Here is a 49,909-nt window from a genome sequence, read left to right on the forward strand (position 1 = left end):
TGTCGCCACCCCCGCCGGCGCCACCCATGCCGCCGGCACCGAACAGCAACGAGGCCCCACCGGCACCTCCCACGCCGCCGAAGCCGGTAAGGCCGATACCTCCGGCCCCTCCGGTGCCGCCCGCACCCCACAGCAGCCCACCTGCGCCGCCGGCGCCGCCGGCCCCACCGGTACCGGTGGCGGCGTTGCCGCCGGTTCCACCGGCGCCACCGGTGCCGAACAATCCTGCCGCCCCACCCGCGCCGCCGGCCTGACCGGCAGCACCCGATCCGCCGGCGCCGCCGTTGCCGTACAACAGCCCGCCCGCGCCACCGGGCTGGCCAGTGCCCGGCGCGCCATTGGCGCCGTTGCCGATCAAGGGGCGTCCCAACAGCAGTTGCGTGGGCGTGTTGATCAGGTTGATCAGACCTTCCAACGGCGAGGCGCTGGCGGCCTCCGCCGCCACATACGCGTTTGCGCCCACGCTCAGGGTCTGCACGAACTGCTCATGAAACGCCACCGCCTGCGCGCCGAGGGCCTGATAGCCCTGGGCGTGAGAGGAGAACAGGGCGGCGATCGCTACTGAGATGTCGTCGGCCGCGGCGCTCGCTACGAGGGTGGTGGACGACGCCGCCGCGCTGTTCGCGGTTCTGATCGCTGACTCGAGACCGGCCAGATTCGCGGCTACCGTTGACAGCGCCTCAGGCGCTGCGATCAGGTACGACATCCTCACTACCTCCCGACTAGGCAATTGGTCGGCACAGTATGGGTCACCCAAAGCTGCTGCGGATACGTTTCCGCGCACAAGACCTTCGCGAGCGTCAATTTGATGCTCGCGACGGTTAAGAACGGAATCTAGGCGGGTTCCAGCCAGATGGCCGACGACGGCGGCAACACCAACACCGCTGACGCCGGGCGACCGTGCCACGGGTCGTCAGTAGCATCCACACCGCCGAGGTTGCCGATTCCCGAACCGTTGTAGACGGTCGCGTCGGTGTTGAGCACCTCTCGCCAGCGTCCGGCCTGCGGCAGGCCCAGCCGGTAGTTGCTGTGTTCAGCTCCTGCGAAGTTGAACACACAGGCCAGCACCGAGCCGTCGTTGCCGTAGCGCAGAAAGCTCAGCACGTTGTTGGCCGAGTCGTTGGCATCGATCCACGAATAACCCTCGGGTGTGGTGTCCCTGCTCCACAGGGCGGGGTGGCTCGAGTAGATCCCGTTGATGTCGCGCACCAGGCGCAGCACACCGTTGGAGAATCCCTGTTCGTCGAGCTGCCACCAGTCCAGACCGCGTTCCTCCGACCACTCGGCGCGCTGCCCGAACTCCTGGCCCATGAACAGCAACTGCTTGCCGGGGTGGGCCCACTGGTAGGCGAGCAGACTGCGCAGCCCGGCCGCCTTGGCATGGTTGTCACCGGGCATCCGCCCCCACAGCGTGCCCTTGCCGTGCACCACCTCGTCGTGGCTGAGCGGCAGCACGTAGTTCTCGCTGAATGCGTACAGCATCGAGAATGTCATCTCGTGGTGGTGGTAGGTGCGGTAAATCGGGTCACGGCTGAAGTAGTCGAGTGTGTCGTGCATCCAGCCCATGTTCCACTTCATCGAAAAGCCAAGTCCACCAAGGCTTGTCGGGCGGGTGACACCCGGCCACGAGGTCGACTCCTCGGCGATGGTGACGATGCCGGGTGCGGCCTTGTGGGCCGTTGCGTTCATCTCCTGCAGGAACTGCACCGCCTCCAGGTTCTCCCGGCCGCCGTAGATGTTGGGGGTCCAGCCACCCTCGGGGCGCGAGTAGTCCAGGTACAACATCGATGCGACCGCATCGACCCGCAGACCGTCCATGTGGAATTCCTGCAGCCAGTATAAGGCGTTGGCTACCAGAAAGTTTCGCACCTCGGGCCGTCCGAAGTCGAATACGTAGGTGCCCCAGTCCAATTGCTCGCCACGCCGGGGGTCGGAGTGCTCGTAGAGCGGAGTTCCGTCGAAGCGGCCCAGTGCCCAGGAGTCTTTCGGGAAGTGCGCCGGCACCCAGTCGACGATCACGCCGATGCCGGCCTGGTGCAATGCGTCGACCAGCGTCCGGAACTCATCGGGGGTGCCGAAGCGGGACGAGGGCGCGTAGTACGACGTCACCTGGTAACCCCAGGAACCGCCAAAGGGATGCTCGGCGACCGGCAACAGCTCGACGTGTGTAAAGCCCTGTTCAACAACGTATTCCGTGAGCTGCGTGGCAAGCTCCCGGTAGCTGAGTCCGGGGCGCCATGAGCCCAGGTGGACCTCGTAGGTGCTCATCGGTTCGAAGACGGGGTTACGCTGCGCGCGCTGCTCCAGCCACTTTTGGTCGTTCCAGGTGTACTCGCTCACCGTCACCCGCGATGCGGTCTGCGGTGGCACCTCGGTGCCGAATGCGAACGGGTCGGCGCGATCGGTGACGGCACCGTCGGCCCCGTGCACCCGGAATTTATACAGGCCGTCGATCGGGAAATCGGGCCAGAACAATTCCCAGACGCCGGAGGAACCCAGCACCCGCATTGGGGCGTCGGTTCCGGTCCAGCCGTTGAACTCGCCAATCAGGCTGACGCCCTTGGCATTCGGGGCCCATACGGCGAAGGACACCCCAGTGACCACGCCGTCGGGTGTGGTGAACGACCGGGGATGGGCGCCCAGCACCTCCCAGAGGCGCTCATGGCGTCCCTCGGCGAACAGGTGCAGGTCCACCTCGCCGAGGGTGGGCAGGAACCGGTACGCATCCGCGACGGTGTGGGGTTCGGACCCGTCGTACGTCACCTCGAGGCGGTAGTCGACGAGGTCGACGAACGGCAACACGACGCCGAACACGCCGGAGTCGATGTGCTCCAGCGGCAGCCTGTCCTCGCCGACGAGTGCCACGACGCTGGTGGCGTGCGGACGGAAGGCCCGGATGACGGTGTGGTCGGCGTATTCGTGGGCGCCCAGAACGCCGTGCGGGTTGTGATGAGTGCCCGCGATCAGGCTGGCCAGTTCGGCGGGGTCGGGCGCCAGATGTGTTTCGGCGAGTTCATCGGTGTGATTCACTTGCCCTCACCTCCTGCGTAGCAACGTGATTCGGGATTCCTCGGGTATGAGCGGCATGTTGATGACGTGGGCGACAGCGCGGCCCGGGTCGATGCGGATGTAATTGGATTGCCCCCATTGGTATTCCTCGCCGGTGATCTCGTCGCGCACCCAGAAGCGCTCGTAGGGCTCCATGCCCAGTGCCGCCATGTCCAGATGCAAGGTCGCTTCTTCGGGACTGAAAGCGTTCAGCGTCACCACCACCAGGACGCAGTCGCCGGTTTCCGCGTCGAACTTGCTGTAAGCCAGTAGCGCGTCGTTGTCCACGGTGTGGAAGTGGATGGTGCGCAGTTGCTGCAGAGCCGGATGCAGCCGCCGGATCTCGTTGAGCCGGGTGATGAACGGCTCCAGTGACCGGCCTTCGGCCAGCGCGCCCGCGAAGTCGCGGGGACGCAATTCGTATTTCTCCGAGTCCAGGTATTCCTCGCTGCCTTCCCGTACTGCCCGGTGTTCGAACAGCTCGTAACCGGAATAGACCCCCCACGCCGGACTCATCGTCGCCGCCAGCACCGCGCGGATGGCAAACATGCCCGGACCGTGATGCTGCAGCACCTCGTGCAGGATGTCCGGGGTGTTGACGAACAAGTTGGGGGTGCGGAAGTCGGCGAGTTTGGCGATGTCGTTTCCGAATTCCGTGAGCTCCCACTTCGCCGTGCGCCAGGTGAAGTAGCTGTAAGACTGCGTGAAGCCGAGCTTGGCCAGCCCGTACTGGCGCGCCGGCGGGGTGAACGCCTCGGACAGGAACAGCACGTCCGGATCGACGGCTTTCACCTGACCGATCAGCCAGGCCCAGAAGTCCGGCGGCTTGGTGTGCGGGTTGTCGACCCGAAACACCTTGACCCCGTGCTCAATCCAGTGCCGCACTACGCGCAGCACCTCGTTGGAGAGCCCGGTGGGATCGTTGTCGAAGTTCAGTGGGTAGATGTCCTGGTACTTCTTCGGAGGGTTCTCCGCGTAGGCGATGGTGCCGTCGGGCAGTTCGGTGAACCAGTTGCGGTGGTCACGTGCCCACGGATGGTCCGGGGCGCACTGCAGCGCCAGGTCCAGCGCCACCTCCATCCCCAAATCTCTTGTGGTGGCCACGAAATCGTCGAAATCGTCGATCGTGCCCAGCGCCGGGTGGACAGCGTCGTGGCCCCCCTCGTCACTGCCGATCGCCCAGGGCGATCCCACGTCTCCGGGAGCGGCGGTCGGATTGTTGTTGCGGCCCTTGCGATGCACCTTGCCGATCGGGTGAATCGGCGGCAGGTACACCACGTCGAAGCCCATCTCGGCGATCCGGGGAAGCGTCGCCGCGGCAGTGGCAAACGTACCGTGCACCGGGTGACCATCGGCGTCCCAGCCGCCGGTCGAACGCGGGAACATCTCGTACCAGGAACCGAAGCGGGCCAGCGGCCGGTCCACCCAGACGCCGTGCTGCTGGCCGCGGGTGACCAACTCCCGCAACGGGAACTGATCCAACAGGTCCTCGATCTCGGGGGCCAACGCCAACGCTGTGCGGGTCAACGGATCACCGGGCCTACGCAGCGCGGCGGCGGCTTCGAGGAGCGGGTTGCGCTGCTGGCGCGGCACTCCGGTGGCGGCGCGCTCGAACAGCGCGGCACCCACCAGTAGATCGTTGGAGAGTTCCTTTTCGCCCTGGCCCGCATCGAGTTTGGCGACCAGCCCATGACGCCAGGAATGAATCGGGTCACCCCACCCGTCTACCCGGAAAGTCCACAATCCCACCCTGTCTGGGGCGAATTGTCCGTGGAACACGAACGGCTCCAGGCCCATCGTCATCGGGAAATGCCGCGGCTTCACCTTCTCGGCGACCTCGACACCCCCAGCCTCCTGCTCGGCAACCTGCACCGCCTTCATCCCGCGGCCATCGGCCACCTGCGGGTAGCGCGAACCGAGGTACCGCACCACCAGCGTCGCGGCCACGGCCTCGTGACCCTCGCGCCATACCGCGGCGCTGACCGGGATCACCTCACCGACGACCGCCTTGGCGGGGTACGTACCACACGAGACCACGGGTTGGACGTCGTCGATCTCGATACGACCGGGCACCAATCACTCCATTCGATTGCCCGGCTCCGCGCGGCCCGTCGTTGCGCCACATCGTCGCCGGGGCGTTTCGGATTCATCACCCCAGCCGGCCGCACCGGTCGTCGTTGAGGTGTCGTTCGTCAGCTCGATGTCTGTCGCCTCTATTGCGCCCCATACCCACCCTAGTGTCCGGCTACACCGGCGAGTGCCGAAGCGCACTGGATAAGTGGTCGCTCTGTAACGCTGCACGCAGCCGAAACCGCACTAAGGTTGAGATGCGTGAAAGCCCTCCGCCGCTTTACCGTCCGCGCCCACCTTCCGGAACGCCTGGCCGCGCTTGATCCGCTCTCCACGAACCTGCGTTGGTCGTGGGAGAAACCCACGCAAGACCTGTTCGCGACCATCGACCCCGAACTGTGGTCCAAGTGCGGCAAGGACCCTGTCGCAGTCCTTGGCGCGGTGAAACCGGCCCGGCTCGACGAGCTCGCGGCCGACGAAGAGTTCCTGCGTCGGCTCGATGAGCTCGCGGCCGACCTGAACGACTACCTGAGCCGCCCGCTGTGGTACCAGCAGCAGGAAGCCGCCGGCGTCCAGATGCCCACCGGGATCGCGTACTTCTCGATGGAGTTCGGCGTTGCCGAAGTGCTGCCCAACTACTCCGGTGGCCTCGGAATCCTGGCCGGTGACCACCTGAAATCGGCGTCGGACCTGGGATTGCCGTTGATCGCCGTCGGTCTGTACTACCGCTCGGGGTACTTCCGGCAGTCCCTCACCGCCGACGGCTGGCAGCAGGAGACCTATCCGTCGCTGGATCCGCAGGGGTTGCCGTTGCGGCTGCTCACCGACGCCACCGGCGATCCGGTGCTGGTCGAGCTGGCGCTGCCGGACTCCGCGCAGTTGCGGGCGCGGATCTGGGTCGCGCAGGTCGGCCGGGTGCCGCTGTTGCTGCTGGACTCCGACGTTCCGGAGAACGAGCACGAACTGCGCAGCGTCACCGACCGCCTCTATGGCGGCGACCAGGAACACCGCATCAAGCAGGAGATCCTGGCCGGCATCGGCGGAGTCCGGGCAATACGCGCCTTCACCGCCATCGAGGGGCGCCCGGCCCCCGAGGTGTTCCACATGAACGAGGGCCACGCCGGGTTCCTGGGCGCCGAGCGCATCCGGGAGCTGGTCACCGACTCGGGATTGGACTTCGACACCGCGCTGACGGTGGTGCGATCCAGCACTGTCTTCACCACTCACACCCCGGTACCCGCCGGTATCGACCGGTTCCCGGTGGAGATGGTGCAGCGCTACTTCGACGACGAGGGCGAGAGCGTGACCACGCTCCTGCCGGGCGTGCCGACCCAGCGCATCCTCGCCCTGGGCGCCGAGGAGGACCCGACCAAGTTCAACATGGCCCATATGGGCCTGCGGTTGGCGCAGCGCGCCAACGGGGTGTCGCTGCTGCACGGCGAGGTCAGCCGGGCGATGTTCAACGAACTCTGGCCGGGTTTCGACCCCGGTGAGGTGCCGATCGGGTCGATCACCAACGGCGTGCACGCCCGTACCTGGGCCGCGCCGCAGTGGCTGCAGCTGGGGCGCGAGCTGGCCGGCTCGGACTCGTTCAGCGAGCCCGCCGTGTGGTTGCGGCTGCAGCAGGTCGACGCCGGGCATCTGTGGTGGATCCGGTCCCAGCTGCGCGAGTTGCTGGTCGAGGACGTCCGGGCCCGGCTGCGTCAGTCGTGGTTGGAACGGGGCGCATCCGAGGCTGAATTAGGTTGGATCGCAAAGGCTTTCGATCCGAATGTACTCACGGTCGGGTTCGCCCGGCGAGTCCCGACGTATAAGCGGCTGACCCTGATGCTGCGTGATCCGGGCCGGCTGGAACGGCTGCTGCTCAACGAGGAACGGCCGATTCAGCTGATCGTCGCCGGCAAGTCGCACCCTGCCGACGACGGTGGCAAGGCGCTGATCCAGCAGGTGGTGCGGTTCGCCGACCGCCCGGAGGTGCGACATCGCATCGCCTTCCTGCCCAACTACGACATGTCGATGGCGCGGTTGCTGTACTGGGGCTGCGACGTGTGGCTGAACAACCCGTTGCGGCCGCTGGAGGCGTGCGGCACGTCGGGCATGAAGAGCGCACTCAACGGCGGGCTGAACCTGTCCATCCGCGACGGCTGGTGGGATGAATGGTACGACGGTGAAAACGGTTGGGAGATACCGTCCGCGGACGGTGTCGCCGATGAGGACCGGCGCGACGACCTGGAGGCGACGGCTCTCTACAACCTGCTGGAGCAGGCGGTGGCGCCGAAGTTCTACGAGCGCGACGAGCATGGTGTGCCGCCGCGCTGGATCGAGATGGTCCGCCACACCCTGCAGACCCTCGGTCCGAAGGTGCTGGCCTCCCGGATGGTCACGGACTACGTCGAGCGGTACTACACCCCGGCGGCGCAGTCGCGGCGCAACACCATCGCGGGCGGCACGTTCGAGCCGGCTCGCGAACTGACCGCGTACCGGCGCCGGGCCGAGGAGGCATGGCCGCGCATCGTCATCACTGATGTCGACAGCACCGGACTGCCCGATTCTCCGCTGCTCGGATCGAAGCTGACCCTGACCGCGACCGTGCAGTTGGCCGGGTTGGCACCCGACGAGGTGACGGTGGAGGCGGTGCTCGGGCGGGTCGACAGCGGCGACGAGCTGCTGGACCCACTCACCGTCGAGATGACGTACACCGGCAGCGCCGAGGGAGGCAATCAGGTCTTCTCCACGACGACGCCGCTGCCGCTGGCGGGCGCACTGGGTTACACGGTGCGGGTGCTGCCGCGGCATCCGATGCTGGCCGACAGCAACGAACTCGGCCTGGTCACGCTGGCCTAGTACGGGCGCGAGCAGACGCAAACTCGCACGATCTCAAGGAGATCCGTGCGAGTTCGCGTCTGCTCGCGCAGGGGAGTCGCGCAGCCGGCGCAGGGCGGCGCGGACCTGCTCGGTGTTGGTGGTCTGCCAGAACGGCGGCAACGACGCCCGCAGGTACTCGCCGTACCGGGCCGTCACCATCCGCGAGTCCAGCACCGCCACCACGCCGCGGTCGGTGACCCGACGCAGCAGCCGGCCCGAACCCTGGGCGAGCAACAGCGCCGCATGACTGGCCGACACAGCCATGAAGCCGTTGCCGCCGCGGGCGCCCACCGCCCGCTGACGCGCGCTCAGCAGCGGGTCGTCGGGTCGGGGGAACGGGATGCGGTCGATCAATACCAACGACAGCGACGGCCCGGGGACGTCGACGCCCTGCCACAGCGACAGCGTTCCGAACAGCGAGGTCTCGGGGTCGTCGGCGAACTGCTCGACAAGCGCGGAGGTGCTGTCGTCGCCCTGACACAGCACCGGGGTGGACAGCCGCTCGCGCATCGCCTCGGCCGCTGCCCGGGCCGCGCGCATCGACGAGAAGAGACCCAGCGTGCGCCCGCCCGCGGCGGTGATCAACTCCGTGATCTCGGTCAGCTGCTCGGCCGAGCCGGTGCCGTCGCGACCGGGCGGCGGCAGGTGCGCGGCGACGTAGAGGATGCCGGATGTGGCGTGACTGAACGGCGAGCCGACGTCAACACCCCGCCACGCCGTGTCCGCACCCGTCAGACCCCACGCCTGCGCCATCGCGTCGAAGGCCCCGCCGACCGTCAGGGTCGCCGACGTCAGCACCGTCGTGGCACGCGAGAACACCTTGCCGGCGAGTAGTTCGGCCACCGACAGCGGTGCCACGCGGAGCACCGCGCGCGGCGTACCCCGGTTCTCTTCGTGATCCAGCCAGACGATGTCGGTGCGGTCGGGAATGGCCGGTCCGAACGAATCGAGGATCCGCGCCGCGGTATCGGAGATCTCGATCAACGCCGAGGCAGCTTCCGCGCGCGCCGCCGCCGCCCGCGCGTCGCTGGTGCTCTCGATCGCCGAACGGGCCGCATTGGCGGCATCGCGCAACGCGGCCAGGTACGTCGCCAACTCGTCGTCGAGATGGTCGATGCGCCCGGGCTGGGCGTCGTGGATCGCGGAGGAGAAGGTCGCCGACGCCGCTTCCAGGCGATCGACCAGTTCCGGGCTCACCAGCCGGCCCAACCGGCGCGCGGCCACCCCCAGCGTCGCCGACGTCAGCTCGGCGGTGGCAACCGAGGTCACCCGGTCGGTCAGTTCATGGGCTTCATCGACCACCAGCAAGGAGTGCTCCGGCAACACTGCGGAGTCGGACACGGCGTCGATCGCCAGCAGCGCGTGGTTGGTGACGACGACATCAGCGGTTCCGGCCCGCGCCCGGGCTCGCTCGGAGAAACACTCCGCGCCGAACGAGCAGCGCGCGACCCCGATGCATTCGCGCGCCGAGACGCTGACCTGAGACCAGGACCGGTCCTGCACACCGGGCTTCAGGTCGTCACGGTCACCGGTCCCGGTTTCGGCCGACCACTCGGTGAGCCGTTGGACGTCGCGGCCCAGCGCCGTGACCGCCATCGGGTTGAACAATTCCTCCTGCGGCCGGTCATCGGTATCGTCGCCCGCGCTACCGTTGTGGATCTTGTTCAGGCACAGATAGTTTCGGCGTCCCTTCAGCAACGCGAAGGTCGGCCGGCGCGGTAACGCACTTGCCAGCGAATCGGCGAGCCGGGGCAGGTCGCGGTCGACGAGTTGGCGCTGCAAAGCGATCGTTGCGGTGGACACCACGACCGGCTCGTCGTCGCTGACCGCCCGGACGATCGAGGGAACCAGGTACGCCAACGATTTGCCGGTGCCGGTGCCGGCCTGCACGACCAGGTGCTCACCTGTCTCGAAGGCCCGTGCCACCTCGGTGGCCATGTCCACCTGCCCGCGGCGTTCGCTGCCGCCGAGCGCGGCCACCGCGATCGCCAGCAACTCCGGCACCGACTCGGTCACGGCTCAGGCCGGAATGGTCTGTGTCGGGATCGCCGGATCGCCGGGCGACAACGCCAGTCCCTCCCAGGGCAGGCTGCGCAGCCCCGACGCCACCAACTCCCGCGCCGCCGTGAGGTCGTTGTCCACCAGGACCTCGCCGCCGCGGACGAGCTGTGTCGTCAGAACCCGGTGCGGATCCCGCGCCGAGGGCGGGCGCCCAAAGGGATGCACGACCTCTTCGGTGACGATGCCGGTGGGCCGGGACAACCGCAGGGCCGCTTTGCGGCCGCCGTGCGACCCCTTCTGGCTGCTGCGCTTCTGCACCGGGATTCCGTCCACCTCCACCAGCTTGTACACCATGCTTGCCGTCGGGGCACCCGAGCCGGTGACCAAGGAGGTACCCACGCCGTAGCTGTCCACCGGCGCTGCCAGCAACCCCGCGATCGAGAACTCGTCGAGATCGCTGGACAGCACGATCCGTGTGTTGGGGGCACCCAGATCGTCAAGTTGGGCACGCACCTGATGAGCCAGCACCGCGAGGTCGCCGGAGTCGATCCGGACGGCACCCAGGTCCGGACCGGCGGCCGCCACGGCGTTGGCCACTCCCGTGGTCACGTCGTAAGTATCGACCAGCAGCGTGGTATCCGGCCCCAGCGCTTCGACCTGCGCGCGGAACGCCGCCAACTCATCGGGACCCTCAGCGGTGGTGTGCAGCATGGTGAACGCATGCGCGGCGGTGCCCACCGACGGCACACCGTAGCGCCGCTGGGCCTCGAGGTTGGATGTGCCGGCGAATCCGGCGATGTAGGCGGCTCGTGCGGCTGCCACCGCTGCCCGCTCGTGGGTGCGCCGGGAGCCCATCTCGATCACCGGGCGACCGCCGGCCGCGCTCACCATGCGTGCCGCCGCCGACGCGATCGCCGTGTCGTGGTTGAAGATCGACAGGATCAGGGTTTCGAGCAGCACGCACTCGGCGAAGCTGCCGTGTACCGACAGCACCGGCGAGTGTGGAAAGTACAGCTCGCCCTCGGCGTAGCCGTCGATGTCGCCGCGGAAGCGGAATTCCCGCAGGTACTCCACCGTCTCGGAGTCGAGGAATTCGGCCAGCAAGGCACAAGCGGCGTCGTCGAACCTGAACTGCGGCAAGGTTTCCAGCAGCCGGCCGGTACCGGCGACCACGCCGTAGCGCCGGCCCGCCGGAAGCCGCCGGGCGAACACCTCCCAGCTGGTACGCCGGTGCGCGGTGCCGTCGCGCAGGGCCGCGGCCAGCATGGTCAACTCGTATTTGTCGGTCAGCAGCCCAGCAAGTACCGAGTCGTTCACATCGCAAAGGTATCGGCTGGCGGCAAAGTAAGCCTGGCTCGGTATCCTTAGCGCCATGGTTGTAGCGATCGCGCCGGCCAAGCCGGGCAGCACCGGGCAACGGGAATCCGCTCCGGTAGAAGCTACGACGAGTCCGTGGGTGACCATTGTCTGGGACGACCCGGTCAACTTGATGACCTACGTGACCTACGTGTTCCAGAAGTTGTTCGGTTACAGCGAGCCGCATGCCACCAAACTGATGCTGCAGGTGCACAACGAAGGAAAGGCCGTGGTGTCGTCGGGCAGTCGGGAGTCGATGGAGGTCGACGTGTCCAAGCTGCATGCCGCCGGGTTGTGGGCGACCATGCAGCAGGACCGCTGAGTTCTGATAGTGCGCAAATGGAAGCGCGTCGAAACCCGTAACGGACCCCGTTTCCGGTCGTCGCTGGCCCCGCATGAGGCGGCTCTGCTGCAGAACCTGGTGAGCGCGATGGTCGGCCTGCTCGACGAGCGGCAGGCCTCGTCGCCGTCGGACGAACTCGAGGAGATCACCGGGATCAAGACCGGGCACTCCGAGCGCCCGGCCGATGCGACACTCGGACGCCTGTTGCCGGACTTCTACCGCAACGACGAAGGCGATCCGTTGACTCTCGATGCGTCCGAAGCGCTGAACTCGGCGCTGCGCAGCCTGCACGAGCCGGAGATCATCGACGCCAAACGTGTTGCGGCCCAACAGTTGCTGGACACCCTGCCGGCCAATGGGGGCAGGTTCGAGCTGACGGAGGACAGCGCCAACGCCTGGATCTCGGCCGTCAACGATCTTCGGTTGACCCTGGGAGTCATGCTCGAGATCGGCCCGCAGGGCCCGGAGCGGCTGCCCGCCGACCATCCACTGGCCGCGCACTTCGACGTCTATCAGTGGCTGACCGTGCTGCAGGAATACCTCGTGCTGGTGTTGATGGGCAAACCGGCCGGATGAGCTCCATCACCGACGTCGGCGGCATCCGCGTCGGCCACCACCACCTTCTGGACGCCGATGCGTCTCTGGGCTCCGGGTGGGCATCCGGGGTCACCGTGGTGCTGCCGCCGCCCGGCACGGTGGGTGCGGTTGATTGCCGCGGCGGCGCACCGGGCACCCGGGAGACCGATCTGCTCGACCCTGTCAACAGCGTGCGCTACGTGGACGCGGTGTTGCTGGCCGGCGGCAGCGCGTTCGGGCTCGCCGCTGCTGACGGCGTCATGCGCTGGCTGGAGGAACGGCAGCGCGGCGTGGCCATGGGCGACGGCGTGGTGCCGATCGTGCCGGGTGCGGTGATCTTCGATCTGCCGGTTGGGGGCTGGAGTTGCCGGCCCACGGCCGAGTTCGGCTATGCGGCGTGCGCGGCGGCCGACGCGTCCGGCGACGCGGCTGCGGTCGAAACCGGGACGGTCGGCGCCGGCGTCGGCGCACGGGCCGGAGTGCTCAAAGGCGGCGTGGGGACGGCGTCGGTCACTCTGCCGTCCGGAGTGACCGTCGGCGCGCTGGTCGTGGTCAACGCCGCCGGTGACGCCATCGACCCGGCCACCGGGTTGCCCTGGATGGCTGGGTTGGCCGGTGAATTCGGCCTTGCGTCACCACCATTCGAGCAGATTGAGGCGCTGGCGCAGTTGCCGTCCCCGCTGAGCGAGCTGAACACCACCATCGCGGTGGTGGCGACGGATGCGGCCCTCAGCCCGGCGGGGTGCCGTCGGCTCGCGATCGCCGCACACGACGGTCTGGCCCGGACGCTGCGGCCCGCCCACACCCCGCTGGACGGCGACACCGTGTTCGCACTGGCGACCGGCGCCGTCGAGGTGCCGCCCTCGGCCAACACCCCCGCCGCGCTGTCGCCCGAGACCGGTCTGCTCACCGTGGTGGGTGCGGCCGCGGCCGACTGCCTGGCCCGGGCCGTGCTCGACGGAGTGATCGCCGCCGAGTCGGTGGCTGCGATACCGGCATACCGGGATGTGTTGCCCGGCGCGTTCGGGAGCTGAAGGTGTTCCGGTGCTGGTGATCCGTGCCGACCTGGTCGAAGCGATCATCGCCCATGCCCGCCGCGATCACCCCGACGAAGCCTGCGGTCTGCTGGCCGGCCCGGACGGCTCGGATCGACCGGAGCGGCACATCCCCATGGCCAACGCCGAACGCTCGCCGAGCCTCTACCGATTCGACTCCGGCGAGCAACTCAGGGTGTGGCGGGCTCTGGAACGAGCGCACGAGGTGCCCGTCGTCATCTACCACTCCCACCCGGGCACCGAGGCATATCCGAGTCGCACGGATATCGACCTCGCGGCCGAACCGGACGCGCACTATGTGTTGGTGTCCACCCGCGATCCGTACCGGAGCGAGCTGCGCAGCTACCGCATTGTCAACGGTGTCGTAAGCGAGGAACCTGTTGACATCGTCGAGCAGTACTGACCGCGCGCCACAGAAAGGCCAGCATGACCGTCACCGTGTCCATCCCGACCATCCTGCGACCCCACACCGGTGGCGAGAAGCGCGTCTCTGCGAGCGGTGACACGCTGGGTGCGGTCATCAACGATCTGGAAGCCAACTACTCGGGAATCTCCGATCGGCTCATCGACAACGGCCGGTTGCACCGATTCGTGAACATCTACGTCAACGACGAGGATGTCCGTTTCTCCGGCGGCTTGGACACCGCCGTCGCCGACGGTGACTCGGTCACCATCCTGCCGGCGGTCGCGGGCGGGTAGTGGCGTGCGGTACCGGTAACCTGGACGTTTGGGGTAGGCGATGAGGAGGAGCGGATGAACAAGCGCGCCCCGGCAACCCAACCGGACAAGAAGCCGGGCTGGGTGATCGGCGCGACGACGATCATCACCTTCGTCGCGCTGCTGTACGTCGTCGAGCTGATCGATCAGCTCAGCGGAGGCCGGCTGGACCGCAACGGCATCCGGCCACTGACCACCGACGGCCTGTGGGGCATCGTCTTCGCCCCGGTGTTGCACGCCAACTGGCAACATCTGATCGCCAACACCGTCCCGATGCTGGTGCTGGGTTTCCTGATGACGCTGGCCGGACTGTCCCGGTTCGTCTGGGCCACCGCGATCATCTGGATCCTGGGTGGGTTCGGGACCTGGCTGATCGGCAACGTGGGTAGCAGTTGCGGCCCGACCGACCACATCGGCGCCTCCGGACTGATCTTCGGCTGGCTCGCCTTCTTGTTGGTGTTCGGCATATTCGTCCGCCATGTCTGGGACATCATCATCGGGCTGGTGGTGCTGTTCGTGTACGGCGGCGTGCTGCTCGGCGCGCTGCCCGTCCTCGGTGTGTGCGGGGGTGTGTCCTGGCAGGGCCACTTGTGTGGTGCGATCGCCGGTGTGGTGGCCGCGTATATGTTGTCGGCCCCCGAGCGCAAGGCTCGCGAGCGGAAGAGGGCTCTCCGCTCGCCGCACCCGCAGTCATGAGTTCGCCGCTGGCTCCCATCGGAGTCTTCGATTCCGGTGTCGGAGGGCTCACGGTCGCGCGGGCGATCATCGACCAACTGCCCGACGAGGACATCATCTACGTCGGCGACACCGGCAACGGCCCGTACGGGCCGCTGGCCATACCCGAGATTCGCGCACACGCGCTGGCCATCGGCGACGACCTGGTCAGCCGCGGCGTCAAGGCTTTGGTGATCGCGTGCAACTCCGCGTCGGCGGCCTGCCTGCGGGATGCGCGCGAACGGTACGACGTGCCGGTCGTCGAGGTGATCCTGCCGGCGGTCCGACGCGCGGTCGCCGCCACCCGCAACGGCCGCATCGGGGTGATCGGCACACGGGCGACCATCACCTCCCACGCCTACCAGGACGCCTTCGCCGCCGCCCGGGACACCGAGATCACCGCCGTGGCCTGCCCCCGTTTCGTCGACTTCGTCGAGCGAGGCGTAACCAGCGGACGGCAGGTGCTCGGCCTGGCCGAGGGTTATCTGGAGCCGCTGCAGCGCGCCGAGGTCGACACACTGGTGCTGGGTTGCACCCACTACCCGTTGCTGTCCGGACTGATCCAGCTCGTGATGGGGGAGGACGTCACCCTGGTCTCCAGCGCCGAGGAGACCGCCAAGCAGGTGGTCCGCGTCCTCACCGAACTCGACCTGCTGCGCCCTCATGAAGGGCCGCCGGCCACCCGGGTGTTCGAGGCCACCGGCGACCCCGAGGCGTTCACCAAACTCGCCTCCCGATTCCTGGGCCCCGCGGTCGTCGGCGTCGAACCCGCTCGGCAGACTCCCGTCTCGTGAAAAAGCCGATGATTCTGACGGCCCAATGCGGCGATGTTTTCCCCATCGTGGTAACGGGCATGGCACAGTGGTGTCCGTGCGACTAACCGTGCTCGGATGCTCCGGCAGCGTCGTGGGTCCGGATTCGCCCGCGTCGGGTTATCTACTTCGGGCACCGGACACTCCACCGCTTGTTATCGACTTCGGCGGGGGTGTGCTGGGCGCGCTGCAGAGACATGCCGATCCGGGTTCGGTCCATGTGTTGCTGTCGCATCTGCACGCGGACCACTGCCTGGATGTGCCGGGTCTGTTCGTCTGGCGGCGGTACCACCCCACGGCCAAGCCGAACGGCAAGGCGTTGCTATACGGGCCGAGCGACACCTGGTCGCGGCTGGGTGCGGCCTCGTCTCCCTACGGCGGCGAGATCGACGATTGCTCGGACATCTTCGATGTGCGCCACTGGGTCGACGGCGAGGCGGTGAACATCGGCGCACTGAGCGTGCTGCCCCGAGTCGTCGCGCATCCCACGGAGTCGTTCGGACTGCGTTTCACCGATCCGAGCGGAGCCTCCCTGGTCTACAGCGGGGACACCGGTGAGTGCGACCAACTCGTCGAACTGGCCCGAGGCGCGGACGTCTTCCTCTGCGAAGCGTCGTGGACGCACTCGCCGAAGCATCCGCCCGCCCTGCATCTGTCCGGCACCGAAGCCGGGCGCGCCGCGGCGGCGGCGGGCGTGCGGGAGTTGCTGCTGACTCACATTCCGCCCTGGACCTCCCGCGAGGATGTCATCAGCGAGGCCAAGGCCGAGTTCGACGGGCCCGTGCACGCGGTCGTGCCCGGCGAGACCATCGAAGTCCGGCGGGCGGGCTGAGGTTGCTACTCCTTGTGCGGTGACCGTGTGATTTGCGGCGGATCGCCGCGGTGACCGCACGCCGAAAGCAGTGCCCGCACACTCAATGCCGTCCGTGCGCACAAGACGCCCGGCGATAGGGTGGATCTCGTGTCCAAAAGAGAAGACGGCCGCCTCGACGACGAGCTTCGCCCGGTAACCATCACCCGCGGTTTCACCGACCACCCGGCGGGTTCGGTGCTGATCGAGTTCGGCGGCACGAAGGTCATGTGCACTGCCAGCGTCACCGAAGGGGTGCCGCGCTGGCGCAAGGGATCCGGCCTGGGCTGGCTCACCGCGGAGTACGCGATGTTGCCGTCAGCCACTCACACCCGATCGGACCGGGAATCGGTCAAGGGCCGCGTCGGCGGGCGCACCCAGGAGATCAGCCGGTTGGTCGGCCGGTCGCTGCGGGCGTGCATCGACCTGGCCGCCCTCGGCGAGAACACCATCGCCGTCGACTGCGACGTGTTGCAGGCCGACGGCGGTACCCGGACGGCGGCCATCACCGGCGCCTACGTCGCGCTGGCCGACGCCGTCACATACCTGTCGGCGGCCGGCAAGCTCTCTGACCCCCGGCCGCTGTCGTGTGCGATCGCGGCGGTGAGCGTCGGCGTCGTCGACGGGCGGGTCCGCGTCGATCTGCCCTATGAGGAGGACTCCCGCGCCGAGGTCGACATGAACGTTGTTGCCACCGACACCGGCACCCTGGTCGAGGTGCAGGGCACCGGCGAGGGCGCGACCTTCCCGCGCTCGACCTTGGACAAGCTGCTCGACATGGCGTTGGGCGCATGTGACAAGTTGTTCGCCGCCCAGCGTGAGGCATTGGCGCTGCCTTACCCCGGCGTGCTGCCCGAGGGGCCGAAGTCGCCGAAGGCGTTCGGAAGCTGAGCGTGCTCTTGGTGGCCAGCCGCAACCGTAAGAAACTGGCCGAGTTGCAACGGGTGCTCGACGCCGCCGGACTGTCCGGGGTCACTCTGCTGTCGCTGGATGACGTGCCGCCGTTCGACGAGGCGCCCGAGACGGGTGCGACATTTGAGGACAACGCACTCGCAAAAGCGCGTGATGCGTTCTCCGCCAGCGGATTGCCGAGCGTCGCCGACGACTCCGGGCTGGAGGTCGCCGCGTTGAACGGCATGCCCGGCGTGCTGTCCGCGCGCTGGTCGGGTAGCCACGGCGACGACGCCGCCAACACCGCACTGTTGTTGGCGCAGATGCGCGACGTGCCCGACGAGCGGCGCGGCGCGGCGTTCGTCTCGGCCTGCGCGCTGGTCTCCGATGCGCATGAGGTGGTCGTGCGCGGCGAGTGGCCCGGGACGATCGCCCACGAGCCCCGCGGAGACGGCGGATTCGGCTACGACCCGGTGTTTCTGCCCGCCGACGCCGACGGCCGGACGGCCGCGCAACTCAGCCCAGCGGAGAAAGACGCGGTGTCCCACCGCGGCCGCGCGCTGGCCTTGTTGTTGCCGGCGCTGCGGGCGCTGTAAGTCAGACCGGGAAGTTGGCCTTGACCTCTTTGGTCTGCCGGTGTTCCACGATGATGCCGAGCAGCGGGATGGTGCCGGCGAGTAGCACGCCGATGGTCTTGCCGATCGGCCACCGGACCTTGATCGCGAGGTTGAACGCGGCCAGCACGTACACGAAGTACACCCAGCCGTGCACGACTTCGATCCACCGGATCTCGTGGTGGTAGACCAGGTGCGAGACGACCTCGCCGCACAGGACGATCAGCCAGATACCAGTCGTCCACGCCATCACCCGATAAGCCAGCAACGCCGTGCGGATCTTTTCGGCGGGGAACGCCGAAGCGCTGCGCTCGGGCGTCTCGGGGGTGCTCATGCGGTCGTCCTTTTCTGCTGTGCAGCATCGTCTTTGGCGAGTTCGGCCAGGTAGGCGTTGTACTCGCGCAGTGCGGGATCAGCGGGCTGTTGCGGTTCGGGTTTCGGGCGTTCGGGAAGCAGGCCGGGCGGAATCTCGGTGGCGGTGTCCCGCGGAGCGGGCGGGACGTCTTCGTAGCGAACGAACTTACGGTACGCATAGACGCAGAACGCGGCGAACATCGGCCACTGCAGCGCGTAGCCGAGGTTCTGGTAGCCGCCCGACACCGACTGGAACCGAGTCCACTGCCACCAGCCCAGTGCCAGGCAGCCGCATGCCGCAAAGACGACCAGGACAATCAACGCGGGTCGGCGGCGCCTCGTACGGACCGGGGTGGACACCCTACGACGGTACCGCGTGGGGATACGGCGTCGTCCAACGTGAGCTGAGGGCGGCGAATTCGCCGATTCTCCGCCCAGGTTTCACGCTCGGCGTCCGCAACGGCTCGGCTCAAGCCGAGCGGTACGATCGAGCAACGCAGCGGGCGTGGCGAAATGGCAGACGCGATGGCTTTAGGTGCCATTGCTCGAAAGAGCGTGTGGGTTCGAGTCCCTCCGCCCGCACTCAGCCCCTAAGCACTTCGCTCACTTCAGCGAACAAGTGTTTATCGAACGCCCGGATCGGGAAGTTTGATAGTTACCGTGCTTCAACCGTCTCACGGAAGCCTCTGACGCCACCGGGGAGAACTATGGGTTCGACACTTCGCAGTGTCTTGCAGTGGAGTAAAGCGCCGGCCGAAGGTGTTCAAACAGCATCGACGCCCTGGGCGAACGTCGCGCGCGGGCTGGCCGCCCGAGCGACCACGCCGCTGTTGCCCGATGACTACCTGAAGTTTCTCAACCCCCTCTGGTCCGCGCGCGAGCTTCGTGGGCTGATTGTGGGTGTACAACCGGAAACTGAAGACTCGGCCACCGTGACGATCAAACCGGGGTGGGGATTCTCCGGGGACTACAAAGCCGGTCAGTACGTCGGCATCGGTCTGCGGATCGACGGTCGCTGGCACTGGCGTTCGTATTCGTTGACCTCGGTTCCCCGCCGGGACAACAAGCACATCACCATCACCGTCAAGGCCACTCCCGAGGGATTCCTGTCCACCCACCTGGTGGAGGGCGTCAAACCGGGCACCATCGTCCGGCTCGCCGCTCCCAAGGGGGATTTCGCGCTGCCCGAACCGCCACCGGAAAAGATCCTCTTCATCACCGCCGGCAGCGGTATCACACCGGTGATGGCCATGCTGCGGACCTTCCAGTCACGCGGGCAGAAGGCCGATATCGTCCATATCCACTCAGCGCCCAGCGAAGCCGACGTGATCTTCCGCGAAGAGCTGCGCGAACTGGAGAAGTCCCAGCCCGGTTACCGACTTCATCTGCAGCTCACCGGAACTGATGGCCACCTGGAATTCGGGAAGCTGGCCGACATCGCCGCGGACTGGAAAGAGCGACCAGCCTGGGTCTGCGGCCCATCTGCTCTACTGGATGACGCTGAAAAGCTCTGGGAGAAGGCTGATCTCAGCGACCAACTGCACATGGAGCGCTTCACGATCGCCGCCACCGACAAAGGCGGCGAAGGCGGAACGGTCACCTTCTCGGTCTCCGACAAGACGATCGAAATCGATGGTGCCACCTCGCTGCTGGACGCCGGTGAGAAGGTCGGCATCCAGATGCCCTTCGGTTGCCGGATGGGAATCTGCCAAACCTGCGTACTGCCATTGGAAGCGGGGCATGTCCGCGACTTCCGGTCGGGAACCGAACACCGCGAAGGCGACCGCATTCAGACCTGCATTTCCACCGCGTCCGGCGACTGCACGCTCAAAATCTGAAGGAGTAACAGATGGCCATCACCGACATCAAGGAATACGCCCACCTGACCGCCGAGGACGTCGAACAGCTTGCGCAAGAGTTGGACGCGATCCGTGCCGAAGTCGAGGAGTCCCGCGGCGAACGCGACGCCCGCTATATCCGTCGCTCCATTCAGTTGCAGCGTGCGCTCGCCGCCGGTGGCCGAATTGCGTTGTTCGCCAGTAGAAACAGGTTCGCCTGGCTGGCCGGAACCGGCATGCTCGGCATGGCCAAGATCATCGAGAACATGGAACTCGGCCACAACATCACCCACGGGCAGTGGGACTGGATGAACGACCCGGAGATCCATTCCACCGAGTGGGAGTGGGACACCACCTGCCCGAGCGTGCAGTGGAAGCACTCGCACAATTTCGTCCACCACAAGTACACCAACGTCGTCGACCTCGACGCCGACGTCGGCTACGGCATCATGCGGGTGACTCGCGACGAACCCTGGGAGCCCTACTATCTCGGCAACCCGATCTACAACATTCTGCTGGGCACGCTGTTCGAGTGGGGTGTCGCATTGCACCACATCGAGTCGAAGAAGCTCCGGAAGAAGGAGAAGACCTGGGCGGAGGCGCGCAAGGATCTGCGCGTGATCGGCACGAAGGTTGCCAAGCAGGCCGGCAAGGATTACGTGGTGTTCCCGGCGTTGACGGGCCGCAATTGGAAGCAGACCATGAAGGCCAATTTCGTGGCCAACCTGATCCGCAACTACTGGTCCTACATGGTGATCTTCTGCGGTCACTTCCCGGACGGCGCAGAGAAGTTCACGGTCGAGGAGTTCGAGAACGAGACGCCGGGGGAGTGGTATCTGCGCCAGATGCTGGGATCTGCCAACTTCAACGCCGGACCGGTGATGGCGTTCATCAGCGGCAACCTCTGCTACCAGATCGAGCACCACTTGTTCCCGGACCTGCCCAGCAACCGTTATGCCGAGATTTCGGTTCGAGTCCGCGAGCTTTGCGAGAAGTACGACCTGCCCTATACGACAGGATCTCTTGGTCGCCAGTACTTTCAGTCGTTCTGGACGATTCTGAAGCTGGCGCTGCCGGACAGCATGCTCAAGGCGACATCCGACGACGCCCCGGAGACGCGCTCGGAGTTGAAGTTTCGCGTGCGCGCCGGCCTGAAGGAGAGCTTCATCGATCCCGAGACAGGCCGGCGCCGCGGTTTACGCACCGCACTGCGCGAATTGCGTTCGACTGCAGCCTAACCGGTGCCCCGGCCGGTTTTCTGCTGCAGCTCGTCGATCAGCGCGGATGCCTGAGCCTTGGTCAGGTCGTCGGGCACATCGGCGCCGGCCTCCTGGGCCAGAGTCTGCACATAACTGCGTTGGGGTCCGGTCATCGGTTCATCGCCGGTCACCCAGTCCGCGGGGTCCTTCTCGGGATTCTCTTGCGGGGCCTGTAGTGCTTCGTTGTTGGTCATTGCTGTCACCTCCGCACCCCGGATAGCCATCGCACAAACTTTCGAAACCTACGGATCTGTGGTGAATGGATACGATCGGGGTTTGCGCAGTACCGCCTGAAACCGACGGGAGATCACGTGTCGATTGCACAACGCGAACGGGCCGCGCTGGTGGAGACCATCCGTGCCGCGGGGCCGGAGGCGCCGACTCTCTGCGAAGGGTGGAAAACCCTCGACCTGGCAGCTCATCTGGTGGTCAGAGAGTACCGCCCAGACGCAGCCCCGGGCATACTCATTCCCTTCTTCGCCAAACACACCGAGAAGGTCCAGAACGAGGTCGCTGAGCACACCGGGTGGGACGAGCTGGTGGGCAAGGTCGCATCCGGTCCGCCTGCCTACTCGCCGTTCAAAGTGCTCGACCCGCTGATCAACGTGGCGGAGATGTTCATCCACCACGAGGATGTCCGTCGCGCCGCCGCGAGCTGGGAGCCTCGCACCCTCGAGCCTGCTCTGAAAAGCAGGCTGGCCCGGACCGTGCCGCTGATGGGCCGGCTCACCCTGGCGAAAGTGCCTGGACGGGTTGCGCTGCGCACCACCGAGGGTAAGACGCTACTGACTGCGGGTAGCGGACCGGCCGTCACGGTGACTGGTGAGCCCGAAGAACTGCTGCTGTTTGCGGTGGGCCGGGCAGCCCGGGTTGACTTCGAAGGTGACGAGTCGGCGGTGCGGGCCGTCCGGGAAGCGCCCAAAGGCTTCTAGGCCGCGAGGTACGGAAGCCGATGCCGTATGCCTTACAGTCTCTCCTAGGTAGCTCGTAACCTGGCTGGAGGCGTGTGGTGAGTGCCCTGTTGTCGATCCCGCGTTACCCCACCGACGTGACGCCCGAGTGGTTGTCGACGGTGCTCAGTCGCCGCGGCACGTCGGTGGAGGTTGCCGGCGCAGAAGTGGTGGCGATCGGGACCGGGCAAACTGGGGCCACCTACCGGGTGGCGGCCACCTACGGCTCGGACCCCGGCGGTCTTCCCGAGACGTTCGTGATCAAGTTGCCGGCACAGGATGACGCCGTGCGGGATCGGGTGGTCTTCGGTTACCGCAGCGAATGCTCGTTCTACAGCTCCGTCGCCGACCGGGTGCGGGTGCCGGTACCGGAGTGCTATTACTGCGAGATCACCAATGACGCAATGGAATACGCACTGCTGCTGGCTGACCAGGCGCCCGCGGTGCAGGGCGACCAGATCGCGGGTTGCGGTGCGAGGGAGGCGCGGTTGGCGGTGACCGCGTTGGCCGGCCTGCACGGACCGACCTGGTGTGATCCGGAGTGGCTGGACCTGCCCGGCATCGCATTCGGCCGCCCCGATCAGGACTCTGCCAAGGGTCTCGGTGACGTGGCGCAACTGAGTGCGGACATCACACTAGAGAAGCTCGGTGACCGGATGACCGAGCAGGATCGTGAAACCTTCAGCGCCACAATGCGTGTGGTGACACCGTGGTTGCTTTCCGAGCACGACCGGTATGCGTTGCTGCACGGCGATTACCGCCTGGACAACCTGTTGTTCGATCCCGATCGCACCCGGGTGAGCGTCGTCGACTGGCAGACGCTCGGTATCGGGCTCCCGGCCCGGGATCTGGCGTATTTCACGGCCACCAGCCTCGATTCGCCACTTCGCGCGGAAATCGAGCAAGGCCTGGTCGACGACTATCACGAAGGGCTGCTGACCCATGGTGTCACCGGGTATGACCGCGACACCTGCTGGCGTGACTATCGCTTGGGAGTTGTTCAGGCGCCACTGATCTCGGCGCTGGGGTTCGCGTTCGCGTCCTCAACCGACCGCGGCGACGACATGGTGCTGACCATGCTCACACGCGGGTGTCAGGCGATTCGCGACCTGGGGACCCTGGACCTGATCGGTTGATCACCCGCTCGGTAGAAGTGCCACCATCTTCTCCACCTGCTTGCGGGTGACCACCACTGTCGACCCGTCGGGCAGCCCCAGGATCCGGTCCGTCGCAACGCCGTACAGCCTCAGGCGCCTGACCGCGTCATCGATGGCTTTGCGCCGAGCCCGCGTGTCCGGCGCGTTCATGATGCGAACCAGGTGCGTATCCATGCTGGCGGCGAACCCCTGAATCATGTCACCGACCCCCTCCGGGTCGAAGGTGTCGAACACCCCCTCTTGCACGCCCTCGGCGATGAGTTCGGTAAGGACCGGCCGAAAGAGGTCCTCCCAGATGGTGACGATCCGCCGGAAAAGTGGCCGGTTCGGTGGCGTCAGCAGTGACCTCATCGCGGCGATCTGCTCCGGAGCCCCAATGGCCATCTTGACTTGATAGCTCGCCGAAAGTCCGGCGTTGAGCCGCTGCAGCGCATTCTTGCCCGGCTGGGCGAATACCGGCCGCAACGCCTCGAACGCCTCCTCGGCGCTGCGCTGAGCGAGTGCTTCGACCAGTGCCTCCTTGGACGGGAAGTAGTGATAGAAGGCACCTTTGGACGTACCTGCGGTGGCGAGTAGGTCGTTGAGGCTGACGTTTTCGTAACCGCGTTCGAGAAAGAGCGCGAGGGCCTGGTCCAGCACTTCGGCTTGGCGGATGGTTTTCTGCTTGATGACACGTGCCATTACGGTGGCGACTCAGTCGGACTTCTTCACCCACCCCACATAGGTGAGGTAGATGCCACACAGTGCGAGCAGTCCGAAGCCGATCCGCACCAGGCCGATGGTGGAGCCGGAGGGTTGAGTCGCGGACTGTGCCGCGTTGACAATCGCCTGCGGCATGGCGAGCAATACGAAACCCCGCAGCAACAGGAACCATCCGAACAGCGAGATGATCACGGCCGCGATGCCGCGCCAAAACTGGTGGAACGCAATGATGAACGAGCCGCCGAAGAAAAGCAGCGCGCCGGTCATCCATGGCCACATGGGGTCGGTCGAGAAGCTGGACAGCAGGCCGCCGAGGCTCGCGGCCCGGACGGCGACGATCGCGGGAACCACGGCAATGAACGGGCCGAGCACCCGGGCGAACGAGCGGGTGCGCTGTGATCGGTCGATCGTGGTGACAGTAGTGCTCATGCCTCGACTCCGTGTTCTTCGTGTCGGTGGCGGCTCTTCCGTCCCGATTAGACCACTGGTCTAATTATAGACCAGCGGTCTAAAATTCGCGAGTGGGTTAGTCCCGACGAGCACGGTCGGCGTCAGGGAATCCCATCCGCTGGCGGGTCGTTTGCGTTCCCCGCGGCCTCGTTGCGCATAGGCGACCGCCTCGTCGGCCGACACCTTGGCTCGGGAGAAGAACATCGGCGCATGCGCGTAGATCTTCGTGGGAGCGGTCGAGAATTCTGGCGCCGGCCTAGCGCTGTGCCGCCTTGACCAGGTTGGACCCGATGATCAGTTGCTGAATCTCGCTGGTGCCCTCGTAGAGTCGCAGCAGTCGCACATCGCGATAGATGCGTTCGACCGGAACCCCGCGCATGTAGCCACTGCCCCCGTGTACCTGCACCGCGAGATCGGCTACCTTCCCTGCCATCTCGGTGCAGAACAGCTTGGCCGCCGACGGCGCGATGCGCCGGTCGGAATTGTCGACCCACTGTCGTGCCGTGTCGCGGACCAGCGCACGTCCGGCCAACACGCCGGTCTGCTGCTCGGCCAGCATCGCCTGTACCAGCTGGAAGTTGCCGATCGGCGTGCCGCCCTGGGTTGCGGTCGCGGCGTAGGCCACGGATTCGTCAAGCGCGCGTTGTGCCGCACCCACGGCGATCGCGGCGATGTGAACGCGTCCGCGCGCCAGGGAGGTCATGGCCGCGCGGTAGCCGATGTCTTCATTGCCGCCGATGAGCGCGGTGTCGTCGACGCGTACTTCGTTGAAGCTGACGTCGGAGGTCCAGGCGCCTTCCTGGCCCATCTTGGCGTCCTTGACCCCGACTTCCACGCCCGGCGCGTCGGCCGGCACCAGGAACACCGCGATGCCCGGACCCTTGTCGTCGGCGGGCCGGGTGCGGGCGAAGACGACGAACAGGTCGGCGACGGGGGCGTTGGTGATGAACCGCTTCTGCCCGTCGATGACCCAGTCCCGTTGGTCACGAACGGCTTTCGTTTTCAGGCCGGCCGGGTTGGAGCCGGCGCCGGGTTCGGTCAGGGCGAAGGAGGCGACGGTGTCCCCGGACGCGATCGACTCCAACCAACGACCCTTCTGTTCGTCGGTGCCGAACCCGACCAGGACCTGGCCCGCGATGCCGTTGTTGGTGCCGAACATCGACCGCAACGCCAACGAGGTGTACCCCAGTTCCATCGCCATCTCGACGTCCTGCACCAGGTTGAGCCCGAGCCCGCCGAACTCCTGCGGGATCGCGTAGCCGAAGAGGCCCATCTTCTTAGCCTGGTCACGCAGATCGTCGGGCACCCGGTCCTCGTCAAGGATCTCCTGCTCACGCGGGACGACGGCGGTGCGGATGAAGTGGCGGGTCTGCGCCAGGATTTCCTGAAAATCCTCGTCAGAGACTTCGGGGACCGCTGAAGTCATGTGAGGCAGCTCCTTCTGGCAGGATTGGCACTGGCAAGGCAATATCATATATGAAATACGATATTGGCTGATGAGTGCCCGGCTGCGGGCCACGACGAAGGGGTGCACGGGTGTCGTTGTTGGACGGTCAGACCGCGGTGATCACGGGGGCAGCGCAAGGACTCGGACTCGCGATCGCAGAAAGATTCGTCGCAGAGGGCGCCCGGGTGGTGCTCGGCGACGTCAATCTGGAGGCAACCCAGGCGGCGGCCGACAAGCTCGGTGGCGATGATGTGGCCGCTGCAGTGCGGTGCGATGTGACGAAAGCCGATGAGGTGCAATCGCTGCTGGACACCGCCCTCTCGCGATTCGGCGGCCTGGACATCATGGTCAACAACGCCGGGATCACCCGTGACGCGACCATGCGCAAGATGACCGAGGAGCAGTTCGACCAGGTCATCAACGTGCACCTCAAGGGGACGTGGAACGGAACCCGGCTGGCCGCCGCGATCATGCGGGAGAACAAGCGCGGTGCCATCATCAACATGTCTTCGGTGTCGGGCAAGGTCGGAATGGTTGGCCAGACTAATTATTCAGCTGCGAAGGCCGGGATCGTCGGGATGACGAAAGCCGCCGCCAAGGAGCTTGCCTACCTGGGTGTCCGGGTGAACGCGATCGCCCCCGGGTTGATCCGATCGGCGATGACGGAGGCCATGCCGCAGCGCATCTGGGACTCGAAGGTCGCCGAGGTCCCGATGGGCCGCGCGGGTGAGCCCAGCGAAGTGGCAAGTGTCGCTTTGTTTCTGGCCTCGGATCTGTCCTCGTACATGACCGGCACGGTCATGGAGATCACCGGGGGCCGGCACCTGTGACGACTGGCGCTCGTCGGGAAGCGGTGATCTGTGAACCCATCCGGACACCCATCGGCCGTTACGGAGGGATGTTCCAGTCGCTGAGCGCCGTTGACCTCGGTGTCGCAGCGCTGACCGGGCTGCTGCAGCGCACCGGCCTTGCCCCCGACGCCGTCCAGGACGTCATTCTCGGCCACTGCTATCCGAGCAGCGAGGCACCCGCGATCGGACGGGTGGTGGCCCTGGATGCCGGGCTGCCCGTGACCGTTCCGGGAATGCAGGTCGACCGGCGCTGCGGGTCGGGCCTGCAGGCGGTGATCCAAGCCTGCCTGCAGGTCGTTAACGGCGACAACGACCTGGTGATCGCCGGCGGCTGCGAAAGCATGAGCAACGTCGCCTTCTACTCCACCGATATGCGTTGGGGCGGGGCACGTTCCGGCGTCCAGGTGCACGACGGCCTGGCCCGCGGGCGCACCACGGCCGGCGGCCGCCACTACCCGGTTCCGGGCGGCATGCTGGAGACCGCCGAGAATCTGCGGCGGCAGTACGGCATCTCGCGCCGTGAACAAGACGAGCTGGCGGTGCGCTCACACCAGCGCGCCATCGCGGCACAGAAAAACGGCATCCTCGCCGAGGAAATCGTGCCGGTGACGGTGCGCACCCGCCAGGGTGAAGACGTGATCGCCACCGACGAACACCCGCGCGCCGACACCACGGTGGAATCGCTCAGCAGGCTGAAACCGGTTCTCGCCAAGGAAGACCCGGAGTCCACCGTGACCGCGGGCAACGCCAGCGGGCAGAACGACGCCGCGTCCATGTGTGTGGTGACCACCCCCGACAAGGCGGCCGACTTGGACCTGACGCCGCTGGTGCGTCTGGTGTCGTGGGGTCAGGCCGGGGTGGCGCCGAACATCATGGGTATCGGGCCGGTGCCGGCCACCGACGTTGCGCTGGCCAAAGCCGGGCTCCAACTCAGCGACATCGACCTCATCGAACTCAACGAAGCCTTTGCCGCCCAGGCCCTTGCGGTGATGCGTGAGTGGAAGTTCGGTGCCGCCGACCACGACCGCACCAACGTGCACGGCTCGGGAATCTCGCTGGGTCATCCGGTGGGAGCCACCGGCGGACGGATGCTGGCCACCCTGGCACGCGAACTCCACCGCCGCCGGGCGCGCTACGGCCTGGAGACCATGTGTATCGGCGGCGGCCAGGGACTGGCGGCCGTGTTCGAGCGGGTGACATGAGCGGCCCCGCGCTGCCGCTGGACGGCATCACCGTCATCGAGGTATCCAGCTTCGTCGCCGCACCGTTGTGCGGCATGACGCTGAACCAGTTGGGTGCGAACGTGATTCGCATCGATCCGATCGGCGGTGCAGCAGATGTGCAGCGCTGGCCGCTGGCAGACGACGGCACCTCCATCTACTGGACCGGGCTCAACAAGGGAAAGCGTTCGGTCACCGTCGATCTGCGCTCCGATGAAGGACGGGAACTGGTCCAGCGACTGGTCACCGAATCCGATGGGATCATCGTCAGCAACGCCGCCGGTATGACCTGGCTGGGGTACGAGGCCTTGGCGGCGATGCGGCCCGACGTCATCCACGTCCAGCTGCTGGGACGCGGCGACGGGTCCACCGGGGTGGACTACACCGTCAACGCCGCCGTCGGCTTCCCGCTCGTCACCGGTCCGGCCGAGCACGCCGGCCCGATCAACCATGTGTTGCCGGCCTGGGACGTCAGCTGCGGTCTGTATGCCGCGCTGGCCGTCGTGTCGTCGGTGCGCCGCCGGGACCAGTCGGGTCACGGAGCCCGCGTCAGCATCGCGCTCGAAGACGTCGCGCTGGCCACCGCGGGAAATTTGGGCCTGCTGACCGAACCGCAGGTGCTCGGGACCCAGCGGCCGCGAGTGGGTAACTCCATTTTCGGCCAGTACGGTCAGGATTTCGTGAGCCGCGACGGGGTCAGGTTCATGGTCGTGCTGTTGACGCGACGGCATTTTCGCGACCTGGTGGAGGTGACCGGCACCGGTGCGGCCGTCGCGGCGCTGGCCGAGGCGCTGCAGGTGGACTTCGGTTCGGAAGGGGACCGCTACCGGTATCGCGATGTGCTGTCGGGTCTGTTCGCCGTCTGGTTCGCCGACCACGATGCCGAGCAGATCGGCGCGGCGCTGGCCGCTACCACCGTGCTGCACGAGAGGTACCGCACCTTCGCCGAGGTGGCCGGGGACCCGAAAGTGACCGCCAACCCGCTGTTTTCCCGCCTGCACCAGCCGGGAGTAGGCGACTATCTGGCCCCGGCCATGCCGGCCGCCTTCGATGGTGTCCACCTCGCCAGCGCGGCCGCGCCGGCGCTCGGGGCGGACACCGCCGACGTGCTGGCCGAGTACCTGGGTCTGACGGCCGACGACATCACGCGGCTGGCCGGCGCGAAAACCATCGCAGGCTGAGAGGAATCCAGCACATGACCAAACTCGCCCAGACACTCGGCCTCACCGACGTCCAAACCGAGATCGTGTCCACCGTGCGCCAATTCGTCGACAAGGAAGTCATACCCAACGCCCAGGAACTCGAGCACAGCGACTCCTATCCCCAGGCCATCGTCGACGGATTGCGCGACATGGGCCTGTTCGGGCTGATGATCCCGGAGGAGTACGGCGGGCTGGGGGAGTCGCTGCTGACCTACGCGTTGTGTGTCGAAGAGCTTGCCCGCGGCTGGATGAGCGTATCGGGTGTGCTGAACACCCATTTCATCGTCGCGTACATGCTGCGTCAGCACGGCACCGACGAACAGAAGCAACGATTCCTGCCGCGCATGGCCACCGGCGAAACGCGCGGCGCCTTCTCGATGTCAGAACCGGAACTGGGGTCGGATGTGGCCGCCATCCGCACCCGCGCCACCCGCAACTCCGACGGGACCTACACCATCGACGGCCAGAAGATGTGGCTCACCAACGGCGGTAGCTCGACGCTGGTGGCGGTGCTGGTGCGCACCGACGAAGGTGCGGACAAACCGCACCGCAACCTGACGGCCTTTCTCGTCGAGAAGCCAACGGGATTCGGCGAAGTGGTGCCCGGCCTGATCATCCCCGGCAAGATCGACAAGCTGGGATACAAGGGTATCGACACCACCGAACTCATCTTCGACGGCTATGGCGCCAGTGCCGATGACATCCTGGGCGGCCGACCCGGCCAGGGCTTCTTCCAGATGATGGACGGCATCGAAGTCGGCAGGGTCAACGTGTCGGCCCGTGCCTGCGGGATCGCGCTCCGCGCCTTCGAACTGGCGGTGCGCTACGCCCAGCAGCGGCAGACCTTCGGCAAGCCGATCGCCGATCACCAGGCCATCGCATTCCAGTTGGCCGAGATGGCTACCAAAGTCGAAGCCGCCCATCTGATGATGGTCAACGCCGCGCGCTTGAAGGACTCCGGGGAACGCAACGACGTGGCCGCGGGAATGGCGAAATACCTTGCCAGCGAGTTCTGTTCCGAGGTGACCCAGCAGAGTTTCCGGATTCACGGCGGCTACGGCTACTCCAAGGAGTACGAGATCGAGCGGTTGATGCGCGATGCCCCGTTCCTCCTGATCGGCGAGGGCACCAGCGAGATCCAGAAGTCCATCATCAGCAAGCGGCTGCTCGACGAGTACCGGGTGTGAAGCCATGACCGTTCCCGACTTCGGTGCGCGTCCGCAACTTTCCGAGGACGTCGCGGCCTTCGTGCGGAAGCGGATCTTCGAGGGCACCTACGCCGCGGGGCAGTACGTGCGGCTGGACCAGCTGGCCATGGAACTCGGCATCAGCGTGACGCCGGTGCGGGAGGCACTGTTCGCGCTGCGCGCCGAAGGTCTTGTCGCCCAACAACCCCGACGCGGCTTTGTGGTGCTGCCGCTGACGCAACGCGACCTCGCCGATGTCGCCAACGTTCAGGCCCACGTCGGCGGACAACTCGCCGCGCGTGCCGCGCTGAACATCACCGATGACCAGTTGCGCGAACTCCAGCAGATCCAGAATCAGCTCGAGGCCGCGTACGCCGCCGACGACGACGAGCGCACGGTGCGACTGAACCACGAGTTCCACCGGGCCATCAATATCGCCGCGGATTCGGCCAAACTCGCGCAACTGATGTCGCAGATCACCCGCTACGCCCCCGAGTCGGTGTTCCCGATGATCGAGCACTGGCCCGACCAAGCCGTCAAGGACCATCGGAGGGTGCTGGATGCGCTGGCCAGGCATGACGCGGAGCAGGCCCGTGCCGCCATGTCGGAACATCTGGCCGCCAGCGCGATTCCGCTGATCGACCACCTCATCGAGCGTGGGGTGGTGGTTCGAGCCGAGCACTGACGGCCTTGTCGTGGCGCGACCGGAGACATACGCTGCCCGTACGGGTCGCAGGACAGGGGAATCAAATGCGCGTATTGCCTACCACCGCGGTGCTCATGGCCTGCGTGTCAGCGATCACGGCGGCGCCTCCGGCCGGAGCCGAGCCATTGGACCCGATACCAGGCAACGGCGTGTTCGTGGTCGGGCCTGACATAGCGCCCGGTCTCTACCGCACGGCAGGGTCGGCCTCGACGTTCGGGGTGTGGATCAACAATGTGCCGACCCAGGACTCGATGTGCGCGTGGTTCACCTACAGCACGCCCGATGCGAACAAGGAGCATGTGCTGCAGACGAATATCTCGGTCGGCCCGATGTTCGCCAACATCAACACCTCGGTGAAGGCGTTCGAGTCGCAGAACTGTCAGCCCTGGACGCGGGTGCCCTGAGCACTCAGCAGCTCCCGCAGCCGACGGGTGTCGACCTTTCCGGTACCGCCACGGGGCACGTCGTCATCGGAGTTCAGCAAAAGCCACACCGATGGAATCTTGAACGCGCTCAGCACTTCTCGTGCCGCACTGCGCAGCCGGCCGGCGTCCAGTCCGCTACCCAGCACCGCGGCACCAACCTGGCCGTCGACGTCGGTGACGAAGGCGTTGTGGACGCCGACGATGCCGCGGAGTGCCCGTTCGACTTCACCGGGATAGACGGTGGCGCCGCTGACCTTGAACATGTCGTCGGATCGGCCGTGGAAATAGAGAAAGCCGTCTGTGTCGAGGCGGCCCAGGTCGCCGGTGGGGTAGAAGCCGTCGGTGGTGAACACCTCTTCGCGGCTGCGCCGGCAGATGCCGCGCAGCGTGTGGGACCCCCGCAGCTGGATCATGCCGACAGTTCCGGCCGGAACCGGTCGACCCGACTCGAGATCGACGATGCGGACTTCCATGCCGGCGAACGGTTTTCCGCAGCTGCCCCGCGCCGTCACTGGCAGGTCGGTGTCGGCCGGATAGCCGCAGTACGGTCCGAATGCCTCCGTCATGCCGAACAACGTTGCCCGCGAGCCGGGTTGGGCACGCTGCTCCAGGGCCAGCAGCGCCTCCAGGCTGCCGGGACGCAGCGCGGAAAGGTCGACATCAGCCCGATCCGGGTGCCGTGCCAGGGCTTCGGCCTGATCGGGCCAGCCGCGGAACAGCGTGACCCGCTCACGCTCCAACAGCCGCGGGGTGGTGGCGGGTGCGGGCCGTTCCTCGGTCACCAGGGTGGCTCCGGCCAGCAGCGCGGACAGGATGCCGCTGCCGAAGCCGCCCACCCAGAAGAACGGCATGGGCAGATACAGGCGACTGTGTGAGTTGATGCAGCGTGCCGCGAGGCCGGAGCGCACCGCGCTCAAAGCACCGCCGTGCGAATGCATGACGCCCTTGGGTGCGCCGCTGCTTCCCGAGGTGAAGATGATGACGAGCGGATCGGCCGGGGTCACCGTTGCAGCCATGGCGTCGACGATCCGGCGGGCCGGTCCGTCGGCGGTGAGGTGCTGCAGCCCCTCGGCTGTCCAGACGCGTTGTAAAGCAGGAAGTTCGGCACGCGAGACCGAGTGGACGGCGTCGAGGTACCGGTGCCCGCGGAACTCCTCGAGGCCCACCAGTACCTGCACGGCCGCCGTCCGCAGTTGGGCGATGAGTTCGGCGGGCCGCAGCAGTGTGCTCAGCGGTACCAGGACCGCGCCGATGCGGGTCGCCGCGACGGCGATCTGCACCCAGCGGGTGCAGTTGGGCATGATTAACCCCATCCGGGTGCCTTTACGCACCCCCGAGCGGATCAATGCGGCGGCCAGTTCAGCTGTGGTGGAGTCTATTTCGCGGTAGCTGAGACGGCCGGTGGGGTCGATCACCGCGGCCTTGGCGTCATGAGCGGCGGCCTGCTGTCGCACCAGACGATCGATGGTGTCAGTCATCGAACAGCTTCCTGAGTCGCAGCGTGTCGATCTTTCCGCTGGACAGCAGCGGTATCTGGCCGCGCGGCAGGGCAACGAAGCGACGTGGGATCTTGTAGGCGGAGAGTTCCGTCCGAAGGCGCAACCGCAGCGCCGCCTCGTCGAAGCCGTGCGACGCGTCGGGCAGGACTACCACCGCGGCCACCAGCTGCCCGCGCGTCGCGTCGGGTATCCCGACCACGTGCGCGGTGACGCCGATGCCGGCCATCGCCCTCTCCACCTCGGCGGCAGAGACATTGGCGCCGGCGGTCTTGATCATGCTGCCCAGTCGGCCGGCGAAATAAAAGAATCCGTCATCGTCCGCGCTGAGCAGATCGCCGGTGTGGAACCAGCCGTCTGCGTCGAAGCACTCCTCGCGGGTGCGTTTGTAATAGCCCTGCATGACGTACGGTCCCCGGATCCACAGTTCGCCGACCTCCCCGGGTCGCACTTGCCCGCCGGTATCCGGGTCGACGATCAACGTCTGGATCTCTGGCGCCGCTCTGCCGTACGAGCCGCGCCGCTGCTCCGGTTGATCGGATTCGTCCGCGCTGATCAGCAGGACACTTCCAGCTTCGGTCATGCCCAGCATGTTGTGTCGCAGCTCCGGATCGGATGGGCGGACCTCCGGGGCCATGATCGGATACAGATTTCCTCGACGCAGTGACGAAAGATCGCGCTCGGGGTAGCTCGGATGATCGGTCAGGTGGGCCACCCCGGCGACGAAACCGTTGGTCAGGGTCGGCTTCTCGGTTTCGATCAGATCGAGCACGGCACCCGCGTCAGTCGAGTTGGAACACACCAGAGTCGATCCGGCGACCAGCGTCGCCAGGAGTGCGAACGCGAAGCCGCCGATCCAGAAGAACGGCGAATTGCAGAACAGCCTGTCATCCGGGGTCAACCCGCGGATCGCATTGAGGTTGCGCTGATGGCCGATCAGCGCGGCCTGGGTGTGCACCACCCCCTTGGGGGCACTCGTCGAGCCGGACGTGTAGACGATGGTCAACACGTCGCAGCCGTCGACGTCGTCCTCCATCGCGCGCAACAGTTCCGCGGGGATGTTCGAACTGAGCTGTGACACCCGCTCGATGTCGGTGATGTGGCGCAGCAGCGGCGCGTCGGTGAGGAAGAGCTCACCGTCGAGGTTCTCGCCATCGAAAGCCTCGGCGAGGCGCCGCGCGTAGTCGTGGGATCGGAAAGAGCTGGCGCTCAACAGCATCGCCACATCGGCGTGCACCAGCTGTTCGCGCAGTTCGCGCGCCGTGGCGAAGGTGGAGAACGGCACCACGACCGCGCCGACGCGGGCGGCCGCCAGCGTTGCGACCACGAAGTCGGGACCGTTGGGATAGAGCAGACCCACGTGAGTGCCCTTGCCCGCTCCCAGTGCTATCAGCCCTCGGGCCAGGCGCGCCGAGCGTTCTTCGGCCTCGTCATAGCCGATGCGGTCGCCGTCGCTGACCAGCATCGGGTGGCGAGGGCGCGAATCAGCCTGTTGTCGAAGCAGCTTCGCGATCGTGGCCGGTTCAGCGGGCATGGTCACGCCGGAAAAGCTCGCGGATCGCGCCGAGGTCGGGCTTACCGGAGGGCGTGCGGGGAATCGTCTCGACGACGACGATGTCGGTGGGAATCTCATATCTCGCCAGGCGCTTCCACAGGTGGGACACCAGGTCCTCGGTGGTGGCGGGTGTCCGCAGTTCCACCACGGCCACCGGCGTCTCGCCGAGCCGCGCGTCGGCGCGTGCGATGACGGCCGCCCCGGCCACCGCGGGGTGGGTCTCCAGCGCGCTGCGCACGTCGTCGGGCATCACCTTGAACCCGCCGCGGATGATGGCCTGGTCCGCCCGCCCCACGATCCAGACGAAGCCCTCCGCGTCGATGCGGGCCAGGTCCGTAGTCTTCATCCACTGCGCCGAGGTGTGCTGCGCGGGCCTGACCTCGAGCCGGCCGACTTGATCGGGGCCGACCACAGAGCCGGTCTCGTCGACGACGCGTAGCTGCGTGCCGGTATTGGCGCGGCCCACGCTGCCGCGCTTGGCGGCCCAGTACCGCTGGTGGTCGGCCAGCGTCCAGCCGGCGACACCCCCACCGAATTCGGTTGCGGCATAGGAGGTGAGCACGGGAATGCCGTACTTCGCGGTGAAGGCATCGGCGTCGTCGGCCGACAACGGTGCCGTGCCGCAGGTGACGGTGCGGACGCCGGCCAGGTCGTCGCGGGTCAGGCCGGAGTGCAACACGGTCCGCAAGGCTGCCGGAACCAGCGACACCGTGCGTGGCCGGTGCTTGCGTACCGCTGCGGCCCAGCTGTTGAGCTCGAAGCGATCCAGCAGAACGAATGGCCGCGCTTCGACCACGCATTGCAATGCCCGGTAGACCCCACCGATGTGAACCAGCGGCGAGTTGACGACCGCGACACCGCGCCGCACCTCGGCAGGCGGGGGTGCGGTGCGGTAGTCCGGGCCCATCACGCTGTGGGCCAGTGTGTCGTAACTGAGGTCGATGCGTTTGGGTGGGCCGGTGGTGCCGCTGGTCAGCATCCGCACCGCGACCCCCGAACGCGGCCCCACCACCGTCATCGACCGGTCGGGCCCGTCGAAGATGCCAGCAAGCGAAATCGTTGCGTTATCCGGGTTTTCGGTGAGTACTGCGGTCAGGTCGTCCGGTTCGCCCAGCACCACGGACAACCGCAACCCTGCGACGTCGGCCCGGGTGCGTTCGTCCCCGCGAGCCGGGTTGATGGTCACCACGGTCGCGCCGCTCATCAGCACACCGAGCAGCGCGGCCACCTGTGCGGGCCGGTTGCGCAACAAGATTCCGACATCGGATCCCGGCAACGACGAACCGATCCGGTGGGCCGCCGTCCCGATCTGCCCCCAGGAGAACCACCGGCCGTCGAACTCGATGGCCGGTGCGTCCGGTTGCAAGGCCAGCGCATCGGCGATGCGCTGGCTGAGCGGGTGAACGGGCACTACCGGATCTTGGGCTTCCGCTGCTCAGCGTCCCCCGCGGCCAGTTGCGCGGTGCCGATCGGGTTGCCCAGACGGGTATAGATCAGGCCCTGCTCCATCGCCACGCGGTAGGGCTTGTCGAGCGATTCCCAGATCGCTTTCACAGTGCCCTGGGTGGCCGCCGGCGGCTTGGCCGCGATAGCCGCCGCGATTTCGTGTGCCCGCGGCCATAAACATTCGGGCTCAACGACTTCCGACACCAGTCCGATACGCAGGGCAGTGTCGGCGCTGACGCGTTCGTCGTTACCCATCAGCGCCATCCGCAGCGTCTCCCCAAGGCCGATGCGGCGCATCAGCCCGATCGGCTCCAGCGCGCACACCAGTCCGGCGGACACATGCGAGTCGAAAAACGTTGCGTCCGTGGAGCAGATGACCACGTCGGATTCATTGACGAAGTAGAACGCTCCCGCGGTGCACATCCCTTGGACCGCGCACACCACCGGCTTCCACATCTTCTGCCACTTGGGGCTCAGAAATTCGCCGGGGTCCTCGTGGTTCCAGATGTTGTCGGGTTGGCCGTAGGGCTCCGTAACATCCAGTCCGGCGCTGAAAGCCCTTGGGCCTGCCGCGCGCAACACCACCGCATGCACAGAGTCGTCGAGCTTGACCGTCCGCCATGCGTCGGCCATCTCCCGGCACATGGTCCGGTTGAACGCATTGAGCCGCGTGGGCCTGTTCAGCGTGATGGTCGCGACATGGTCGGCAGCGTCGACCTCGAGTTCGATCGTTCGAATGCTCATCAGCGGCACTGCCAATCCGGCTTGCGCTTCTCGACGAACGCCCTGGGGCCCTCTTGCGCGTCGTCGGTGCGCAGGACCCGCTCGCGGAATGTCTCGGCCAGTATCTCGGCCTCGTGCAGTGGGACGTTGAGGCCTTTGAGGATGGCCAGTCTGGTCCCCCGGACCGCCAGCGGAGCGTTCGAGTTGACGATGTCGGCGATCTCACGGGCCCGGTCCAACAGGCGATCGTGCTCGACGACCTCGCTGACCAGCCCGAGCTGGTAGGCCCGTTGCGCATCCATCCGTTCGTGCCTGCCCATCAACGCCATTCGCAGCGCGATCGAGCGCGGCAGCACCCGCGATACGCGAACCATCTCCCGTCCCGCCACCAGTCCGATGCTGACATGCGGATCAAAGAACGTGGCCTGCTCGGAGGCGATGACGATGTCGGACGTGGTCACCCAGTCCATGCCCGCCCCGCAGCACAGGCCGTTGACCGCGGTCACCACCGGTTTGGCGGTGCTTCGAAACGGTGGGGTCCCTTCCTGCGGCGCCTCCCACTGGTCGTAGGTCGACAGGTACGGCCGCTCGTAGATCACCTTGCCGTCTTCGGGGATCGCCTTGACGTCGGCTCCCGTGCAGAACGCGCGGCCGGTGCCCGTGACGATGGTCAGCCAGACCCGGTCGTCATTCTCGGCTTCGTCGTAGGCGGCCCGCAGTTCGGTGATCATGTGCGGGCTCAGGGCGTTCAGCGCCGCCGGGCGATTCAGGGTGATGGTGGCCGTATGCCCGTCGACTTCGTAAAGGATGTTGTCGAACGCAGGCATGGCCGCTTCCCCTCTCAGCTCTCCGGATGCCACTCAACGGCCCCGGAATTCCGGTGCGCGCCGCTGCCGAAAGGCGTCCAGACCTTCTTTGAAATCCTTGGTCCGGCATGACATTTCCAGATTGAAAAGCTCTTGAGTCATCGCTTGACCCAGGGTCGCGTGCGCGGCGTAGTTCATGGCCTGCTTGGCCAGCCCGATGGCAACGGTCGGGCCGCCGGCCAGGCGCGTCAGCAATGCGTCCACGCTGTCGTCGAGTGCAGATGGGGCTACGGCGTGATGAATCAAACCCCAGTCGGCCGCATCCGCCGCGCTGACTTTCTCGCCCAACAACAGCATTCGTCGGGCGCGGGCGAGGCCGATCAAGCGGGGCAGCAGCCAGGTAGCACCGGAATCCGGGCTGAACCCGCGCTCCACAAATGGCTCCCAGAACATGGCATCGACGGCGGCCACGGTGAAGTCGGCGGCCAGCGCGAGATTGCAGCCCATGCCGACGGCCCAGCCACGCACGCTGCAGACCACCGGTAACTGGATCGTGTGGATCAGCTCGATGACGCGGTGCGCGGCGTGCGGCACTCGCCGCACCAGGGCGCCGGCGCGTGGCCGCTCGTCGCTGGAGTCGTTGGTGGCCACCCAGTCCGCGCCCGCGCAGAAGTCATTGCCCGCGCCACCGAGGTGCACCACCCGCAACGAATCATCGGTGGCGGCCTCGGTGAGCAACTCGATCAGGCGCCCGATCATCCACGGCGTCAACGAATTACGCCGAGCCGGACGGTCCAGGACGATTCGCAGCATCCCGCCGCTGCGCGACGCCGTCACCGAACCTTCGGCAGCTGCCGCGCCGGCGTCCTGGCTCACCCTCGAAACCGGCCTTTCCGCCCAGCGCCCGATCGATACGGTTACCCATACAGTAGGCGATACGATTGCTACGGTGTATAAGTTAGCAAGGAAACCCTACCGGCGAAAACAGCACCGTGGGAACGCCCGAAACCGGGCAGCCCGGAACGTTGAGGAAGCATGACCGACGGCACAGGCGAGGCGGCTCCCGGTAGCGCCAGGTTTGGCGAAGCGCCGCTTGCCCAGACCGTCGCTGCGGCCGGCGCCATCCGCCGCCTCATCTCGCTGCTGCTGTCACTGGAACATCCGTACCCCACTGTGAAAACCATGCTGGGACAGTTCGAAGACTGGGAACGCGAACTGGCCGCCGCGGTGCCGGCAGATCTGGCTCCGCGCATCGGTGTCCGGGCCGATGATGATCGCCGGGTCTACCTCGACCACGCGACCGACATCGGCGCCTACAACCCGTGCTTTCCCGAGTATCGCTTTGAACGACTCGACTCCGGGTACGCCACCGGTACCGTTGCCTTCCCCTTGGCCTACGAGGGACCACCGGGTTTGGTGCACGGCGGCTTCATCGGTGTTTTCTTCGATTGCGTGATGCAGCATCACAACTGCGTCACCGGGCTCTCCGGCAAGACGCGGTCGCTGACCGTCACGTTCCGTCGCCCGACACCTGTGCTGACCGAGCTGCGGTTCGAGATCACCCGGTCACGGGTCGACCGGGCGATCACGTCGACGGCCCGGCTACTGCACGACGGCGCGGTGGTTTGCGTCGGTGAGGTGAACACCGTGGCCGCGCGACCCGATCAGCTCTCCACCACCCAATTCGGCAGACGCCGAAAGGAGTCCGACTCATGACCGCCACGGACACCACCGATGACCGGGTCCTCTTCGATGTCGACCGTGAGCAGCGGATCGCCACCATCACCCTGAACAATCCGGAGCGGCGCAACACCTACGACCCGGCCATGCGCGACGCGATGGCACGGTGCCTGGATCAGGTCGCCGAAGACGACGAACTCACCGTGGTGCTGTTGCGTGGCGCCGGTGGCACATTCAGCACCGGGGCGGATATGGACAACGCCTACGGCTGGTACGGCGAAGCCGCCGGTGACGATAGTGCGGCTCGGAAGAAGCCCAGTCAGCGTCGTCGGCTCACCGTGGACCGCAAGTCATTCGGCTTCTATCACTACCTGATGGGCTTCCCGAAGGTCACGGTGGGAGAGATCGCCGGGTACGCCCTGGGCGGTGGATTCGAGATGGCGTTGATGACCGATATCTCGGTGATCGCCGGTGACACCAAGATCGGCATGCCGGCGACACGCTTTCTCGGTCCGGCTCTGGGCAGTCTGCACATGTTCTTCCACCGGTTGGGTCCGGTACTGGCCCGGCGCCTGCTGCTGACCGGCGATGTCATCGAGGCCGGTGATGTCGCGCATCTCGGGATCTTCACCGAGACATGTGATTCCGGGTCAGTGACGGCACGTGCGCGGTACTGGGCGCAGAAGGCGGCCAAGATGCCGGCCGACGGGGTCGTCATCGCCAAGGAGGCTTTCCGATTGGTGGAACAGAGCCAGGCCTATCAGGGTGAGGAAGTCGCCAGTTACCTGTTCCACGCGTTCGGCACCAACCTGCAGTTCGCGCCCGATGAGTTCAATTTCGTCAAGACCCGCGCGCAGTACGGCACCAAGGAGGCGTTCCGGTTGCGCGACCAACACTTCCATGTGCCGGAACCCGAAGGCTAGCAACCAATTCGGGCCTTAACGAGCGGTCTTGCGCCCGGCGGCCTTGCGCGGTGCGGACTTCGCTGCCTTTGATGCGCCCGCCTCGATCAATTGACCCGCGTGGTCGAGGATGCACTCGAGGCCGTATTCGAAGTTCGTCTCATCGGGGGCGGCGATGCGGTGGCCCTTGCCGGTGACCTGAGCGATCAATGGCGTGGTCTGCGGGTCCACGGCTACCGCTTCTTCGATGGAGCGCGTGCCATCCTGCGAGGATTGGTTCTTCTCGTGCAGGCGATGCAGCACCACGGATCCGCGGACGTGCAGCGAGATTGCGGAGTAGGTGTCGAACGCATCCTCGGGCGACAGTCCCGCCTCGACCAGGTTGGCGATCGCCTTCTCCATCTCCTGGGCTCCGACGCGAGCCGCCTTCGGGCTCAGCGCCGCCCGGATCAGGATCAGGTCGCAGAGAATGGGGTTGCCCATGAACGTCTTCCGCATCAGCCGCGCATGGTTGCGCAGTGTGTCGCGCCAGTCTTTGGCCTCGACGTACGGGGTGGCGAACACGTACTTGCTCAGGGCGCGGTCGGTCATCGCGTTGAGCAGGTCGTCCTTCTTGCGGAAGTACCAGTAGATACTGGTGACTCCGACCCCCAGGTGTTTGCCGAGCAGTGGCATGCTCAGGTTGTCAATCGAAACCTGTTCTGCCAGTTCGAAAGCGCCGCTGATGATGTCGTCGGGATTGATGGACCCGCGTTCGCGCCGCTGCCGCTTCTCCGCGGTCGCCTGCTTTGCCACTCCGGGGTACCTCCACTGATATCTGCCCCGCTCACGGGTTTTCCGTCTGCTACTGTAATACCTATCGTAGGCTTTTTGATATAGATCGCCGGGCGGGCGGACTCAGAACGTGCTGCACCCATCGAATGAGCCACAGGCTAGGCCATGGAGCCCGGCCTGGCGAATGCCGTCGCCCGCGGCGGTGACCGGAAAGGCCGCCGATGGCGACCGCAAGTGAGGCGCGGGCCTGGGCGCGCGGTGCCTTGCGGGGCATCGGTGATTCCCTGTACACGCCGTTTTCTGGCACCGACGGAGACGATATCGACTGGGACGCCTACCGGACGCTGGTGCGCTACTGCGTCGGCGACCTCGGCCACCCGATGCTGTGGTGTACCTCCGGGCTCGCGGAGTTCTGGGCGCTGACCCTCGAGGAGCGAAAGCGCTTGCTGGAGGTGGCGATCGAGGAGGGGCGGCGGGCGAACCCCGACGTCGTCGTGCAGGCCTGTACCGCCGCCATGAGCGCCAAGGATTGTCTGGATCTGACGCTGCACGCTCAGCAGGCCGGGGCGGACATCGCCTACATTCAGACGCCGATGATGGAGGCGCACGGCGGCGAAGGCGTGCTGCGTTTCTTCTCCTACATCGCCGCGCGAACGGATATCGCGTTGGGGATGTTCAATTCCCCGTCGTCGGGGTACGTGCTGACTGCGGCCGAAAGTGCGCGGATCTACCACGAAGTGCCGGCGGTGTGCGCGACCAAGGAGGGCGCCTTCCGTCCCGAGAGCAGTCGGCGACTGCATGAACTGGCGCCGGGTCTGGTGCTCTGGGAGTGCGACCGCACGGTGTATCGGGCCGGATGGCTGCGCGCCGGCATCGTCTGTCCGGCGCAGCTGGGTACCGCCGGCTATCTCTTCGAAACGCCGCAGCGCCGGTTGTTCTCTGAGTACTGGGATTTGGTGATGGCCGACAAACTCCTCGAGGCGATGGACTATGGCCGGGAGTCGGGGCTGGACCAGTTCGACTTGGACGTCGGCTCGTGGTGGACCTGTTATCCCGGGCGTCCTGACTACTTCACCCACTGGGCCGGGGCATTCAAATACGCGGCGTCTCTGCTGGGGCTGCCGATCGGGTCGTACCCGCATTCGCGGCCGCCGCAGGCGAAGTTGCCCGCCGAGGCCAAGTCTCAGATCGAGGCCGCATACCGCCGGCTGGGACTGCTCGGCTAGTTCCAAAGGTATTGCGCCACAGGTCTATTGCATGCGGAAGGCCCGGTCGGCTGACCGGGCCTCCGCACACTCGTCGGCTACCTACTGGTGTGCCTCTTGACGTGCTTCCTGCACCTTGGCCTCGCCACGGGCAGCCTCGGCCTGAGCCTCGTACTTGGCGGCGTCGCGCTGGGCCTCGGCCTTGTCCTGCTGGGCCTTGCCCTCGTCGACCAGGTCGTTGCGGCCGGTCACCGTGCCGACGACCTCTTTGGCCTTGCCCTTGACGTCCTCGACGACACCCTTGATGGCCTCGGCCGGACCGCTGTTCTCGTTCGCCATTGCGCTCTCCTTTTCGTTTGTTGTCGCTGCCGGTCTTTTCCCGGTGGGAGGGTCAGCGCAAACGATCTGGCGATGTGTCGCTCGTCACGACGTCGGACGGCGGTGCCGACGGAGTCGTGGACGCGGCCGCGGTCTGCGCACCGGCGGTGAGCCGGCGGCGGGCCCACAGCGCGACCGCGACCACCCCACCGATCAACGACAGCCAGAACAACAGCTGGGTGAGCATCCACGCGAGCTGGGCGCGCACCGCCAGCCCGCGCGCCTGTCCTACGCGATGGGCGACTGCTTTCGTCGTGGTCATGAGTCCTCCTGAGGCGAGTTTCTGCTATCCGGTAACCCCGCCAGCCGTCTGCCAAACCCGGATTACCGCCCTGGATTACCGCCCTGGAAAGGCGGGCATACCCGTCCGGATCAACGCGACGGCAATCGTCGCTATCGAAAGGACTGAAAATGCTCACTCTCGGCGTCATCGGCTGGATCGTCATCGGCGGCCTGGCCGGCTGGATAGGCAGCAAGATCATGAAGACCGACGGGCAGATGGGTCTCTTCCTCAACATCGTGGTCGGCGTCATCGGAGGGTTGTTGGGCGGTTTTCTGCTGCGTGGATTCGGCGTGAACGTGGCGGGCGGTGGACTGCTCTTCTCCTTTCTCACTTGCCTGTTGGGCGCGGTCATCCTGCTGGCGATCGTCAAGCTGGTCTCTGGGCGCCGGGTGTCCCGTTAGTTAGTCGAACGCGCTGCGCGCGACGTCTTCGCACGCCTGCCGCAGCTCGCGGAACCAGATACCGTCAGGTATCGAAAGGTATACGGTATGGGTGAACAATCCGCCGGCATTCCGCGAGGAGTCACCGATGAGCGCAGCAGACGCCGAAGACGCGGTGCTGTATGAGGCCACTCCGACCGGTGTCGCGATCGTCACGCTCAATCGTCCGGATCGGCTCAACGCCTGGGGTCCCGACATGGCGGGACCCTTTTACGCGGCGTTAGATCGCGCCGAGCGCGACCCCTCGATCAAGGTGATCGTGGTGACCGGCCGGGGCCGCGCGTTCTGTGCCGGGGCCCACCTGGGTGCGCCCGGATCGGCGGGCCGCGTAGGCGAGTCGCTGGAAAATGCCGGCGGCAAGAGCGTCGCGGATCTGGTGGGGGAACGGCCGCCGCACTTCGTGACCGAATTGCGCAAGCCGGTCATCGCGGCGATCAACGGGCCGTGCGTCGGAATCGGATTGACTCAGGCACTGATGTGCGACGTCCGATTCGCCGCGGCCGGAGCCAAATTCGGCGCGGTGTTCGCCCGCCGCGGTCTGATCGCCGAGTTCGGCATCTCCTGGATCCTGCCGCGTCTGGTCGGTTGGGGTGTCGCGCTGGACCTGCTGCTGAGCGGCCGCACATTCCTGGCCGACGAGGCGGCCCAACTGGGACTGGTCAAGGAAGTCGTACCGCCCGAGACGCTGATGGCGCGGGTCCTCGAATACGCCGACGACATCGCCGCATTCTGTTCTCCAACGGCGATGGCGGTGATCAAGCGCCAGGCCTACGAAGACACCACCAGAGATGTCGTCACCGCCACCGCGGACGCCGAAGCGCTGATGTGGGAGGCCCTTCCGCGCCCCGATGTCGTGGAAGGCATCGTCAGCTTCCTGCAGAAGCGGCCACCGCACTTCCCGTCGCTCACCGACATCTGACCCGCATCTTCTCGTAGCCGTCCACACGGTCGTCGACCGCGCGGCATCTTTCGTGCTCGTCAATCCCGGCTATCATGTTGTTCTATGCCATACCCGGTAGGGTATAATATCGGTCAGGAGCACGACCGAAGACCGTCGCAATCGAGGTCAAACGACCCTTCCGGCGCTTCGGAACCGGCGCGAGACTCACTGAAGCAATGCCGATAGACGAGGGGAACCGTCATGCTCACCCTTCTCAAGCGAGCCTGGATACCGCTTGTCGTCGTTGTCGCCGTCGCATTGGGCGGCATCGCCGTTCAGCGACTGCGTGGCGTCTTCGGCTCCGACAAGCTGTTCTCGACGACCGGGAGTGCCGCAGAGACGATCGTGCCCTTCAACCCGAAGACCGTGACCTACGAGGTTTTTGGGCCCAGTGACACGAGTGGGAGTCTGAGCTACCTGAACAAGGATGCGGTGCCCGAGGAAGCGAAGTTCAGCAGTCTGCCGTGGACGTACACGATTTCGACGACGAACCCGGCGGTCATCGCCAACGTCGTGGCGCAGGGCGACAGCGACCGTATCGGCTGCCGCATCACCGTCAACGGCGATGTCCGGGACGAACAGTCATCCACCGGGCATCACGCCCAGACCTTCTGTCTGGTGAAAGCCGCATGAACACCAACACCGACAGCCGTCCGCGCTTCATGCGCTTTGTCCGGGCGTTCGCCATTCCGATCATCCTGGTCTGGCTGCTCTTGACGCTCGCCGTCAATCTCCTGGTGCCGCCGATCGAATCGGTCGCCCGCACCCACGCGGTGACGATGTCGCCGCAGGACGCACCCGCCATGATCGCGGCCAAGCGTATTGGCGCAACCTTCCACGAGTCCGACTCGGACAGCATCGTGATGGTCGTCCTGGAGAGCAACAAAGACTTAGGTGACCAGGCACACGCGTACTACGACGGACTCATCACAAAGCTGGCTGCGGACACCAAACACGTTCAGCACGTTCAGAATCTGTGGGGCGACCGGATCACCGCCGCGGGTTCTCAGAGCGGGGACGGCAAGGCGGCCTACGTCCAGCTCAACGTGGCCGGCAATCAGGGCAGCACGCTAGGAAACGAGTCCGTCGACGCGGTCCGCAAGATCGTCGACGAGTCCAAACCGCCGCCCGGCCTCAAGACCTACGTGACCGGCCCGGCGGCGCTGACGACAGACATGAACGAAGCGGCCGACAAAAGCATGTTCAAGATGATGGGCGTGACCGGTGTGGTCATCATGATCATGCTGTTCGTGGTCTACCGCTCCGTCGTCACGGTGCTGCTGGTTCTGGTGATGGTCGGCTTCGAAATGGGCACGGCCAGAGGAGTGATCGCGCTTCTCGGACGCTACGACCTGTTGGGCTTTTCGACGTTCGTCGTCGCCATGCTGTCGTCGCTGGCCATCGCGGCCGGCACGGACTACGCGATCTTCCTGATCGGCCGCTATCAAGAGGCACGTCAGAACGGCGAGGACCGGGAAACGGCCTACTACAGCATGTTTCGCGGTACCTATCACGTCATCCTGGGGTCGGGCCTGACGATCGCCGGTGCGTCCTTCTGCCTGCACTTCGCGCGACTGTCGTACTTCAAGGCCCTCGGCATCCCGTCGGCGCTGGGCCTGCTCATCGTGATCGCGGGCGCGCTGACCGCGGCGCCGGCGATCGTCGCGGTGGCGACCCGATTCGGACTGCTCGATCCCAAGCGGATGATCAAGACGCGGGGATGGCGCCGGATGGGCACCGCGACCGTCCGCTGGCCGGGACCGATTTTCGTGGCGTCATTACTCATCGCACTGGTCGGGCTGCTCATCGTGCCGACGATGTCGATCAGCTACAACGATCGTTACTACATCCCGTCGAATCTGCCGTCCAACGTCGGATACAACGCCGCGGAAAAGCATTTCAGCGCGGCCCGGCTCAATCCCGACATCCTCATGATCGAGGGCGACCATGACATGCGGAACTCCAGCGACATGATCATCCTGGACCGGATCGCCAAGGACATCTTCCGGACGCCCGGAATCGCCCGCGTCCAGAGCATCACCAGACCACTGGGCGGGCCGATCGAGCACAGTTCGATCCCGTTCCAGGTCAGCATGCAAGCATTGCCGATTCAACAGAACCTGCAGTTCATGAAGGACCGGATGGCCGACATGCTCACCATGAGTGACGATCTCGGCGTCATGATCGGCTCAATGCAACGCATGCAGGGCCTGATGAAGCAGATGAGCGGCACGACTCACCACATGGTGGGCGATATGGGTGCTATGAAGGCCACGCTCGACGAGATGCGGGATCATCTGGCGGACTTCGACGACTTCGCACGGCCGTTCCGCAGCTACTTGTATTGGGAGCAGCACTGTTTCAACATTCCCGCGTGCTGGGCGGCGAAGTCGGTGTTCGAGGCGATCGACGGGGTGGACAAGTTCAGTTCCGACATGACCACGCTGATCGGCGACATGAACAATATCGACGCGCTGTTGCCCAGGATGCTGGCAGAGTTCCCGCCGATCATCGCGGTCGCGCAGTCGATGCAGGGGACCCTGCTGACGCTGCACAGCAGCTTCTCCGGTCTGGTCACTCAGATGTCGCGGATGACCGATACCGCAAGCGCGATGGGTCAGGCATTCGACTCCTCCAAAGCCGACGACTACTTCTACCTGCCACCGGAGGCGTTCGACAACCCCGACTTTCAGCGGGGCCTGAAGCTGTTCTTGTCGCCGGACGGCAAGGCGGCCCGGTTCATCATCACCCACGACTCCGACCCGGCGACGCCCAAAGGCATTGCGGCGGTGAAGCCGGAACTCAATGCCGCACACGAAGCCGTCAAGGGCACACCGCTGGCCAACGCCAGGTTCTATCTCACCGGCACGGCCGCGGTGTACAACGACATCCAGACCGGCTCTCAGTTCGACCTGTTGATCGTCGGAATCGCCGCACTGACACTGATTTTCGTGGTGATGGTGGTCATCACCCGAGCGCTGGTGGCATCGCTGGTGATCGTCGGCACGGTCTTGTTGTCGCTAGGAGCGGCGTTCGGGCTGTCGGTCCTGGTGTGGCAGCACATCCTCGGCCTGGACCTGAACTGGATCGCGCCGGTGTTCGGGCTGATCATCCTGTTGGCGGTCGGGTCCGACTACAACCTGTTGCTCGTCTCGCGATTCCAGGAGGAGATCGGCGCCGGGTTGCGCACCGGGATCATCCGCTCGATGGGTGAGACCGGTGGCGTCGTCACTGCCGCGGGTCTGGTTTTCGCGTTCACCATGATGTCCATGGCCGCCAGTGACCTGAGCTCAATCGGCCAGGCCGGCAGCACGATTGGGCTCGGCCTGTTGTTCGACACCCTGATCGTGCGATCGCTCATGACACCATCGATCGCCGCACTGCTCGGCAGGTGGTTCTGGTGGCCGCTGAAGGTGCGGCCTCGCCCGGCCAGTTCGATGCTGCGGCCCTTCGGCCCCCGCCGATTGGTGCGCTCGCTTCTGCTGGGTGAAGAGGCCGATGCGGCGAAGCCCGTCGAACACCGGGAGCCGGTGCGGGTGTAGGCCCGTCCTTGCGGGAATACCCATAGGGGTATAGGGGTTAATGCTGTAGCAGCGGTCAGAGACCGCCGATGTCCCTACAGTCGAAGGAGCAACCATGACCGTCAAGTCCCTCACCGCAGACGATTTCGAAGCAACAATCGTGGCCAACCCCATTGTGCTGGTCGACTTCTGGGCGCCGTGGTGTGGTCCGTGCCGAGGGTTCGCACCGGTTTTCGAGCGGTCCGCGCAACAGCACGCCGACGTGGTGCACGCGAAGGTGGACACCGATGCCGAGCGGGAACTCGCTGCGACGGTGGGAATCCGCTCGGTGCCCACGATCATGGCGTTCCGGGACGGCATCCTGGTGTACAGCCAGGCCGGGGCGATGCCGCCCGCGGTCTTGGAAGACCTGATTGGCAAGGTCAAAGGCCTGGACATGAACGCGGTGCGCGCCCAGATCGCCCAGCGTAAGGCGGCCGCCAGCGCCTGACCGTCCGGTCAGGCGATGGCGCCGGCGTCTTTCAGTGCGGCGATTCGGTCCCAGTCCATGCCGATCTCCATCAGGACGATCTCGGTGTGCTCGGAGGCCTGAGGAGCCCGGGTGGTCTCCAACGGTTCGTGATTGAACTGGACCGGACCGCGCACCACCTTGAAGGGCGCTCCGCCGCTGGCCACTTCGACCTCGGAGATCATGTCGTTGGCGATCGCCTGCTCGTCGTCGGCCAGGTCCAGCAGGCTCTGGAACGGTGCCCACTGGCCCCTCATGGTCTTCAGATGCTGTCGCCAATAGGCGAATGGCTTGCCGGCGAACGCATCCGCGATGAGCTTGGCGGCCGCGTCGGCGTTCTGGATCAGCGGTAGTACCTCCGAGAAGCGGGGGTCGTCGGCGGCATCCGGGATCCCGAGGTGCTCGAAAGTATCCCGGATCAACCCGGTAGGGCTGATGATGCAGAGATTGATGGTGCCGCCGTCTGAGGTCAGGTAGTTGCCCATGAACGGGTTCACCGAAGGCGCCAACGAACCGGGCATGGGTGTGCGCATCACCTCTCCGGTCTCCATGCCCTGGGTGACGCTCGCGCCCGCCGCCCACCATGCGGTGCTCAGCAGCGACACGTCGAGTTCGACGGCTTCACCGGTACGTTCCCGGTGCAGCAGTGCCGCCGAGATACCCCCAGCGATGAACATGCCGCCGATGGAGTCGCCGAATGCGGGAATGCCTTGTCCCAGTGCGCCGCCCAGTTCCGCCGGGGTCAGGGCGTAACCGACGCCGCTGCGCGTCCAGAACGCCGTCCCATCATATCCGCCGGTCTGACGTTCCGGGCCCTTGTCGCCGTACGCCGAACCGCGGGCGTAGACGATGTCGGGATTGGCCGCCCGGATGTGTTCGACGTCGAACTTGTTCTTCTGCCGTTGCGCGGGCAGGTAATTGGTGAGGAAGACGTCGGAAACCTTGGCCAGTTCGTAGAGCACCTCCTGGCCGCCGGGTGTGGACACGTCGACGCCGACGCTGCGTTTCCCGCGGTTGGGATGCTCCATCAGGGGATGACGGTCCGGGTTGATCTGAATGCCACCCATGTTCAGAAACCCCCGCTGGGTGTCTCCCCGTGTGGGGTGCTCGACCTTGATGACGTCGGCTCCCCAGTCAGCCAGGATCGCGCCCGCGGCCGGAACGAAGGTGAACTGTGCAACCTCGAGGACGCGAATGCCCTGCATCACTTTGATCATCTGCCAGCCTGCTTTCGTGGAGGGTCCCCCACCGGGTCCCCTACTGTAATTACCACAGTAGAAACCGGTCAGGGTGCCGGTGCGCCGTGCGGGCCGGGTCGGGCTGCCGAAAGTCGCCACTGGCAGGCGGTTTGAGCAGGCATTCACCCGTTCCGCGAGGGGCTCGAGGAACATTGCAGAAAGCAGTACCGATAGGTATACAGTATCTACTGTGCGCTCGTCGCGCGGCGGCCCGCGCAGCAGTACGGACAGGGATTGGGAGGACGTCCACGATGGCAACCCTGGGCTACCGGGCGATCCCTGCGTGCCAGGGTGAGTTGAGTCCAGTGGTTCATAGCAAACCGGCCTGATGCAGGGCGAGATACGGATCAACAC

The 49,909-nt window shown here is 66.1% G+C and carries 50 protein-coding genes, 1 tRNA gene and 1 pseudogene; 30 read left to right on the top strand and 22 right to left on the bottom strand.

Annotated features, from left to right (window positions below):
- The 3 genes from AO501_RS21355 to AO501_RS21365 all read right to left on the bottom strand — a co-directional run.
- A partial coding sequence (locus AO501_RS21355; protein ID WP_055579615.1) for a PE family protein occupies positions 1–706 on the bottom strand: 706 nt, incomplete at its 3' end.
- Positions 707–834: 128 nt separating this feature from the next.
- Positions 835–3,030 (bottom strand): 1,4-alpha-glucan branching protein GlgB, encoded by a 2,196-nt coding sequence (gene glgB, locus AO501_RS21360; RefSeq protein ID WP_055579616.1) that lies wholly within the window; start codon positions 3,028–3,030, stop codon positions 835–837.
- Positions 3,031–3,036: 6 nt separating this feature from the next.
- Positions 3,037–5,121 carry an alpha-1,4-glucan--maltose-1-phosphate maltosyltransferase gene (locus AO501_RS21365; protein ID WP_055579617.1) on the bottom strand — a complete coding sequence of 695 codons (2,085 nt, stop codon included), beginning with the start codon at positions 5,119–5,121 and terminating at the stop codon, positions 3,037–3,039.
- A 258-nt stretch (positions 5,122–5,379) separates the two neighbouring features.
- On the opposite strand from AO501_RS21365, the gene AO501_RS21370 reads away from it, so the two are divergent.
- Positions 5,380–7,962 carry a glycosyltransferase family 1 protein gene (locus AO501_RS21370; RefSeq protein WP_055579618.1) on the top strand — a complete coding sequence of 861 codons (2,583 nt, stop codon included), beginning with the start codon at positions 5,380–5,382 and terminating at the stop codon, positions 7,960–7,962.
- A 33-nt stretch (positions 7,963–7,995) separates the two neighbouring features.
- Here the strand turns inward: AO501_RS21370 and AO501_RS21375 are convergent, their stop codons facing one another.
- On the bottom strand, positions 7,996–9,987 hold the full coding sequence (locus tag AO501_RS21375) for an ATP-dependent DNA helicase (protein ID WP_055579656.1): 1,992 nt from the start codon (positions 9,985–9,987) through the stop codon (positions 7,996–7,998).
- 15 nt (positions 9,988–10,002) lie between these two features.
- Positions 10,003–11,301: a nicotinate phosphoribosyltransferase gene (locus AO501_RS21380; protein WP_055579619.1), complete on the bottom strand. Its 1,299-nt coding sequence runs from the start codon at positions 11,299–11,301 to the stop codon at positions 10,003–10,005.
- 55 nt (positions 11,302–11,356) lie between these two features.
- On the opposite strand from AO501_RS21380, the gene clpS reads away from it, so the two are divergent.
- The 10 genes from clpS to rdgB all read left to right on the top strand — a co-directional run bounded on the left by clpS (position 11,357) and on the right by rdgB (position 17,894).
- A complete protein-coding gene (clpS, locus tag AO501_RS21385; protein ID WP_055579620.1) occupies positions 11,357–11,662 on the top strand; it encodes an ATP-dependent Clp protease adapter ClpS in 306 nt (101 codons plus the stop codon).
- A gap of 9 nt (positions 11,663–11,671) precedes the next feature.
- Positions 11,672–12,259: a DUF2017 domain-containing protein gene (locus AO501_RS21390; protein ID WP_055579621.1), complete on the top strand. Its 588-nt coding sequence runs from the start codon at positions 11,672–11,674 to the stop codon at positions 12,257–12,259.
- Positions 12,256–13,293: a P1 family peptidase gene (locus AO501_RS21395; RefSeq protein ID WP_055579622.1), complete on the top strand. Its 1,038-nt coding sequence runs from the start codon at positions 12,256–12,258 to the stop codon at positions 13,291–13,293. Before AO501_RS21390 ends, AO501_RS21395 begins: the two co-directional genes overlap by 4 nt.
- Entirely contained in the window at positions 13,265–13,717 is a 453-nt protein-coding gene (locus AO501_RS21400) for a Mov34/MPN/PAD-1 family protein (protein ID WP_156452718.1), read from the top strand. The genes AO501_RS21395 and AO501_RS21400 overlap by 29 nt, the downstream gene beginning before the upstream one ends.
- Before the next feature lie 23 nt (positions 13,718–13,740).
- The gene (locus tag AO501_RS21405; RefSeq protein WP_055579624.1) at positions 13,741–14,013 is read left to right on the top strand and encodes a MoaD/ThiS family protein; all 273 of its coding nucleotides are present in this window, start codon (positions 13,741–13,743) and stop codon (positions 14,011–14,013) included.
- A 54-nt stretch (positions 14,014–14,067) separates the two neighbouring features.
- Positions 14,068–14,727, top strand: coding sequence for a rhomboid family intramembrane serine protease (locus AO501_RS21410; RefSeq protein ID WP_055579625.1), 660 nt, complete (start codon positions 14,068–14,070; stop codon positions 14,725–14,727).
- Positions 14,724–15,539 (top strand): glutamate racemase, encoded by an 816-nt coding sequence (murI, locus tag AO501_RS21415; protein WP_055579626.1) that lies wholly within the window; start codon positions 14,724–14,726, stop codon positions 15,537–15,539. The genes AO501_RS21410 and murI overlap by 4 nt, the downstream gene beginning before the upstream one ends.
- Positions 15,540–15,609: 70 nt before the next feature.
- Positions 15,610–16,389 (top strand): cyclic nucleotide-degrading phosphodiesterase, encoded by a 780-nt coding sequence (locus AO501_RS21420; protein WP_055579657.1) that lies wholly within the window; start codon positions 15,610–15,612, stop codon positions 16,387–16,389.
- 129 nt (positions 16,390–16,518) lie between these two features.
- Positions 16,519–17,298 (top strand): ribonuclease PH, encoded by a 780-nt coding sequence (gene rph / locus AO501_RS21425; RefSeq protein ID WP_055579658.1) that lies wholly within the window; start codon positions 16,519–16,521, stop codon positions 17,296–17,298.
- Positions 17,295–17,894, top strand: coding sequence for an RdgB/HAM1 family non-canonical purine NTP pyrophosphatase (rdgB, locus tag AO501_RS21430; protein ID WP_055579627.1), 600 nt, complete (start codon positions 17,295–17,297; stop codon positions 17,892–17,894). The genes rph and rdgB overlap by 4 nt, the downstream gene beginning before the upstream one ends.
- Position 17,895: 1 nt before the next feature.
- Here rdgB and AO501_RS21435 read toward each other — a convergent pair whose 3' ends face one another.
- Positions 17,896–18,246 (bottom strand): DUF3817 domain-containing protein, encoded by a 351-nt coding sequence (locus AO501_RS21435; protein WP_055579628.1) that lies wholly within the window; start codon positions 18,244–18,246, stop codon positions 17,896–17,898.
- Positions 18,243–18,626, bottom strand: a complete 384-nt coding sequence (locus AO501_RS21440; RefSeq protein WP_055579629.1) for a hypothetical protein — start codon at positions 18,624–18,626, stop codon at positions 18,243–18,245. Before AO501_RS21440 ends, AO501_RS21435 begins: the two co-directional genes overlap by 4 nt.
- A 139-nt stretch (positions 18,627–18,765) precedes the next feature.
- Between AO501_RS21440 and AO501_RS21445 the strand changes: the two genes are divergently transcribed.
- From AO501_RS21445 to AO501_RS21455, 3 genes are all read left to right on the top strand, one after another.
- Positions 18,766–18,848 (top strand) — tRNA-Leu (locus AO501_RS21445).
- 125 nt (positions 18,849–18,973) lie between these two features.
- A complete protein-coding gene (locus AO501_RS21450) occupies positions 18,974–20,104 on the top strand; it encodes a ferredoxin reductase (RefSeq protein ID WP_055579630.1) in 1,131 nt (376 codons plus the stop codon).
- An 11-nt stretch (positions 20,105–20,115) separates the two neighbouring features.
- Positions 20,116–21,342: a fatty acid desaturase family protein gene (locus tag AO501_RS21455; RefSeq protein ID WP_055579631.1), complete on the top strand. Its 1,227-nt coding sequence runs from the start codon at positions 20,116–20,118 to the stop codon at positions 21,340–21,342.
- Here the strand turns inward: AO501_RS21455 and AO501_RS21460 are convergent.
- A complete protein-coding gene (locus tag AO501_RS21460; protein WP_055579659.1) occupies positions 21,339–21,557 on the bottom strand; it encodes a DUF3072 domain-containing protein in 219 nt (72 codons plus the stop codon). The two genes, AO501_RS21455 and AO501_RS21460, sit on opposite strands and share 4 nt — an antisense overlap.
- A gap of 117 nt (positions 21,558–21,674) precedes the next feature.
- On the opposite strand from AO501_RS21460, the gene AO501_RS21465 reads away from it, so the two are divergent.
- Positions 21,675–22,295, top strand: a complete 621-nt coding sequence (locus AO501_RS21465; protein ID WP_055579632.1) for a TIGR03085 family metal-binding protein — start codon at positions 21,675–21,677, stop codon at positions 22,293–22,295.
- Positions 22,296–22,381: 86 nt separating this feature from the next.
- Positions 22,382–23,449 (top strand): phosphotransferase family protein, encoded by a 1,068-nt coding sequence (locus tag AO501_RS21470; RefSeq protein WP_055579660.1) that lies wholly within the window; start codon positions 22,382–22,384, stop codon positions 23,447–23,449.
- Here AO501_RS21470 and AO501_RS21475 read toward each other — a convergent pair whose 3' ends face one another.
- The 4 genes and pseudogenes from AO501_RS21475 to AO501_RS21485 form a co-directional block, all read right to left on the bottom strand.
- A complete protein-coding gene (locus tag AO501_RS21475) occupies positions 23,450–24,151 on the bottom strand; it encodes a TetR/AcrR family transcriptional regulator (RefSeq protein WP_055579633.1) in 702 nt (233 codons plus the stop codon). It abuts the gene before it with no gap.
- Between the two features lie 12 nt (positions 24,152–24,163).
- On the bottom strand, positions 24,164–24,601 hold the full coding sequence (locus tag AO501_RS21480; RefSeq protein WP_055579634.1) for a hypothetical protein: 438 nt from the start codon (positions 24,599–24,601) through the stop codon (positions 24,164–24,166).
- A gap of 114 nt (positions 24,602–24,715) precedes the next feature.
- Positions 24,716–24,811 (bottom strand): annotated as a pseudogene (locus tag AO501_RS40770) (helix-turn-helix transcriptional regulator); the annotation flags it as partial.
- Positions 24,812–24,878: 67 nt separating this feature from the next.
- On the bottom strand, positions 24,879–26,048 hold the full coding sequence (locus AO501_RS21485; protein ID WP_055579635.1) for an acyl-CoA dehydrogenase family protein: 1,170 nt from the start codon (positions 26,046–26,048) through the stop codon (positions 24,879–24,881).
- Positions 26,049–26,158: 110 nt separating this feature from the next.
- Between AO501_RS21485 and fabG the strand changes: the two genes are divergently transcribed.
- From fabG to AO501_RS21515, 6 genes are all read left to right on the top strand, one after another.
- Complete coding sequence (gene fabG / locus AO501_RS21490) at positions 26,159–26,899, top strand: 3-oxoacyl-ACP reductase FabG (protein ID WP_055579636.1); 741 nt, start codon at positions 26,159–26,161, stop codon at positions 26,897–26,899.
- Positions 26,896–28,122, top strand: a complete 1,227-nt coding sequence (locus tag AO501_RS21495) for an acetyl-CoA C-acetyltransferase (RefSeq protein ID WP_055579637.1) — start codon at positions 26,896–26,898, stop codon at positions 28,120–28,122. Before fabG ends, AO501_RS21495 begins: the two co-directional genes overlap by 4 nt.
- Positions 28,119–29,321: a CoA transferase gene (locus tag AO501_RS21500; protein WP_055579638.1), complete on the top strand. Its 1,203-nt coding sequence runs from the start codon at positions 28,119–28,121 to the stop codon at positions 29,319–29,321. The genes AO501_RS21495 and AO501_RS21500 overlap by 4 nt, the downstream gene beginning before the upstream one ends.
- A 14-nt stretch (positions 29,322–29,335) precedes the next feature.
- Positions 29,336–30,529, top strand: coding sequence for an acyl-CoA dehydrogenase family protein (locus tag AO501_RS21505; protein WP_055579639.1), 1,194 nt, complete (start codon positions 29,336–29,338; stop codon positions 30,527–30,529).
- A 4-nt stretch (positions 30,530–30,533) separates the two neighbouring features.
- Positions 30,534–31,214 carry a GntR family transcriptional regulator gene (locus AO501_RS21510; protein ID WP_055579640.1) on the top strand — a complete coding sequence of 227 codons (681 nt, stop codon included), beginning with the start codon at positions 30,534–30,536 and terminating at the stop codon, positions 31,212–31,214.
- A gap of 65 nt (positions 31,215–31,279) precedes the next feature.
- Positions 31,280–31,639, top strand: a complete 360-nt coding sequence (locus AO501_RS21515) for a hypothetical protein (protein WP_055579641.1) — start codon at positions 31,280–31,282, stop codon at positions 31,637–31,639.
- Here AO501_RS21515 and AO501_RS21520 read toward each other — a convergent pair.
- The 6 genes from AO501_RS21520 to AO501_RS21545 are packed head-to-tail and all read right to left on the bottom strand — an operon-like array spanning position 31,615 to position 38,562.
- A complete protein-coding gene (locus AO501_RS21520; RefSeq protein ID WP_055579642.1) occupies positions 31,615–33,138 on the bottom strand; it encodes a class I adenylate-forming enzyme family protein in 1,524 nt (507 codons plus the stop codon). The genes AO501_RS21515 and AO501_RS21520 overlap by 25 nt on opposite strands.
- On the bottom strand, positions 33,131–34,690 hold the full coding sequence (locus tag AO501_RS21525; protein WP_055579661.1) for a class I adenylate-forming enzyme family protein: 1,560 nt from the start codon (positions 34,688–34,690) through the stop codon (positions 33,131–33,133). The genes AO501_RS21520 and AO501_RS21525 overlap by 8 nt, the downstream gene beginning before the upstream one ends.
- Positions 34,680–36,122, bottom strand: coding sequence for a class I adenylate-forming enzyme family protein (locus AO501_RS21530; protein ID WP_055579643.1), 1,443 nt, complete (start codon positions 36,120–36,122; stop codon positions 34,680–34,682). The genes AO501_RS21525 and AO501_RS21530 overlap by 11 nt, the downstream gene beginning before the upstream one ends.
- Complete coding sequence (locus AO501_RS21535) at positions 36,122–36,901, bottom strand: enoyl-CoA hydratase/isomerase family protein (RefSeq protein WP_055579662.1); 780 nt, start codon at positions 36,899–36,901, stop codon at positions 36,122–36,124. Before AO501_RS21535 ends, AO501_RS21530 begins: the two co-directional genes overlap by 1 nt.
- Positions 36,901–37,707 (bottom strand): enoyl-CoA hydratase/isomerase family protein, encoded by an 807-nt coding sequence (locus tag AO501_RS21540; RefSeq protein ID WP_055579644.1) that lies wholly within the window; start codon positions 37,705–37,707, stop codon positions 36,901–36,903. Before AO501_RS21540 ends, AO501_RS21535 begins: the two co-directional genes overlap by 1 nt.
- Before the next feature lie 33 nt (positions 37,708–37,740).
- A complete protein-coding gene (locus AO501_RS21545; RefSeq protein ID WP_055579645.1) occupies positions 37,741–38,562 on the bottom strand; it encodes an enoyl-CoA hydratase/isomerase family protein in 822 nt (273 codons plus the stop codon).
- Positions 38,563–38,721: 159 nt separating this feature from the next.
- Here AO501_RS21545 and AO501_RS21550 point away from each other — a divergent pair, with 159 nt between their 5' ends.
- Both AO501_RS21550 and AO501_RS21555 read left to right on the top strand, forming a co-directional pair.
- Positions 38,722–39,402 carry a hypothetical protein gene (locus tag AO501_RS21550; RefSeq protein WP_055579646.1) on the top strand — a complete coding sequence of 227 codons (681 nt, stop codon included), beginning with the start codon at positions 38,722–38,724 and terminating at the stop codon, positions 39,400–39,402.
- The gene (locus tag AO501_RS21555; RefSeq protein ID WP_055579647.1) at positions 39,399–40,289 is read left to right on the top strand and encodes an enoyl-CoA hydratase/isomerase family protein; all 891 of its coding nucleotides are present in this window, start codon (positions 39,399–39,401) and stop codon (positions 40,287–40,289) included. The genes AO501_RS21550 and AO501_RS21555 overlap by 4 nt, the downstream gene beginning before the upstream one ends.
- Positions 40,290–40,304: 15 nt before the next feature.
- Here AO501_RS21555 and AO501_RS21560 read toward each other — a convergent pair whose 3' ends face one another.
- Positions 40,305–41,063, bottom strand: coding sequence for a TetR/AcrR family transcriptional regulator (locus AO501_RS21560; protein ID WP_055579648.1), 759 nt, complete (start codon positions 41,061–41,063; stop codon positions 40,305–40,307).
- A 200-nt stretch (positions 41,064–41,263) separates the two neighbouring features.
- Here AO501_RS21560 and AO501_RS21565 point away from each other — a divergent pair, with 200 nt between their 5' ends.
- Positions 41,264–42,268: a dihydrodipicolinate synthase family protein gene (locus AO501_RS21565; RefSeq protein ID WP_055579649.1), complete on the top strand. Its 1,005-nt coding sequence runs from the start codon at positions 41,264–41,266 to the stop codon at positions 42,266–42,268.
- An 81-nt stretch (positions 42,269–42,349) separates the two neighbouring features.
- Here AO501_RS21565 and AO501_RS21570 read toward each other — a convergent pair whose 3' ends face one another.
- Both AO501_RS21570 and AO501_RS21575 read right to left on the bottom strand, forming a co-directional pair.
- Entirely contained in the window at positions 42,350–42,586 is a 237-nt protein-coding gene (locus AO501_RS21570) for a CsbD family protein (RefSeq protein WP_055579650.1), read from the bottom strand.
- A 52-nt stretch (positions 42,587–42,638) separates the two neighbouring features.
- Positions 42,639–42,887: a hypothetical protein gene (locus tag AO501_RS21575; protein ID WP_055579651.1), complete on the bottom strand. Its 249-nt coding sequence runs from the start codon at positions 42,885–42,887 to the stop codon at positions 42,639–42,641.
- A gap of 149 nt (positions 42,888–43,036) precedes the next feature.
- Between AO501_RS21575 and AO501_RS21580 the strand changes: the two genes are divergently transcribed.
- The 5 genes from AO501_RS21580 (at position 43,037) to trxA (ending at position 48,299) form a co-directional block, all read left to right on the top strand.
- Positions 43,037–43,309 (top strand): GlsB/YeaQ/YmgE family stress response membrane protein, encoded by a 273-nt coding sequence (locus AO501_RS21580; RefSeq protein ID WP_055579652.1) that lies wholly within the window; start codon positions 43,037–43,039, stop codon positions 43,307–43,309.
- Positions 43,310–43,436: 127 nt separating this feature from the next.
- Positions 43,437–44,267: an enoyl-CoA hydratase gene (locus AO501_RS21585; RefSeq protein WP_055579663.1), complete on the top strand. Its 831-nt coding sequence runs from the start codon at positions 43,437–43,439 to the stop codon at positions 44,265–44,267.
- 222 nt (positions 44,268–44,489) lie between these two features.
- A complete protein-coding gene (locus AO501_RS21590) occupies positions 44,490–44,921 on the top strand; it encodes an MmpS family transport accessory protein (RefSeq protein ID WP_055579653.1) in 432 nt (143 codons plus the stop codon).
- Positions 44,918–47,830 carry an RND family transporter gene (locus AO501_RS21595; protein ID WP_055579654.1) on the top strand — a complete coding sequence of 971 codons (2,913 nt, stop codon included), beginning with the start codon at positions 44,918–44,920 and terminating at the stop codon, positions 47,828–47,830. The genes AO501_RS21590 and AO501_RS21595 overlap by 4 nt, the downstream gene beginning before the upstream one ends.
- Before the next feature lie 94 nt (positions 47,831–47,924).
- The gene (gene trxA, locus AO501_RS21600) at positions 47,925–48,299 is read left to right on the top strand and encodes a thioredoxin (protein WP_055579655.1); all 375 of its coding nucleotides are present in this window, start codon (positions 47,925–47,927) and stop codon (positions 48,297–48,299) included.
- A gap of 8 nt (positions 48,300–48,307) precedes the next feature.
- On the opposite strand, the gene AO501_RS21605 is transcribed toward trxA, so the two are convergent.
- Positions 48,308–49,522 (bottom strand): CaiB/BaiF CoA transferase family protein, encoded by a 1,215-nt coding sequence (locus AO501_RS21605; protein WP_055579664.1) that lies wholly within the window; start codon positions 49,520–49,522, stop codon positions 48,308–48,310.
- Positions 49,523–49,909 lie beyond the last annotated feature (387 nt).

The organism is Mycobacterium gordonae, assembly GCF_001417955.2.
Classification (GTDB): domain Bacteria; phylum Actinomycetota; class Actinomycetes; order Mycobacteriales; family Mycobacteriaceae; genus Mycobacterium; species Mycobacterium gordonae_B.

Bases quoted from the DNA above. Each gene is read 5' to 3' on its own strand.
- clpS (WP_055579620.1), top strand. From the start codon at position 11,357: ATGGTTGTAGCGATCGCGCCGGCCAAGCCGGGCAGCACCGGGCAACGG.
- AO501_RS21395 (WP_055579622.1), top strand. From the start codon at position 12,256: ATGAGCTCCATCACCGACGTCGGCGGCATCCGCGTCGGCCACCACCAC.
- AO501_RS21400 (WP_156452718.1), top strand. From the start codon at position 13,265: ATGTGTTGCCCGGCGCGTTCGGGAGCTGAAGGTGTTCCGGTGCTGGTG.
- AO501_RS21405 (WP_055579624.1), top strand. From the start codon at position 13,741: ATGACCGTCACCGTGTCCATCCCGACCATCCTGCGACCCCACACCGGT.
- AO501_RS21410 (WP_055579625.1), top strand. From the start codon at position 14,068: ATGAACAAGCGCGCCCCGGCAACCCAACCGGACAAGAAGCCGGGCTGG.
- murI (WP_055579626.1), top strand. From the start codon at position 14,724: ATGAGTTCGCCGCTGGCTCCCATCGGAGTCTTCGATTCCGGTGTCGGA.
- AO501_RS21435 (WP_055579628.1), bottom strand. From the start codon at position 18,246: ATGAGCACCCCCGAGACGCCCGAGCGCAGCGCTTCGGCGTTCCCCGCC.
- AO501_RS21450 (WP_055579630.1), top strand. From the start codon at position 18,974: ATGGGTTCGACACTTCGCAGTGTCTTGCAGTGGAGTAAAGCGCCGGCC.
- AO501_RS21455 (WP_055579631.1), top strand. From the start codon at position 20,116: ATGGCCATCACCGACATCAAGGAATACGCCCACCTGACCGCCGAGGAC.
- AO501_RS21460 (WP_055579659.1), bottom strand. From the start codon at position 21,557: ATGACCAACAACGAAGCACTACAGGCCCCGCAAGAGAATCCCGAGAAG.
- AO501_RS21475 (WP_055579633.1), bottom strand. From the start codon at position 24,151: ATGGCACGTGTCATCAAGCAGAAAACCATCCGCCAAGCCGAAGTGCTG.
- AO501_RS21480 (WP_055579634.1), bottom strand. From the start codon at position 24,601: ATGAGCACTACTGTCACCACGATCGACCGATCACAGCGCACCCGCTCG.
- AO501_RS21485 (WP_055579635.1), bottom strand. From the start codon at position 26,048: ATGACTTCAGCGGTCCCCGAAGTCTCTGACGAGGATTTTCAGGAAATC.
- AO501_RS21500 (WP_055579638.1), top strand. From the start codon at position 28,119: ATGAGCGGCCCCGCGCTGCCGCTGGACGGCATCACCGTCATCGAGGTA.
- AO501_RS21505 (WP_055579639.1), top strand. From the start codon at position 29,336: ATGACCAAACTCGCCCAGACACTCGGCCTCACCGACGTCCAAACCGAG.
- AO501_RS21510 (WP_055579640.1), top strand. From the start codon at position 30,534: ATGACCGTTCCCGACTTCGGTGCGCGTCCGCAACTTTCCGAGGACGTC.
- AO501_RS21515 (WP_055579641.1), top strand. From the start codon at position 31,280: ATGCGCGTATTGCCTACCACCGCGGTGCTCATGGCCTGCGTGTCAGCG.
- AO501_RS21520 (WP_055579642.1), bottom strand. From the start codon at position 33,138: ATGACTGACACCATCGATCGTCTGGTGCGACAGCAGGCCGCCGCTCAT.
- AO501_RS21525 (WP_055579661.1), bottom strand. From the start codon at position 34,690: ATGCCCGCTGAACCGGCCACGATCGCGAAGCTGCTTCGACAACAGGCT.
- AO501_RS21535 (WP_055579662.1), bottom strand. From the start codon at position 36,901: ATGAGCATTCGAACGATCGAACTCGAGGTCGACGCTGCCGACCATGTC.
- AO501_RS21540 (WP_055579644.1), bottom strand. From the start codon at position 37,707: ATGCCTGCGTTCGACAACATCCTTTACGAAGTCGACGGGCATACGGCC.
- AO501_RS21550 (WP_055579646.1), top strand. From the start codon at position 38,722: ATGACCGACGGCACAGGCGAGGCGGCTCCCGGTAGCGCCAGGTTTGGC.
- AO501_RS21555 (WP_055579647.1), top strand. From the start codon at position 39,399: ATGACCGCCACGGACACCACCGATGACCGGGTCCTCTTCGATGTCGAC.
- AO501_RS21565 (WP_055579649.1), top strand. From the start codon at position 41,264: ATGGCGACCGCAAGTGAGGCGCGGGCCTGGGCGCGCGGTGCCTTGCGG.
- AO501_RS21570 (WP_055579650.1), bottom strand. From the start codon at position 42,586: ATGGCGAACGAGAACAGCGGTCCGGCCGAGGCCATCAAGGGTGTCGTC.
- AO501_RS21575 (WP_055579651.1), bottom strand. From the start codon at position 42,887: ATGACCACGACGAAAGCAGTCGCCCATCGCGTAGGACAGGCGCGCGGG.
- AO501_RS21580 (WP_055579652.1), top strand. From the start codon at position 43,037: ATGCTCACTCTCGGCGTCATCGGCTGGATCGTCATCGGCGGCCTGGCC.
- AO501_RS21585 (WP_055579663.1), top strand. From the start codon at position 43,437: ATGAGCGCAGCAGACGCCGAAGACGCGGTGCTGTATGAGGCCACTCCG.
- AO501_RS21590 (WP_055579653.1), top strand. From the start codon at position 44,490: ATGCTCACCCTTCTCAAGCGAGCCTGGATACCGCTTGTCGTCGTTGTC.
- AO501_RS21595 (WP_055579654.1), top strand. From the start codon at position 44,918: ATGAACACCAACACCGACAGCCGTCCGCGCTTCATGCGCTTTGTCCGG.
- trxA (WP_055579655.1), top strand. From the start codon at position 47,925: ATGACCGTCAAGTCCCTCACCGCAGACGATTTCGAAGCAACAATCGTG.
- AO501_RS21605 (WP_055579664.1), bottom strand. From the start codon at position 49,522: ATGCAGGGCATTCGCGTCCTCGAGGTTGCACAGTTCACCTTCGTTCCG.